The organism is Achromobacter sp. (genome assembly GCF_049647645.1).
In the GTDB taxonomy this organism is placed as follows: Bacteria; Pseudomonadota; Gammaproteobacteria; order Burkholderiales; family Burkholderiaceae_B; genus Achromobacter.
Genome location: NZ_JBARYB010000092.1, coordinates 1 through 51,288, shown reverse-complemented (window position 1 = coordinate 51,288; position 51,288 = coordinate 1). Strand labels below are relative to the sequence as shown.

Genomic DNA, 51,288 nt, shown 5'->3' with positions numbered 1-51,288 from the left:
AGAGGCGCCGCCTACGAGAAGCGGGGCCGCACGGATCCGGCTCCGCCGGTCCGTAGCGGCGCCCCCTGGGGGGAGGCGCGCAGCGCCTCGGGGGGACTACACCACCGGTACTGTGTCGACGAACGATTGGCGTTGCGACAGCTTGTCGTACAGGCGGGCCAGGTTCTGGTGGTTGGTGCGCCAGTCGAGCGCGGCGAAACGCAAGTCCAGGTAGCCCAGCGCGCAGCCGACGGCGATGTCGGCCAGGCTGTAGTTGATGCCCATGCAGTGGGCGTTGTCGCCCAGGCTCTTGTTCATGGCGTCGAGGCTGGCGTGGATCTTGGAGTACTGGCGCTCGATCCATTCGGGGCTGCGCTGGGCCTCGGCACGCTGGTTTTCCTTGACGATGGTCACGCAGGCGTCGAGCAGGCCGTCGGCGATGGCTTCCCAGCACTTGACGGCCGCACGGTCGCGCCCCGGCTGAGGAATCAGGCGGGCGACAGGAGACAGGGTGTCGACGTATTCGACGATGACGCGCGAATCGAAGAGGGCGCCGCCATCTTCCATGACCAGGCAAGGTACCTTGCCCAGCGGGTTGTACGTTTGGATCTGCGTGTCGGCGGACCAGACGTTTTCGAGTTCAAGCCGGTAGTCCAGCTTTTTCTCGGCCATGACGATACGCACTTTGCGCACGTAAGGACTGGTAAGCGAGCCGATCAGTTTCATGGAGTCACAAGCGGAGTCGGAAAGCGGCCGAAGTATAGCAGGCCGCATGACGGCAGACGGCCAAGAGGCCGGAATCTTCGTCAGTTTGCCACAATGTTGCGTGCTTCCGGATGATAAAATCGCCCGATTCGCTCATTCTTCGCTTTTTCTCTTCCACACCATGCAAATCGCCGATCAGCTCAGCCAACTCAACGCCCTTTCGCCATTGGATGGCCGGTACGCTTCCCGGGGCGACGCGCTGCGCGGCTTGCTCTCTGAAGCCGGCTTCATGGCCCACCGCGTTGAAGTCGAGGTGGCCTGGCTGATCGCGCTGTCCGACGCCGGCCTGCCGGAACTGCCCGCCTTCTCCGAAGCTGCCCGTGCCCGCCTGCAACAGTTGGTGCGCGACTTCTCGGAAACGGACGCGGCCCGCATCAAGGACATCGAACGCGTCACCAACCACGACGTCAAGGCCGTGGAATACTGGCTGAAGGAAAAGGTGGCCGACGACGCCGAGCTGGCCCGCGCCGCCGAGTTCATCCACTTCGCCTGCACCTCCGAGGACATCAATAACACCTCGCACGCGCTGATGCTGACCCGCGCCCGCAACGAAGTCGTGGTGCCGCGCCTGCGCGAATTGGCCGCCAAGCTGAACGACATGGCGGTGGCCCAGGCCGACCAGCCCATGCTGTCGCGCACGCACGGCCAGCCGGCCAGCCCGACCACCCTGGGCAAGGAATTCGCCAACGTGGCCGCGCGCCTGAACCGCGCCATCGCCGCCGTCGAGGCCGTCGAACCGCTGGCCAAGCTGAACGGCGCTACCGGCAACTACAACGCCCACCTCTCGGCCTACCCCGAGATCGACTGGCCCGCCTTCAGCCAGCGCGTGCTGGCCGGCCTGGGCCTGACCCAGAATCGCCACACCATCCAGATCGAACCCCACGACTGGATGTCGGCCCTGTTTGACGCCATCACGCGCGCCAACATCATCGTGCTGGACCTGGACCGCGACGTCTGGGGCTACGTGGCGCTGGGCTACTTCAAGCAACGCCTGAAAGAAGGCGAGGTCGGTTCCTCCACCATGCCGCACAAGGTCAACCCGATCGACTTCGAAAACTCCGAAGGCAATCTGGGCCTGGCCAACGCCGTGCTGCGCCACCTGGCCGACAAGCTGCCGATCTCCCGCTGGCAGCGCGACCTGACCGATTCCACCGTGCTGCGCAACCTCGGCGTGGGCTTGGGCTACTGCCTGGTGGCCTGGGATGCCTGCATGCGCGGCCTGGGCAAGCTGGAAGTCAACACCGCCGCCATCGACGCCGACATCGACGCGTGCTGGGAAGTGCTGGCCGAACCGGTGCAGACCGTCATGCGCCGCTATGGCCTGCCGCAGCCGTACGAACAGCTCAAGGCTTTGACGCGCGGCAAGGGCATCACCGAGGAACGCCTGCGAGAATTCATCCAGGGCCTGGCCCTGCCCGAAGAGCCCAAGGCTCGCCTGCTGGCGATGACCCCACGCTCCTATATCGGGCTGGCCGCCGACTTGGCCCGGGCGGTATAGTCGCCTTGCCGCGCGCCTGGGGGCGCGCGGCCTCTGTTGAACTTACGGGAGATTGCAATGAAGAAGTTGTCCACGCTCGCCGCGTTGGCCTGTATGACGGTTGGGCCCCTGCTGGCGACGAGCGCGTCCGCGCAGTTCGCCAAGCCCGAAGATGCGGTCAAGTACCGCCAGTCGGCGCTGACGCTGATGGCTTCCCACTTCGGCCGCATGGCGCCGGTGGTCAAGGGCCAGCAGCCCTATGACGCCGCGCAGATCAAGGCCAATGTGGAAGTGCTGAAGACCTTGTCGGCCTTGCCGTGGACGGCTTTCGGCGCAGGCACCGAGGGCGGCGATGCGCGTCCTGAAGTCTGGAGCGACGCCGCGGGCTTCAAGCAGAAGCAGCAAGCCTTCCAGGACAACATCGTCAAGCTGTCGGCTGCCGCCGATGCCGGCGACCTGGACAAGCTGCGCGCCGCGTTCGGCGATGTCGGCGCAAGCTGCAAAGCCTGCCACGACTCGTACCGCAAGAAGAAGTAAGCGCCGGCCGTCCGCGGGCGGCATGTGGGCAAAGAGGCGCCAGCGGAATCGTTGGCGCTTTTTTTTCGTCATTGCAGGGTGTGGCTGCGGTCCTCCGACCATGGGTGCATCCCGTTCAAGGGAGATCGCATGAAGTCCTTTGAGAATCTGGTGGCCGAGGCCGAAGCTGCCGACGTGGGCGGTTGGGGCTTCGACTGGCTGTCGGGGCGGGCCTCCGAGGAGCGCCCGCCTTGGGGCTATGCCGGGCGGCTCGCGCAGCGCCTGGCCAGTGCGCAGTCGGCGCTGGATTTGGACACGGGCGGTGGCGAGGTGCTGGCCGAGGCCTCCGGATTTCCGCCGGTCATGCACGCGACCGAAGCCTGGCCGCCCAATGCCAGGAAAGCTCATGAGCGCCTGGCCGCGCGCGGCGTGCAGGTGGTGCAGACCGAGCACGGCGCCGCGTTGCCGTTCGCTGACGCCTCGTTCGAATTGGTGACGTCCAGGCATCCCGTGAGTCCGGACTGGGCGGAGATCCATCGCGTGCTCAAACCGGGCGGATCTTACTTTGCGCAGCATGTGGGGCCGGCTTCAGCCTTCGAACTGATTGAGTATTTTCTCGGGCCATTGCCGCAGGAACGGCGCCTGCGCGATCCGCAGGGTGAAGCCGCCGACGCCTTGGCCGCAGGGCTGACCGTGACGGATTTGCGCACGGCGCGCTGCCGGATGGTGTTCCACGACGTGGGCGCCGTGGTCTGGATTTTGCGCAAGTGCGTGTGGTGGGTGCCGGGTTTTTCGGCGTGGAAGTACCGTGATCCGCTGCTGGCGTTGGATGAAGGCATGCGCCGGGGAGAGCCGTTCGTGGCGCACTCGGCCAGGCATTTGATCGAAGCGCGGCGTGGGGCGGGTCCGGTCCGCGAGCAGTGACGCTGCCTGCGGACCGAGGGAGGCTTCAATCGCGCTTGCGGGCGCAGGACAGGCAGAGTACCGCTGCGGCGAGGCTCAGGCCATAGGCGATGATCGGCCAACTGGTCCCGCTCGGAAAGAGCGTGATGGCGAGGGTTCCAAGACCACCCAGTATCAGCCCGCCCAGGCAGAAGTAGACCGCAGTGACGGTTCCCGCCATCTGGTCGAAACCCTGAAGTGCGCCGTTCGGCGCCACGGAGACTGCCGAGGCGATGCCGGCGCCGACCAGCCACATCGGGGCGATCAGGCCCAAAGCCGAATTGGGCGCCCACAGCTCGGTGAGGGCGAGGGCGAGGGCTCCCGAGATCAGGCAGCCCATTCCCATCCTCAGCGTTTTCAGGCTCCCCCAGCGAGGGATAAGCCGGCCCATGAGTCGCGCAGTCACCATCATTGCAATCGCCACGGTCGCGAATAGCAGGCTGAAGCCAAGCTGTGACAGCCCTTGGCGGCCCATCATCAGCCAGGGCGCGGTCGAGAAAAAGACAAAGAAGCTGCCCATCCCGGCGCTGTAGCACAGCGTGTAGAGCCAGAAGCTCCGGCGTCTAAGGGGTGACAGGAGTCGCGACCACTGTGGACCGGCGTCTCCTTGCCTTCTGGTCTCGGGCCATAGCAGCCAGGCCGCGATGACCGCTCCGGTCATCGCCATTCCCAGCAGGCCGAAGATGGCGCGCCATCCCAGCCAGGCGCTGACCAGCGCGCCCAGTAGCGGGCCTGCCGCAGGCACCATCGCCAGCATGGACCCGAGCAAACCGTAGATGACGTGGCTTTCCTTGCGGCCCGAGTAAACGTCGCGCACGGTGGCGAAGGTGGCGACGAGGCATGCCGCGGCCCCGCAGGCCTGGAGGATGCGCAGGCCCAGGAATAGGTCTGGGGACGAGGTGGTGGCGAGGCCGAACGAGGCGGCGATATAGGCCAGGCCGCCGCTGAGCAAGACGGGGCGGCGGCCCAGCCGGTCCGACAGCGGGCCGAAGACAAGCTGGCCGGCTCCAAGCAGAACCAGGTAAGCCGTCAAGGTCCATTGGACCGTCGCGGCGCCGGTGCCGAGCGCATCGGCCATGAAGGGCACCACGGGCAAGTACATGTCCATGCCCAGCGATGCCAGCAGATCGAACGGCGACAGCAGGAAGAGCGTGGCGGCAAGGGAGAGCCGCCAGGAAGAATCATTTGAGCGCACGAAACCATCTCCTTCAGGAAGGATCAGGCGGCGCTCTCCTTGAGCGGATGGAGTCTCGAGAACGCCGCAACAACCGAAAAAAGCGAGTTGTTGCGGCTTACTTGTCTGCTTGCTTGGCGGTGCTCATGGGCGTCAGGAAAAGGACATATCGGCCGCCACTTCCAGCGACCGGATCCACAGCACCAGGCCCGTGACGCAGGCGCCCAGCACCAGGGCGCGCAGCCAGACGGCAAAGCCGTCCTGCGTGGGCGGCGTGCCGGCGGGCACGTCCTTGGCGTCGACCTTGCCCGTGATGATGGCGCGTACCAGGCGCTTGCGGCGCACCAGCGCGTACCAGAGCACCGCGGCGAGATGCAGGGCGACCAGGGTCAGGATGACCCACTCATTGAGCTTGTGCCAGGAAGTCATGGCGGCCGCCACGGTTTCGCTGACGTGCCCGAACAGCGGGCCCTGCGTCATGATGTCGTCGGTGGTGAACAGGCCGCTGACCGCCTGGGAGCCGATGACCAGCAGCAGCGCCAGCACCGACAGCGCGCCCAGCGGATTATGGCCGGCGGGCGCGGCTGCGCCCTTCAGGTACCGGGCCACGGCGGCCGGCCCGCGTACGAACTGCGTGAAGCGGGCGTAGCGGGGGCCGAAGAATCCCCACAGCAGGCGGAACAGGATCAGGCCCAGCGCCGCGCAGCCGAAGCGCACATGCCAATCCATGTACAGGCCGCCCAGCTTGACGCTGACGAATGCGCCGACGATACAGGCGACCAGCGCCCAGTGGAATAGACGAGTGGGGAGGTCCCAGATATGGACCGGGAGACGATTATTCTGCATGGGGGGATCGCCAGGGCTGTATTGCCGGGGACTTTATCACGCACAAATTGCCCCGTTGCGGGAGCAACGGGGCGGGGTACTGCTTCAGTGGGTATTGCGGCGCGCCGGCACGATGCGATGCACGTGCTCATGGCGGAAGCGGATGCGTTGGCCAGGAGCCTCTTGCGCAGGCGCTCCGCAAGGCACGACTTCGGTCGTGTAGGTCGTCGTGCCGTTGATCGGCGCGTTGTAGATGACCTTGGCGCGGATTTCCGGGCCATTCGCGGGTTGCAGGTAAACGATGTCGCCGATATGGATCGGCGTGTTGTCCAGCATGGTGTGGGCCGGGCGTCGGATCAGGTCCGAGGTAGTGAAACGAGTATTCATGGTGTTTGTTCTCTTGGTTTCTAGTTATGTGAAAAGCCGCGTCAGGCCACATGACGCGCGGCAATCCTGCCGCATGCCGCTGCCAGCCGCATCTAATATGGCGGGCGTGTGGTGACACTAACGCATATTTGCCGCCGACCCTTTGCGCATTCTCATGTTTTTGCGCGCACGGGCTGACGGCGCGACGCTGTCCATCAGTCCGGGACGGCATCATTTCGGGCTGTGCGATGCGCGAGGCATGCAGGGGTCCGAGGATTCATGCAGGGCGTGCTGGCCCTGGCGATTGCGGCGCGATTATCGGTACTTGTCGCTTGCGCGTGTTGCAGGCGCCGCTGATTGTCTTGTTGCTTCTTGCCAAGCCGGACCGGCGGTTTGGTGAAGGCGTTTTGTTCCAGGCCGCGATCCGGATTTGCGTTCTTCGCAAACGGGATGGAATGCTCGGGCTTGGGTGTTTTGGGTCTTTTGGGTCTTTTTTTGGACCTACTTTGTGAGGTCTGCTTTGTGTCTGGGGAAGGGCCGATGCTCAGCCTTCAGAACCCGCGCCGTTTTATTTTCGAATGGAAATTGGCGCAAACCGCAGAACTCAACCATTGATGATACTGGCAGCCAACTCTTTTTGCAAGCGTTTTGTGGTAGGGGAGGAAGAGTCCTCCCCTTATCTGTCCCTTAATGAGAGGTGGGGCGGGCCTGGCGCTGGGCTTCGATGATGAGGCCTTCCAGGCGCGCGGACATGCGCAAGGCGACCTGCGCGCTGGTCTGGCCGTCCGGCTGGCTCTCGGTTTCCAGCGCGAGTTCGATGCGCTCGTTGTCGAAGGCCTCGGGGGCGGCCTGGATTTCCACGTAGCGGGCCAGCAAGGCGTCGACCGCCTTCTGCGCGTCGGCCAGCGCTTCAGCGGACAACTGGCCAGGACTCAGGTACTGGTTGACCACCCGCGCCAGGTCGTTCATGAAGAACAGCAGGGCGGCCGCGCCGCGGCAATCGGGATGGGCAAAGCCCCAGGTATCGGAGGTGGCGGTTTGAGTCATGGTTTGGGGCGAGCCTGTGTTGCGGGGGCCATCGCGGCCGAAGACGCCATTTTATGGGATCGGGCGGCGGGGCCGCATGAGGCATACTGCCATGCCTATGATAAGACTCGCACGACCTTCAGACTTGGCCAGCCTGGCCGATATCGAACGTTCCGCCGCGCGGCGGTTCCTGGACACGCACATGGCCTGGGCCGCCGGCGACGATACGGCGCCGCTGGCCGAGCTGGCGCAGGCGCTGGCGGCCGGCCTGCTGTGGATCGCAGAGGGCGAGGGCCTGCCCGCAGGCTTTGCGCTGACCCGGCCCATGGATGGCGATCTCTACCTGGCCGAGATGGCGGTCGCCTTGCCGTGGCAGGGCCGCGGCCTGGGGCGGGCGCTGCTTTGCGCCGTATGCGCCCACGCTCGTTCTGCGGGCTGCTACCGGTCCGTGGTGCTGACCACCGACCGCGAATTGTCCTGGAACCGGCCGTTTTACCTGCGGCAAGGCTTTGCGGAGGTGCCGGCGGCGGACCTTACGCCGGGGCTGCGGGCGCGTTTGCGCCACGAGGTTGCCATGGGCTTTGACCCCGCGCGGCGCTGCGCGATGACGTATCCCCTGGCGCCATGATGCGGGCGGCGGACCCTGTGTCAACACGCTTCGATAGCAACAAATTCCGCCCGCTGGCGGCGGCAGGAAGCGCCTTCGGGATAATCTGCCGGAGAGCGGCCGCCGACGGCCGCGGTTCCGCGAACCCGCATGCAAGGAGGATAGGCATGGCACTGCTGCGAGCTTGCCTGCTGGGCCTGGCGACGGCGTCGATGCTGTTTCTGTCGGCTTGTGTCAACAAGGAGCCCCAGGAGCGGGTTGCGTTCATCCAGCTGCTGCAAAGCCGGATGAGCAGCGCGTCGCTGCTGCCCATAGGCATCCTGAGCGAGCCGGAAAAGGAGGCCGTCGGCGGCTATGCCGATGCCTACGAAGTGATCGCCGATTTCCAGGATGCGATGGCGCAGGCGGCCGTGTCCATGCGCGGCGTGCTGGAAGTCGAGACCATCCGCTCGGTGGCCGAGATCGTGGAACGGCGGGCCCGCTTCGAGGCGGCGCGCAAAATGCTGGCCGAGCAGGCCGCCGAGGTCCAGCAGGCCCAGGCCAAGGCGGACAAGGCGCGGGCGGCGCTGGCGCTGCCGGCCGATCTCGCGCCCGTCTATGACGGCGTTTATGACGAAGCCGTGACGGCGCCGGCGGCCGAACTGCTGGATGCCGCAGCCGCCATGGATGCAGTGGCGCGCGATGCGTTGGGCGTGGCGGATTTCGTGGAGGCCCATGCGCAGGACATCTTGCTGGCGGACGGGCAGGCGCGTGTCGCGACGCTTACTCTGCAGCAGGAACTGAACCTGCGCCTGCAGGGGTTGAACGCGCAGTCGGACGTTCTGGAGCACGCGCGCGCCGTGCTGCTGCAAGCGGCCGGGCAGCCGCCGGACGCCCGTTGAACGGCGCTTTGTACAATGCGGGTCTCGCGGCGTCAGCCGAGCCTGGGACGGAATATGAGCCAATCTTCCAGCGTGCACTACAGAACCTTTCTGCTCCTGCTGGTGGTGGTCACCATCGCCTTCGGCTGGTTGTTGTGGCCTTTTTACGGCGCTGTTTTCTGGGGCGCCGTCCTTGCCATCATCTTTGCGCCGCTGCAGCGCCGGCTGGTGCAGCGCATCGGCGGGCGGCGCAACCTGGCCGCGCTGATCACCTTGCTGCTGGTGCTGCTGCTGGTGATCCTGCCGCTCATCGTCATCAGCGGATCGCTGGTGCGCGAAGGCGCGAATCTCTATCAGAGCGTCAAGTCCGGGCAGATCAACTTCGGCGCCTATTTCCAGCAGGCCATGGCGGCCCTGCCGCCGTCGGTGCATGATCTGCTGGCGCGCTTCGATCTGGCCGACATACCGAGCCTGCAGGAAAAGCTCAGCGCCGGCGCGATGCAGGCCAGCCAATTCCTGGCGACCCAGGCCTTGAACATCGGACAGGACACGTTCCAGTTCGTGATCAGCTTCGGCATCATGCTGTATCTGCTGTTCTTCCTGTTGCGCGACGGCCCGCTGCTGTCGGCGCGGCTCAAGCGCGCCATGCCGCTGAGCGACACGCACAAGCAGCATCTGCTGCGCAAGTTCACCACCGTCGTGCGCGCCACCGTCAAGGGCAACGTCGCGGTGGCGGCGGCGCAGGGCGCGCTGGGCGGCATCATCTTCTCGATCCTGTCGATCCAGGGCGCGCTGCTGTGGGGCGTGATCATGGGCTTTCTGTCCTTGCTGCCCGCGATAGGCGCGGGGCTGATCTGGGCGCCGGTCGCGATCTACTTCCTCTTGACCGGCGCCACGGTCAAGGGTGTCGCGCTGATACTTTTCGGCGTGCTGGTCATCGGCATGGTGGACAACGTGCTGCGCCCCATCCTGGTCGGCAAGGACACCAAGATGCCCGACTATGTGGTGCTGATCTCCACGCTGGGCGGCATGGCCTTGTTCGGCCTGAACGGATTCGTGATCGGCCCGCTGATCGCCGCGCTGTTCATGGCTAGCTGGGACCTGTTTGCGCCGCCCGTGGATGGATTGGCGGACAGCGCCGAGGACCAGCCGCGCGTCGAAAAATAGGCGCGGAGGGCGGCTCGGTGGTCCGCCCCGGCCCGGCGGGTGTATGGTGTAGCAGCGCCGGCTTCCACCGAGGCCGGCCTTTCGTATCAACCTCGACTATTCGGGAGCGCGTTGGATATGGAATGGAAACTGCATCGATCGGGCTGGATCGAAGAACGCAACTTCGACATTGAATTCGCCGAGACCCCGGAGGGCTATCACGCCCGGGTGCGGGTCTTCGGATTTCCAGTACTGGAAGACACCAAGCACGTGTTCCCCAATGAGGCGCTGGCCGAGAAGGGGGCGCTGACGCTGCTCAAGACCCAGTTCACCGGCACCCCGGATCTGGAAGATCAGTAGGGCGACAGGCGCCGCGCGTTCTGAATAAATTGGGGACGCGCTATTTTCACCACATCTGTATTGACGCGGCGAGGGGATTCCCATGGCGCGGATTGTGCGATTGCGAACTTCTGCAATAATTTCTGACGTTCGTTCGTCCTCGGGCCGTGGGCCGAGCGCAACGTATCGGGAGGCGCATGGGTCCAGAGGTGTGGTTTCGATCGGCAGGCCGACGCTTGCGGACTTCGCAGGGCGAGGTTCCCGTGGCTGACGCCGAAAGCCTGGCCGGCGCGCGAGTGCGCCGGCCGCGCCGCTATTCCATGCGCACAGGCCTGTTGACGTTGGTGTTCGCCTGTATCACGCCTGCCTTGATCATGGCGTCGGTGGCGGTCTACGAAAGCTACGTCATCCAGAAAGAGCGGATCTTCCGCGACACGATATTCCTGGCGCGTAATCTCACTGCGATCCTCGACCGCGAACTCACCGGGGTCGAGGCCGGCTTGCAGATGCTGGCCTCGTCCCCGGACCTGGTGGCCGGCGACCTGGCCGGTTTCCATCGGCGGGCGCGCGAATCCGTGCGCTTCCAGATCATCGACAGTTATGTGCTGACCGATAAGGACGGCCGTCAATTGATCAACACGTCCGTGCCATTCGGCAACGCCTTGCCGCTGACCGGCGCGTCCACTCAGCTGGCCGAGGTATTCCAGACGCGCGCGGCGGTATTGACGGGCCTCTTCACCAGCAAGGTCAACCAAGGTCCGCTCATTGCACTGGGCGTGCCGGTGATGCGTAACGGCGAGGTCGCCTACAGCCTCAACGTCGGCATCCTGCCCGAGCGCATCGGCAACCTGCTGGGCAGGCGGGCATTGCCTGACGGTTGGGTGGCCGCCGTGCTGGACGATAGCGGCACGATCCTGGCGCGCACGCGCGACACCTCGAAATTCGTGGGCCAGAAGGCCGTTCCCGAGTTGGCCCGGGCGGTGCTGCAGGAAAGCGAGGGCTCGCTGGAAACCGTCACCAAGGAAGGCACTCCTGTTTACACCGCCTTCAGCCGTTCGTCCTTGTCCGGCTGGACGGTCGCGGCCGGGGCCCCAATGAGCCTGCTGACCACGGACCTGTACCGCTCCATCGCCTGGATCGCCCTGGGCACCTTGCTGGCTTTTGGACTGGGCCTGCTATTGGCCTTGCGGCTCGCCAGCCGCCTGACCTCGGCCGTGCAGAGTTTGGTTGCGCCCGCGCTCGCGCTGGGCAAGGGGCACGCGGTGACGGTGCCGGGCACGCGCGTCAAGGAGGTTGCGGAAGTGGGCGGCGCGCTGGTGCATGCCTCGCGCATGCTGGCGCATGCCCAGCATCTGGCGCACTACGATCCGCTGACCGGCCTGTGCAATCGCGTGCTGTTCAACGAACTGGTGCTGCGCGAGCTTGCGGTGGCGCAGCGCAGCGGCGAATCCTTTGCCGTCCTGGCGATCGACCTGGACGGCTTCAAGGCGGTCAATGACCTGCACGGCCATGCGACCGGGGACGCGGTGCTCCAGGAAGCGGCGGAGCGCATGGCCGACGCCATCCGCGTATCGGACGTGGCGGCGCGGCTCGGGGGCGACGAATTCGCAGTGTTGTTGCTGGGCGCGAGCGGGGACGACGCGCGCCGCGTCGCGCAGGCGCTGGTGGAAAGCCTGTCCCTGCCGTATCCCGAGGTCAACGTCTCGGTTTCCGCCAGCGTGGGCATCGCCGTGTATCCGCAGTCCGGCGTCGCCGTGCGCGAGCTGCTGGAACGCGCCGATAGGGCGCTCTACAAGGCCAAGGGCCAGGGCAAGCGCAGGGTGGAGGTGGATCAGTGACCCGCCCCGCCCGCCGCTGGCACGCCGTTACCCGTCGTGGGGCGGCGGCGCCAGGGCAGTAAGCACTTCGCCCGATTTCAGTCGGTACCGGTTCCGATCCAGCGGCACCACGCGCTCCCCCTCGGTGGTGCGGAGTATGTAGCGGGCCGCGTCAGGCCGGGCCGCGTCAGGCCGGGCCGCGTCAGGACTGACGTGGCCTGGCCCGACGTGTCCCGGCTCTTCCGCCCTCAGGAACACTTCAATCCGGTAGAGCCGGCCCGACTCCGTGCTGGCCAGCACGTCGCTCAATCTGCGTATGGATATGGTCATGCGGCGCTTGCTCCTTGTTCTGAATTGTTCTGGCGGGCATTCGGGGGCGGGGCGCCGACTCTGCCGCATGCCGGAGGCTGGCCACGGCTCGTGCAGGTTTTCGCTAAACTGCCCGGCTTGGCGCCCCGAAGCGGGCAATCGGAATCAGTAATGCAACTTTCCCTGAGCCGGAACACGGCGACTTCACTGGGCTTGCTGGCGGTGCTGCTGTGGGGCACCGTCGTCGGCCTGATCCGCGGTGTCAGCGAAAGCTTCGGTCCGGTAGGCGGCGCTGCGCTGATCTATACGACGGGTTCCGCGTTCCTGGCGCTGCTGCTGGGATTCCCGAAACTGCGGACCTTTCCGCGCTCCTATCTCGTCGTTGGCAGCCTGCTGTTCGTTGCCTACGAGATCTGCCTGTCGCTCTCTTTGGGCTACGCCGCCAACCGCGGGCAGGCGATCGAATTGGGCATCGTCAACTATCTCTGGCCCTGCTTCACCGTGATTCTCGCCATGCTCATCAATGGCCAGCGGGCCAGCGCATGGGTGGTGCCGGGCATACTGTTGTCGCTGTGCGGCATCGTCTGGGTCCTGGGCGGGTCCGGTGGACTGTCCTGGGACCGCACCATCGCCAATGTCTCCAGCAATCCCCTCAGCTATGGACTGGCCTTCAGCGGCGCCATTATCTGGGCCGTCTATTGCAACGTAACCACGAGATTCGCCGACGGCAAGAATGGCGTCGCCCTGTTTTTCATGCTGACTGCGGCCGCCCTGTGGATCAAGTTCCTGCTGGGCGCCGAACCCGCCTTGACATTCACCTGGCCGGCCACGCTGGAACTGCTGGTAGCTGGCGGCGCCATGGCCGCAGGCTATGCGCTATGGAACGTGGGAATACTCAAGGGCAACCTGACCTTGCTGGCCACGGCGTCCTACTTCACGCCGGTCTTTTCGACATTCTTCGCCGCCGTGTGGCTGTCGACCCGCCTGACGGCGTCGTTCTGGCAAGGCGTGGCCATGGTGACCGCGGGCTCGCTCTTGTGCTGGGCCGCGACGCGCGGCAAATCCGCCCGGGGCGCATAGCCCCAGGCGTGCGTGCCGTAATAAAGGAGTTATTCGATCAGCACGGTCTGAGCGACCGCGTATCCGAGCGGAATCAACAAGAGTGAAGCAAATAAGGAACTGACGATCGCCGCCGAGATTTTCAGCCAGGGTTCGGACCCTGCGCTTTGAACCGTTTGAATCACCAACGCGACGATACCCACAACCATCAAACAGCTGATTACCACTGCTACATAAGTCATGTTGTCTCCGTCCTCGCCTGATTAAAGGGGTGCGGCTGCCGCTGGGCGGTCTAGATGTTTGTATTGATTGTGCGCCTGTATTTGCGCAACAGGCCCTAGGGTTTTCCTGACGCGGCGCGCGGTTTGTGGCGTTTTTGCCGCGAGGTGTGCAGCATGAATTCATGTGCGAGCGCAGCATTTTTGCCCGTGTTTACGGCGATATGTTTGCATGGGCGGGTTTGCGTCGGCGCGTTTGCGCTACGATGGCGGCGTCGAACCACGCTAAAGGCCGCCACATGCCGCAACTGCGCCCAGGCACGCGCGCCACGTTGCAAGTCAGGCAATTGATGCCGGGAGAATTCGCCTGGATCATCACCCTGTTCGATCCCGAAAGCGGCAATGTGCGCAGCACCAATTATTCGCCCAGGCGCTACGGCAGTCAGGACGAAGCTTCCATGGCGGGCAAGGCCGCCGTGATTGAATTCCTCGGTAGCGGCGGCCAGAAAGCCGTTGAACCGGGCAAGGACGTCAAGAACAAGTCCTGACCCTGCCCGGTCGCGCACGCCAGCATGCCCTCGCAAGAGGGCTTTTTTACGTCCTCGGGAACGCTGCTTGCTGGTGGGGTGGGCGGCGCGTTGGCGCCGCTCGAGGAGAACACCATGTCCCAATCCATGCATCGAGAGCCCGGCGGGGGCGACAAGCCTGAGCCCGACGATCCCGCCTTCCCGAATAATCCGCCGCCTGACGACCCGCCGCTGGATCCGAATCGGCCTCGCAACGATCCCGACGCCATTGATCCCGTGCCGCCGCCGAACCCTCGCGCGCCGGGCACGATCGATCTGGCCTGAACGCTGCGCAACGCGCAGGACATCATTCAAGGAGGTTTTATGCGTTCCATCTTGTTGTGGCTGCTTGGCGTGCCCATTCCCATCATTATCTTGCTGGCGCTTTTCTGGCATTGACTGCGAGATTTTCCTGCCGCGGCGGCGCGTATCGGCGTAGCCGCGCTGAATCATGAACAAGGAACATATCCATGGAAAACGCATCTTCATTGAGTCAGCCATACGCAGGCGGCGTGCCGCCGCGAGAATCCGCCGTCTCCGCCGTGTCGTGGGCCGCCGTGATCGCGGGTGCGGTCATCGCCGCGGCCCTTTCGCTGGCGCTGTTCGCCGGCGGCACGGGCCTGGGCTTTCTTTCCGTTTCTCCCTGGAGCGGCGAGGGCGTGTCGGCGCCTGCGATAGGCATCGGCTTCATCGTGTGGATGCTGGCCACGCAGATCGTCGCCTATGGCATAGGCGGCTACGTCGCGGGGCGGCTACGCACCAAATGGGTCGACGTGCATTCGGACGAGGTCTATTTCCGTGACACGGCGCACGGCTTTTTGGTGTGGGCGTTGAGCGCGGTCGTCAGCGCCGTATTGCTGGGCGCGTCCATCGCGACCCTGGCTTCCGGCGTGGCTAAGGCGGGCGCTTCGGTGGCGGCGGGGGCCGGTACGGCGGCGACGGCCGCGGCTGCCGTCGGCGGGGGCGACGGGATGGCGCAGGTCCGGGGTTATTTCTCGGATGCCTTGCTGCGTTCGGAACGGCCGGACGCTGGCGCCGATCGCAACGGGGCGAGAGATGAGGTGGCTCGGATCGTGGCGATGAGCGTGGCGCGCGGTTCCATGACGGGCGAAGATCGCGACTATGTCGTGAAGGTGGTGGCGGCGCAGACCGGCATGGAGCCGGCGGCGGCGCAGCGCCGCGTCGATCAGGCCGTGCAGAACGTGAAGCAGGCTGCCGACGACGCCAAGCAAAAGGCCAAGGAGGCCGCGGACCAGGCGCGCAAGGCTGCAGCCGCATTCGCGCTGTGGGGATTCGCCTCAATGCTGATCGGCGCCTTCGTGGCCAGCCTGGCGGCGACCTGGGGCGGCAGGCGGCGCGATGTGGTGCGCTTGCCTTAGCCGGGAGGCGGGGCTGCTTCAGTCAGGCGGTCCCGCCGCAGGTTTGCACACCTTTCTCCGAAAAGGAACACATGCGCGTAGCTATCATTCATGGCATGGCGTGGCTGAGTGACTCCCGGGATCGGTGGCGTCGTGGGCGCAAACAGGTCCTGCCATCCGATGTCCACGCTAAAGGGCGCACGTTCCGGCGTGTCGTTGTAGCCAAGGATCAGAAGGGATCCAGGCTTGAGCACACGATGGCATTGCTGAAGCAGGCGTTCGAAATCGGCCCGCTCGTTGAGTCCCCAGCCGATCACGCCATTGACCACAACGACGTCGAACGAAGCTTCGGCGTAGAACGCCGACATGTCCGTTGCGCTTCCGATCGTATGTTTGCCGGCTGGGCCATAGACCGCTTGCTCAGGATCCATATCCAGCGAATGAAAATCCATGTTCAGCAAACGGGGGTAGTGCCAGGTGTATTCATGCATGCCCACGAACAGGCACGTCATGGGCGTGCCTGACCGGGTGGCCTGCAGGTTCAGGTAGTCGAATATCTGCTGTTCCAGGAAACTGCGATTCGGAGACTTCAGCCTGAAATCGATGCCGCAGCGCGCGGCCAGTTCAGGAGACCAGTGGAACAGTCGCTTTTTTGCTCTACGGATAAGTCGACGCAAGGAAATTTGTTCGCTCCTGATGGGGGGGCTGAATAGCGGCCGCCTGTGAGCGACGCGCACCGGGTCGTAAGACTGGTTCCCCTCGCGAAGAGTTCCTATGCGAAAAACGAAAAGGGCGCCCACTTAAGTGGGCGCCCTTTGAATTCCTTGGTGGCGCATCCCTGATTCGAACAGGGGACCTGCGGATTATGATTCCGGTGTCCGAACGGGCCGGAAAGCCACGCCAGATATAGGAATTCGGGCGAATACTGTCCAATAATTCGGCCTTCAGACCGGGCCTGTAGGCCGCTTGTTTCCTGGCTTCATCGCTCTATTTTAGACAGCCGGAAGGGCCGTTTTATTCGGGCTGACGGTGCCCCGCCAGCGGGCCTTCACATAGATTTCAGTGGTGCGCACGGACTCATGACCACATAGCACTTGGATATCGGTCAAGGGTACCTTGGCCAGCCACATGTCGGTTGCGCCCTTGCCTTTCAGGTCGTAGAACCCGAAGGGTTCGGCTAGTGTGCCCTCCTTGACGGCCCTGTACACGCGGCGGCGCAGCATGGCTGAAATTCCGTCGTAGGTATAGGCCTCGCCTTTGCGCGTTCGCACCAGGTGCAGCCCCGGGCCGAGGATCGCCTCGCCCGGCGCCGCGCGGGCCAGGATCGCCTCGATTTCTGGCGTGACGCGGATGTCCACAACTTGGGCGGTTTTCGCCTGGCGATTGCGGATTACGCGCTGGACCGTTCCGTCCGCCTCGCGTTTGTTGACCAGATTGGCGGCCGTCCAGGTGATGATGTCCTCAGGTCGCTGCAGCGTCCTGTAGATGAGATCCATCAGGATCCGCTCGGGCTTGGAGGCCTTCGCGTAGATCAGGGCGTACTCGTCATGGTCGACATACCGATCGCGCTTCTGCTCGGGATTCCGGGCGATGCCAAAGCAAGGGTTGGCCGAGGCGCCAGTCTCTGGTCGTCGCATCATCCAGGTGAAGGCCGCTGACAGGCAGGCCTTTTCGCGGTTCGCCCGTACCGCGCGGTCTGCGCTTGCGCCTGCGTCCAGGTACTGCGCCACGTGGTAGCCCTGGACTTGATTGGGCAACATCTTGCCGAAGAACGCGGTCAGCGGTTTCACCGCGCCTGCGTAGTCGTCGTAGGTGCGTTGGGCGATCCCGCGTCGGACCTTCGGCAAGCCGATGCGCTTCTGGCAGTCTGCGATGAACATGCCCAGCCAGTAGGCCATGGTGCCGTACTCGCCGGCGGGATCGTTGTAAAGATTGCCGCGCCGCTTCGCCTCGACGATGTCGGTACCGATCCGCTCCCACTTGCCAGTGCCCGGGTGGACGTAGTAGAAGGCGCCGTGTTTGAGGTAGACACGCGGCGGCAGCCCCAGGTCACCCGATTTTCGCTTGCGTCCCATGCTTCCGTTGCTTGTTGAAAAGTTGTTGCAGCGCGGCGTGGTCCGGCTGAGGTCCAGAAGGCGGAGGGTGCGCGTCGTTCGCGGCTTCAGGTGGCGAGCCCGCCATGACACGATCAAACGCCGCCCGGCCGACGAGAGGACGCCCGCCGGGCTTGCGGCTGACGGGGACCCCCAGGCGTTGCAGGTATCGTATCTGGGCGTGCGGCTGCGTCAGCGGTTCGCAGATCTCGTCGATCTCGGCGTCAGAGAGGTAGGGCTTCATCGAGGCACCTCGTTCCATTCGCGGCCGTCCAGCAGCCGGCCCGCCGCCTTCTTCCCGGCTCGGAAAATCTGCATCGCGCCCGTCCCTTGTTGAAAGGCCATGGGCGTGCGCAAGTCGAGTACTGCTCCGTCGCTGTGCATGACTGCCGTGTCGACGATGCAGCGCCGGCCATAGATGTCGTCCAGATTGCATTGGCTTTCGTGGGGACGCGCGACCACCGCCGAGCGGTAAAGCGCGCTGTGCTCCGCCTCGGGCATCTCGCAGATCGGCTTCCACTCCCCCCATTGCTTGAACAAGAACGGCACGCCGGCGGCCTGGCATTCGTCGCGCAGGTTACGTGCCCAGTCTGGATGTATAGGCCGCGCGCCTGGGCCGCTTTCGCCGCCGACGATCACCCAATCCAGCACCTCGGTGGCGTGAAAGGCGGCCAGCCTGCAGGCGCGCCCCAGGGCCACTGGCCCCAGCAGCGGCTCCATGCTGAGGAAGCGCCGGCGCGCGGGCACCGCGAGCAGCTTGGGAATGTCGCGCTCGGCCTCGGACTGGTTCACGATTGTGGTGCCCAGCCAGACATTGCCGCGCGCGGCCCAGTCATGCGTGGGCAGCATGCGCGCCACGTTGCCGATACGCTTCGTCAGCAGTAGCCAGTCCAGGTTCGGCGTCATTTCGATCAGGTCGAACAGGTCGCGGCGCCAGGTCGGGTCCACCGCGTTGTCGAACACGTCAGCCAGGCTGGAGCAGAACACGCGCTGGCGCCGGCCGTGTTGGGCGTAGAACACACCCGCGTCACGGTTCCATACCAGCGGCTTGCGCCAGTTGGCGGCGCTGGTGCGCCGACGCGGTGCGCCCGGCCCCCAATTCACTGCCCGGCCGCCAGCGAAGCGCGCGTTGCGGGTTTCGGCGTAGCAGTGGTCGCAGCCGGGGCCAACCTTCTGACATCCTTCCCACGGGTTGAAGGTGTGATCCGTCCACTCGATTTTGCTGTTCTCAGCCATACACCGCGCCTCCGTCCTTGTTGTTATGGCGGGTCTGGGCCAGATCTTGGGCGCATTCCCGGCAGATAGCCGGTCCGCCACACCGTGCCAGATATCCATCGGGGCGCCTCCAGGCATGCCCGTGGCCGGTGTTCGTGCCGACGCGGTTTTCCTTCTTCTGCGCGCCCGGTTGCGCGGACAACTCTCCGGAATTTCCGGACGGTTGCGTGGACAGGGCGGCCATGTAAGCCGCGGCAAGCGCCGCTATCGCCTTTGGGCTGGCCGCCTCGATGAACTCACGGACGCCTGGCGCCATGCTCACGTCGGGATGCCCGTAGCTGGGTTGGACCCAGCCGCATAGGGCGCCACCGTCGCGCCGGTCCGGCCCGTCTTCGAACGTCAGGCGCCGGAAGGAGCATGAGTCCCACCACTTCCAGTTCCGATTCCCCAACGCTGCCGCGAGCTTAAGCAGGTCGGCCGCGGCGTCCAGGCTGTGCGCCGCCTCTCTGGCCTGGGGCGCGGCATAGACGAGCGGCCGGGTGTAGTTTTTGCCGTAGAGATCCAGGCGGGCCTGCTTGAGCGCATCGCTGATCGGGTCGCCGTCCTCATTGGCCCACGCCACCGGCTGCGCCTCCCCGGCTACAGGGGCGCTTGCCAGGGCGGCGTGGCGCGACCATTCCGCCAGCGCGGCCTTGAAGTGCTCGGCGTAACCCTTTTCGTCCGCTCCCCAGCGCAGCAGGCTTTCTTCGCCCCATACGCCATCATCTTCGGGCTCAGGCGGCGTCGGCACGGACAACACTTGCTCGACTTGGCTCAGGCAGTGTGCGCGGCGAATTACGTTTCCGAGGCACGCCATCAACGTGCTGGGGTTGCGCGCCAAGACGCCGATGCCGAACCGGTGATAGACCTGCGTGAGGATATCGTCCGCCCGCTCATCGGCTACAGGGGCGCTTGCCACGGACGCCACGTAGCCGGCCAACGCATGTGCCATGTCGGCAACCTTCTTCAGCGCGATCGCCTTGGCATCGTCAAGGTTCATCGCGGTGTCCAGATAGTCGCCATCCAGGTGAACGCAGTAGGAGTCGTGCGGCTTCCAGCTCTTCCATTCAATGCTGAACCGGCCCAAAGGCGATTCCGCCAAAACGTGGGTATAGCGAATCTGCTCATTCGGCTCGGCCACTTCCGACCACTGCAGCGTGGCTATATGGGCGCGCTGTGCAGCCTCTTCCGCGGCCAGCATTGCCGCCTGGGACCCGGGGGCGTTGAGGTCGGTCATGTCCGGTCTCCTTTGCTCTGGGCATGCCCGGCAAGCGCGAGGACGTCGTCGGTCCAAGACGGATAGGCAGGCTCGCTGCCGGCACACGTTTCCTGGCCGTAGATCGCCCTGGTGTCCCGCGCCAGCCTAGTCAGGCGCGCGGCCGCTGCCTGCAGCTCGGGCGTGGGTTGGCGGCCGGCGGCCGCGGTACCCTGGGTAAGCACTCCGGCCTGGCGCCAGTCGCTATCCAGGCGATCGATGACGTGCAGGGCGACGCGCAAGTCTTCGCGCTGGACGCGGCAGGTTTCTGGCGCCTCGCCTTGGACGCGGGCGGCGGCAGCTTCGCGCAGGCGCGCGATGGTCGTGTGAAAGCTCATGCTGCGAGTTCCCTCCAGGTGACGACGTTGCTTGCGGCGGGCGTCAGGTGCGGCTGCACGTCGGCGGCGCGGGCCGCGATGGTGCGCATGGCCAGGTCGTAGCGCATGGGCCGACGAACCACCGGGCGATAGGGCGGGGGCGTCACGCCTGAGCGGCTGACGTCCAAGAAGCGCAGGAAGAAGGGCAGCAGCGCCGCTGGAGTGGACCCCGGGGCCGTCCAGCCCAGGCGTTCGGCGATGAGTGCGGCCAGTTGCGCGTTGCTGGTTGTCGGCTTCATCCGTACGCCCAGCAGGCGCAACTGCTCGGCGGTCATGCGCCGCGCTGTCTGCATCTCCGAGGAATGGTGGCGGATGGTGGTCATGCCGCCTCCTTGAGCTTGGCCGGGCCGGAGTGGCCGTGCTCGATCCAGTGCACCGTGAAAGCGTCGGACGGCGCCGCCGGCGCGGACTTCAGCGTGCCGAGCAGCAGGATGGTGTCCATGTGGCCGTCGGCGACCAGGGCGTCGACCAGGCCCAGCGCATCGGCGCGCCCAGCCATGTCCAGGCAATCGAAGCGGTCTAGGATCAACATGCGCAGACCGGAAATCTCGGCCAGCGCCGCGCCGACTAGAGCGTCCACGCGCCAGCGTTCCGATTCGGACAGCAGGCGGTAGGGGCGGCCGCCCCAGGTGATGCCCATATCGGCGCCGACTGCCGGCGCGCGCCAGCCTGCCAGTTCGGCCAGGCCAGCCAGCTTGTCGTTGAACGGCTGAAGGGCCTCAGCCAGGATTTCGCCCGGGATGCCGTCGGGCGACAGCGCGTCGCCGATCGCCAGCCAATCCGTGACCTCGGAGTGATAGCGCGTGGCGTTCGCCGTTCGCTCCGCGGCGCCGGCGGCGGCCTGCTTGGCGTTCATCAGGGCCTGCACACGCTCGTTGATCGTCTTGTGTTCGGCGCGCAGGGCCGTCACCTTGGCGCGGGCCGCCTCCACGTCCGCCGGCGCGATCGCCTCGGGCTGGTTGTTTCCGCCCAGCTGCTCGGCCGCCGCTTCAGCCGCGGCGATGTCGCGGCGGTCGTTCTCGACGCTGCGCGCCATCAGGTCGCGGGCTTCGATGGCCTTGGGCAGGGCAGCAGAGGCCTCGGCGTCGCCGGCGTCGTCGTCCAGGCTGCCGTACTGCTCCTCATATGCCTTGAATGCCTTGAGGATCCGCCCATCCAGTTCTGCGGGCAAATTGAGACCCGTGTCTTCGAAGTTGTAGGCGTCATCCAGGCAGCGGGCCAGGTCGTGCACCAGCCCCACGCGCGGCCCGATCCCGGCCTTCGCCTCCAGCGTGGCGACGCGCTCGGCCAGCTTGCCGTGCTCGGCCTGGTCGAACTCGAGCTTCTGGCGCAGTGCCGGCAGCTTAGCTGCCTGGGCCTGCTGGGCCGAATGCTGGTGCTGCCAGTCCGCATAGTGGGTGGCCTTCTGCTGTAAGGCGCCCAGGGCGGTGGTGGCCTGCTCGATTTTGGCTTCGACCGCGGCCAGCGCCGCGCGCTCGCCCACCAGCGCGGCCTGGTCGAACGGCGGGACTTCCGCTGCCCAGCCTTCGGCCTTCTGGCTCCCCCACTGCTCGCCAGTCGTTGTTTTCCATGAGCCCTTGGCCTCGGTGGCTTGCTGCTTCGCATGCTCGGCGCCGGCCGCGAAGCAGCTGCGCAGGATGGGCTTGATGGACGGGACAAGGAGCGGGCTGCAGCCGCGGGTCAGCAACCGGCGCTCGATCTCGTCGGCCTTCACGTTCGTTCGCGTCAGCGCGAACAGCAAGGTGCGGCGCTCGTCCGGCTTGGCCGCGGCGAAGCGCTCGGGTGCCAGCACAAAGGGTAGGGCCGGCGACGTCGGCATCAGAGCTTCGCCATATTGGGTCCCCTTCGGCAAGCTGACGCCGATCGTGCCTTCATCCAGGTCCAGCGCGACGGCACCGACCTTAGCGCCGTCGGTGACCAGGGCGCCGAATTCCTTTTTCAGGCCGACGCGCTCGGGTGTGGCCAGGAATGCCAGGCGCACGGCCTCGGCGATGCTGGACTTGCCGGCGCCGTTTGCGCCGGCGATCAGCGCCGCAGGCGTCCGCAGATCCAGGTCAACGGCGCACGCGCCTTGGAAATTCTCGATGGTGAGGCGATTGATTCGCATGATTGCTCCTTAGGCACGCAGCTCGCGGCTGCCGTTGGATTGCATGGCCGTTACAAGGCCGGCGACCTCCATGGACTCCAGGAGATGGGCGGCGCGGTTGTAGCCAATACGCAGATGGCGTTGCACCAGGGAAATGGAGGCTCGGCGGTGCTTGCGCACCACCATGACGGCTTCGGTGTAGAGCGGGTCGATCGCGTCTCCGGCGTCGTCGCCGTCATCGTCTCCCTCGAGCGGCAGCTGGCCGGCCGACGGCGTCGCCACGGCAGCGGAATCCGGGATCTGCTTCTCGCCGCCCAAGGCGTAGACCAGCTCGGCCAGCAACTTGGCGATCTCGCCGGCCATTAGCAGGAACTCCGCGTCGAAGACCTCAGCGTCGGTGTCTTCGGCCGGGTGGTTCTCCTTCAGCACGTCCAGCGCACGGATCTTGCGGATATCCAGGTCCTCGGTCAGCTCGAACGAGATTTTGTCCGCCCAGGTCATGGCGAGGCGCGTGCACTGCTTGCCGGACTGGATGTGCCGGCGCACGTCGTCGGCGTCGATCGAGTGTTTGACGTAGCGGATGGCCGCGCCGCTGGTGCCCGTAGCGCGCAGCTCGGCGTCCTGGTCGATGCTGAAGTTGGCCGGGGCTTCGTCCTCTGCCAGCCAGCCCGTCATGGCGGACGTCGGCGACTGCGCGACATACAGGTTTTCGAGCGGGAAAGGCTCGATGGACTTGGCCAGGAGACCGATGACCATGTCAGCCTTCGATGGCGTACTGGTGTCGATGATCAGCCAGCGCTCGATCGGGTCGATCCACAGGCGGATATCGTCGTACTGCGTCAGCGCCGTAGGCAGCTTCTCGTCGATGATCTGCTCGCGGATCTCCTTCATCTGCTTGCGACCCGGCTTGTAGCTCTGCTGCTGCTCGATCTCGAGAGCACGTGCCGCCGTGGCCTGGTTGATCGCCTTGCCGGGCAGAAGCTTGGATTCCACGCGCAAGGTCAGCAGCAGCTTGCCGCCCACGGCGTGCGCCAGGTCGGCGCCCTCGCGCGGCGGCACCCAGCCGAGCGTCTGAAGTTCCAGCTGGCCGCCGGGCACGAAGGCATTCGCGGCCAGCTTGTTGTTCAATTCGTCCAGGTTCCAGAAGGGCCCGACGGACGTGAGCCGGTAAATCTTGGCATTCTTGAGCATGGCGGCGTCTCCTTATTCCGGCGCGGCCATGCGGCGGCGGGGTGCGGTAGCGGCCGGGCGCTGCTGGGCATGCTGCTGTTGAGCCTGCTGCTCGATCTGCTTGGCCATGGCAATGCGGCGTTCCCGGTAGATCTGGTGCAGGCGCGCACGCTCGCCCAGGTCGTTCACGCCCTCGATCGAGTCGCTGGCCAGGTCGAGCACGTCCAGAGTCTTGGCATTGACGATCTGGTGTTCGACAGCCGCCGGGGCCAAGCCCGGATCCTCGTCAGCGCCTGGCAGGTGGGCCTGTTGGCCGCCGGTCGGCTCCGTCTGGGAGGCAGGGGTGGCCGATGCCGCAGCCTGCTCCGGGCTACCGGCCTCGGCTTGCGCCTTTGCGGGGGAGGTGTCGGCTTGCGTCGCGGGCTCGCGCGCTTCCAGGTCCGTCGCGTCCGTGGGCGCAGGTTGGCGTTGCGTGGGCTGTGCATTGCCGCGGAGCTCTTCCACGTTCACGCTGATGGTGCCGTCCGGACCCGTCGATGCTTCGATGATGTCCTGCGCCTCTTCGACCGTCTGCAGGCCCATGAGGAGCTCCGGCGCGTAGAGCTTGCCGAAGAACGACGCAGTGCGGTACCGGAGCATGACTTCGTCCATGGTCTGCCACTTGCTGCCGTTCTTCGTGTACCAGCCTTCCAGCACCGCCATCTCGATCGACACCGCGGGTGACTCGATCACCTCGCCGGTTTCCTTCTCGATCGCCCAGGCCACGCACACCTTGTCGTTGATCTTGACCTTTTCGACTTTGGTGTGCCGCTGGTTGTTGTCCCAATACGTCGACTTGTATTCGACCTCGCGTTCGCCGCGGCTTTCGATGCGAAAGCGCAGGGGGGAGAAGCGGCCGCAGCCATTGATGGCCGCGATGATCCACTGTGATGACCAGGAGGGCCGGCCTTCTACGATGTAGAGGTTCTGCATGACCATCAGCGGATCGGCGCCCATGCGCTGCGCCATGTTCAGCGCGACAACCGAATTCGCCAGTGCGTTCGGGTTCTCGCGAGATTCCTTGACGTTGCCGTAGCGGTCCAGCTTTTCGATCGTCTGGCGATAGGCCACGGGCACCAGCGTGCTGCTGGAAAGCAGGCGCGCGGCGCGCTGCATAAGTTCGAAGCCCTGGAGACTGTTGAAGCCGGGGGCGATGGTGGGCATTTGCGATTCAGGCGTGGCGGCCCGCAGGCCTTGGACAGTGGTGGTCTGGGACATGGTTCAACCTTTGAATTTGCAGGTGGGGTGGCGCGGGCAGTACTTGCCCGAGCAGAGGACGGACTTGGGGTTGCCGTAGAAGCTGCCGCTGTGCACTAGGCGGGAGGCGTGCTGCAGGAGGCCGGGGCTGTCGTCGGTGCCGACAAGAGCGTCGCGCGCGCCGGCGATCTCGCCAGTGCCGACGCGCTGCGCCGTGGCGGTCTTTCCGGTCTGCAGGCCGATGATCTGCGCGGGTGCGGTGATTTGTTCGCCGATGGCGTGCTGGGCGAGGATCTCGTAAACACCCATCTGCGGGCCGTGACCGGCGGTCGTGACCGCACCGTCAGACCCGACGGCGCGGGCGCCGCTCTTGAGGTCAGCAATGCCCAGCGCGCCGTTGGCGGTGCGCCGGACGCGGTCCGTCGTACCCGTGAGCGCGATGCCCAGGTCGGAGATTTCCATGCGGTCGCAGGTAAGCTCCACCGCGACGTAGTCCTGGAGCGGAGCGATTTGCGCGCAGTAGCGCGTGTGGAGCGCCAGGCCAATGCGCTCGGCATCCTTCTGGCTCGCGTCGTCCCACTCGACCTCCTCGTCGGTGCCGTATAGGGACTTCACGAACTCGCTGGCGGCGTCGTCGGGGGTGATGGGGTTGCCGTCCAGCTTGGCCTGGTCGAAAGCGGCCGTGCCGGCGTGGATGGCCGTGCCCAGTCGCGCGGCGCCGGAGGAGGGCATCCGCATGCCCAGCAGGTTCTTGGCTTCCCAGCGGGCGGGGCAGTCGAAGAGCTCGGCCAGGCTGGACGCCCGGATCGGGATGATTCGTTGCATGGTGGGGACTCCGGTTCAGTTGGGGGCGTGCGCCGCGGAGGCGGCGTTCGCGGAATAGGGGGCGGCAGCGACCGCCTGGGGTGCGGCGTCGAGGGACGGTCCCAGCCCGCCGGTGATGAACGCGAGGAACACCGTTCCGCCGACGACGCCGGCGCCATAGGCGGCCAGGTCCAGGTCGCGGCCGGCGCGGCGCGCGCGGCGCCAGATGGCGAGGAGACGACGAGTCATGGCTGCTCCCCCTTGGCCTTGGCGATGGCGGCGCGCCCGGCAGCTACAGCAGCTTCCACGCGGGGACCGCGCTGATAGGCCACGTCCATACCCAGCAGCGCTTCCAACGCCTCCAGCAGTTCCGGCGAGGCTGCGATCAGACGCTTGTTGGCCTGGGTAACCGGTCCGGAATACCAGCCTTTGTCGCCGGCTTTGTCCATGTTCAAGACGTCGCATACGGCAACGACTGTCTGGCCGACTTGCTGCACGTACTCGCCGTCGATTTCCCACGGCCCGGGTGTGTGCTGGGCGCTCATGCATGCCTCGCGTAGTCGACGTCCGGCACGATCACCACGTCGCCGCGGATCTGGAGGGGCACGCCGCAGGCTTCCTGGTACAGGCGCGTCGCGGCGGGATTGACGGGCAGGCCCTTGCTGATGCCGTCGTCATCGACCAGCATGACGTGCGCACGGTCGGCGAGGCGAACGATGTCCAGCGCGTCGGCGCCGATCATCAGGCAGACGTCCTGGATAGCGTGCGGCCCGTGCAGTTCGGTTTCGGCGCCATCGGCGCGAATCAGCTTGCGGATGGCCTTCATGCCCGGCTCCCTTGCTCGGCGTCGAGCGCGGCCTGGGCCATCTGCGCCAGCTCGTAGTCACGGTCCAGATAGCCAGTGGAGCCGCCAGCAATCTGCGCCAGAGCCGAGCGCAGGCGGGCGTTGGCTAGGCGCAACCGCAGGTTCTTGCCTTCCAGAGCGAGCGTGCCGTGCATCTTGGGCTGGTCGTGTTCGGCGGCGACGTAGGGGCGGCCCGCGAGCGCGGCTTCGGCGCGGCTGGCGATCCAGCGCAGGCGCCGCGTCTGCGACGAGCTGGCGCGCGCCGTGCGCATGATGTGGTCGAGCGCGTCCTGCAGGACATCGCTCGTCCGCGGAAGTTGTTGGGGAGCGTTCATAGCTGGCGGTTCTCCATGGGTGGCACGCCGGCGCGGATCTGCCGGCTGGGCATGCAGTCGAAAGTGACGCGGGTGGTGGGCGGGAATACGGCGAGGGAGTCGAGGCATTCGGCTTGGGTGGCGAAGCGCTCGATCACCATGACGGGCGGGCGGTCGTGGCCGGCGGGCAGAAAGGCCAGTAGCACCCACAAGGTGGCGGCGGTCATGCGCGGCTCCCGAGGGCCATCCGGCAAACCTGGCCGGCGCGCTCGGCCTGCTCCTGGCCGAACATGCCGAAATGGCAGATGGACGGCGCGATTCCCAGGGTCTTCGCCAGCCAGGCGTAGGCGGCGTTGCGGTCGTTGCCGAAGCGTTCGCGCGTCAGGCGTTGGAAGACGCCTTTCGCTTCTTTTCGAGCGCTGACGGTGGCCCTGCCTGCCATGAGCCCCAGCGGCAGGTCTGTGTCGGGGTGCAGCCCGACGTAGGCCTGGCATTGCGTGCAGCGGTAGACATAGGGCCAATCTCCGAAGGAGTGGCCGTTGTAGATCTCGCGGTTGTTGGTCAGCTTGACCGGCCCGTTGCAGCAATGGCAGGCCTTGGGTGGCTCAATGCGATCGCGAACGCGCGCCAGAGCGCGGCGGGAGACATAGGGGAGAGGAGCGGGCGCCTGCAGCTTGGCCTTGCTCTTGCTGCGCGGGTCCACACCCAGGACGGTGATCGTCATGCTTTTGCACTCCACGGGTCGGTGCGGCGGCGATACGCGGCGTAGATGTCGATGCCGCGTGCGATCGCGTAGGCGAGGGGGAAGAGGAAGAGGGCGGCGATCACAGGGCTACCTCTCCGGTGTCTCGGGCGGAACGATCAATCAGGAGGCGTGCGCGTTGCAGCAGCTGGGCGCGGAGCTCGGCGACTCCATCGGCGCCCGCGCGCTGGTCAAAAGGCCACTGGCTCAGCGCGGAAAGCGCGACGCCGGCGGCAGCCTTGGGTGCTAGGTCGCACTGCAGCGTTTCAATCCACCAATCCAGGGGCTGGCCGAGAACACGGAAGGCTCGGCCGGCGAAGAGCTCGAATAGGGCGGTGAGGATCTGTTCGTCGGAGATCCGGGGTACCCGCACGCTACCCTCGCGCGGGAAACGGCCGTGGTCCGCGGTGCGGCTGGGGTCGTCTCGAAGCGCCGCGTCAGGGCGGGTGAGGTGGGCGTGCATATTTGCCTCCATATTTGCGTGATACGCATACATAGAAGTGCATGATACGCAAATTCAGAAATGCGTCAAGCGCATTTTTAAGGCAAAGAAAAGGCCGCCCAGTTTGGCGGCCTTGTCAGAAGGGGTGATCTTGCGAGTAGTTACCGGTCTTCGATGGACACTGTCCGCGGGCCGTTGGGCGGATAGATACAGATCGCCCTTTGGGGTAGCAGATTCCCGAATCCATTCTTAGCCTCGAAGTCCAGCCGAACCTCTATGGTCCCGTCATTCTTGGTCTGCGCCGCGCCGCCGAACGTGCTGAAGCTGACGGAGGACGGGAACTTGGCGCTTTGCCTGGTGCTCGCCTGGCAGTCCGCCATGGCGTCGTTTTTCGAAAGCGCGGATTGTGGCCCGGCCGGCACTTCGCTGGACTTGTTGTTGCCGGTCATGGCTGCGATCGCCGCGGCGATCACCACGATGCCCAGCAACCCCATGGCCTTTCGCTGCGCCTGCTTGCGGCGGTCCGCCAAACTGGTCGTGTTCTTCATTTCTTCTCGGGTGCGGGTTCGGTCGTCAATTCAACGACGCTTCCGATAGCGGCGGTGCTCCACCATGGTGCCGATGATGTTCACGTGAGTGTAATCGGACCGAATTGAAGGGTAGTCCGGGTTGAGCGGGACCAGCTCGAAAACCACAACGCCGTTTTCGTTGACACCGCGGGGCCGGTACTTTTTGAATGTTGCCTCATGCTCGCCGTTCTTGGCGACCACGAAATCCCCGGGTAGCGGCTCCACGGAAGGATCGATGACGACCAGGTCGCCCTCATTGAAGGATTCTTCGCTCATCGGGCTGTACATCGACAGCCCTTTGATCCGCAGGGCGAAGGCCGATCGGGAAAGGTCCAAATCGGTCAGCAGCCAATCGTCGGGGTTCGTGTAGGGGACGACCGATTCAGTTAAGGCCCCCGCTTGAACATAGCTCAGCACGGGGATGCGACGGCTGCCGAGCGCCGTCACTTCTACATTGGACTCGGCTGATACGCCTTGGAAAAGATCGCCCACGGCGCAGCCCAGCGCCGCTGCGATTTTGCCAAGGATCTCGTCGCTATAGCCTTGCTTCCCCCGCTCGAGGCGCGACACGTTCCCGACGTCGCTCCCGATTCGGTTCGCAAGATCCAAGATTGTCCAGCCCAACGCTTTGCGTCGCTGGCGAATGTTATCCCCGAGGTTCATAGCGGAATTGTCCCGTTGCGACTGCGTGTGGCGCAAAGCGCATTGCGCATATCTCGCATTGGAACTAATATGCGTCACACGCATAATTTATGGACCGAACAGATGACCACTCCTTTGCGCATGGCGCGCGAGAAGCGCGGCCTGACCATTCAACAAGTCGCCACTTCGGTGGACATTGACCCGGGCAACCTGAGCCGCATCGAGCGAGGTAAGCAGGTGCCCTCTAAGGATCTCGCCGAAAAGCTGTCCCGGGTGTACGGCGGCGAGGTCACCGAGACCCAGATCATCTATCCCGAGCGCTTCGCATGCGTCGTGCCCGGCGAAGCCGAAAGCGCAACAGGCGTCAGCGCGCCGCGCCTTGACCCAGGCACGGCCGGCCATGCTTAGGCGGCGGGCCGCTCTGCGGGTTGGCCCGGGGCCGTGCCGCGCTCTCATGCCGTCAGTGCAGGGACGCCGAGGGCTGCGCATCGGCGTCGGGCTCCGGTCCCATATCCGTTTCCAAACACAGCCGATCGAACACGGCGCGCACGGTGGCTTGGTCCGCGTCGCCGACGACGCCATCGGCGATTTCCTTCGCCAGTTTCAGCAGCGCCATGGTGGCCTGCGCCGCTCTTCCTTGCCCCCCAATTGCCATTTCTCCCTCCCGGTATTCGCTGCTGTGGTGGGAATGTAACTGCCCGGAGTATTTGACGCATGCGACATGAATCGCACAAAACCCTGATCGCCGTCCTGCGCGATCACACCTCGGCCTGGCGCAAGTCGCTGGACTGGTCCCGGGAAACCATGGTCGACACGATCGTGCGGGCTCACGAAGCCCGCAACGGCCCGGCCGTGACCGGCATCCGCTTTGAACCGCCTACGCAGGATGCGTTTGCCCGCATGAAGGCCAACGCCGACCGGGTGTCGCGCTGGCTGGACGACGAGAGCAAAGACAGCAACCTCCTTCCCGCTAACTTCTTGCCTTCGGTGCTGGCGGCGATGCCGCATGACCGGCGCCGCCATTGCGTGGATGACCTACTGCGTCCGCTCAACCTGGCTGTGCGCACGCTGGCGACGGAAGGCACCGAAACGCTGTGCGTCGGGCAACTGGCCAACGTCCTGCGGGAGCAAGCCGAGGCCAGCGCCGCGCTTGCGGCCCTGCTCGACGGGCAGGCGACCAAGGAGGAACTGATTCAGGCCCACCGCGAAACGTCGGAGTCCATCGTCGCGCTGCGCCAGGCCCGCGCCACGGTGGAGCGGCAGATGGCCGCCGCGGGCATGCAGATCCCTGCCAAAGAGGCGGACCCGTCATGAGAGGCGCGCCGGGGCAGGTGAGGCGCCCGTGGAGCGATATCGAACGTGCGGTGTTGCGCAAGTTCTATCCGGACGCGCCCACGGCGGTGATCAGCGCGGCGTTGGGCCGACCCATGACTCAGGTCTACGGGCAGGCGCGGAAACTCGGATTGGCCAAATCCGCCGTATACCTGGCCAGCGAAGCGGCTTGCCGGCTTCGGCGCGGCGATCGCGTGGGCGCGGCTTTCCAGTTTCCGAAGGGGCATGCCCCTTGGAACAAGGGGAAGAAGGGCGTCGCGACGGGTGGCCACGAAACTCGCTTTAAGGCGGGCATGCTGCCGCACAACCACGTGCCGGTGGGCGCCGAAGTGCCAGACGCCGACGGCTACCTCAAACGCAAGATCGCCGAGCCCAAGACCTGGGTCTACGTCCATCGCTACGAATGGGAACGCGTCCATGGTCCGATCCCCAAGACGCATGCACTGGCGTTCAAGGACGGCAACAAAGCGAACGTTTCCCTAGACAACCTGGAGCTGCGCACCAAAGGCGAAATGATGCTGCGCAATTCCGTACACAACCTGCCCCCCGAGCTGGTCGAAATGATCCAGCTGCAGGGCGCTCTCAAAAGGAAGATCAATGGCCAACATCGACGCGCTGCGTGACCACCTTTTTGCGACTTTGGCCGCATTGCGCGACCCCGAAAAGCCGATGGATATTGACCGAGCCAAGGCGGTGTCTGACGTCGCTCAGACCATCATCAATTCCGCGAAAGTCGAAGTGGACTTTATGCGCCAAACGGGTCAGACCGCGTCGCCTCGGTTCCTGCTGGCCGCCGGGCAGGCGCCGGCCGAAACCACCGTGACAGCCACAGGCACGAAGGAAGTGTGCGGCGGCGTAACGCGGCACAGGTTAGGGGGATAGGGCATGGCATTTCGGAATCGAACCTACCTGCCTGCGTCGAGTATCTGGGCGGGGTCAATTGTTATGGCGTCTGCTTTGCATCGAGGGGAGCATCATGCCTAGCGTCCGTGATGTAAGTTTCGTAGAACTGATTGCGCAGCTCGGTTTGGCGTTGCAATGCTCCATCAGCGATGGAGCGGATTGGCTCGATGCGCCTCCGGGCTCCGTCGGAGTTCCCGTTAGCACCTGGTGCCATGGGGATGCCGGTCAACTCGTTAATTGTCCTAAGAACATGCTGCACCTGCGACCGCATTTCAAATGCCAGCATCAGCCGGCGGGAGCTACCAAGCTCGTGATGCGGCAAATTGTCGAATGCGGCAAGCGTCGCGGTGAAGGTTGGTGTCAGGTACTTCTTCCATATCCGGATGAAGTCAACGTATTCATGCTCATCGGCCGTCCGCTTGAGTGTGAAGATCTCTTTGTGGAGCTGAACTACGACTGCTTGGCTGCCTTCCTCCGACCTGGTTTTCTGGAGATGGAAGATTTCAAGGGCATGATCACGCGCCTTGCTGGCCTGTCGTTCCCCAAGCCAGTAAGACGCAATGATGGCGATGATGGATCCGACGGCCTGAACCCAGGACGCAGCGTCGGAGCTGGTCACGGGGGCATAGGCGCCCGTGGCCGGGGCAAAAATGAGCGTCAACGCCCCGACTGCGCCAACGAAACCCGCAAGCGCGAGCGCAAGTCCAATTACAAAGTACTTGGCCAGCTTCTGAGTTTTCATGAGATCTCCGCTGTTGTGCCGCGCCATATTAGCGCGGCCGAGGGGGCGGCATGATCTGGTCCGAGAATTCCATCGCCCGCGCGCTGGTGCGGCAGACGTTCAACCGGAAGTATCTGGTGGTGGTGCCGAACTGCAATTGGACCGGCCACGAATGCGACCTGCTGGTCGTGACGGAGAACCTGCGCATTATCGACGTCGAAATCAAGATCAGCCGTTCAGACCTGAAAGCCGACGCGAAGAAGGAAAAGTGGTGGCACCGCGAACACCTCGGCTACTGGCCTACCGTGTCGGAACTGCGTCACAGCAAGCTGTCGAACGACCTGGCCGAGGTGCGGCGGCACCGGGAGTCTCGGTATAAGAGCACGCCCAAGGACTGGCCGCGCAAAGTTTGGAAGCATTACTACGCGCTGCCCAAGGAGATTTGGCACCCAGACCTGTTCGCCGCGTTGCCGAGCGCCCAGAGCGGCGTCCTTCTGTTGGACCGGGGTGGCTACCCGCGCCCGGTCGGCGAAGCCATGCGCGTGGAATGCGTGCGGCGCGCGGCTGCGAATCGTGACGCCACGCCGATCAGCCCGGCCGCAGCGGTGGATATCGCCCGCCTGGCCAGCCTGCGAATGTGGGACGCGTACGCGCGGCTCGAGGAAAGGGAAGCAGCATGACGGACCTTCAACAGTCGCCTGCGCCTCTCACCCCGCCGGACTGCGACCTCCGCGACTTCGCCTTTATGCCGCTGGACGTCCTGCGGTTGCGCGACAGCGACCTGGCCGTCAAGGCCGATGGCGAAGCCTTCAGGTGCGCCGTGCTGCTGTGGTGCGCAGCTTGGCACCAGGTGCCGGCCGCCAGCCTGCCGGATGATGACGATGTCCTGGCGCAATTGGCCGGCTTTGGCCGCGTCACGAAGGAATGGCTGCGCCACCGTGACGGGGCGCTGCGCGGCTGGGTGAAATGCGGCGACGGCCGCCTGTATCACCCCGTCGTCGCTGAGAAGGCCGTCGAGGCGTGGCGCGCCAAGATGGTCCAGCGCTGGAAGACCGAGTGCGCCCGGATTAAGAAGCACAACCAACGGCACGAGACAGACTTGCCTGTCCCTGATCTGGATGAGTGGCTGTCCCTAGGTTGTCCCCAAGGACAAGCAATTGGTGTCCCTGGGACAAAAAAGAATGTCCCAAGGGACAGCGGCGGCAGTCCACCGGGACACCCCCCCGCTGTCCCTCGGGAAACGCACTCCAAGGGACAGGGAGAGGGACAGGGACAGTATTTAAAAGAAAAAGAAGCAGCGGCGGCGTCTCTCGTGCACGCAACCGCGCCTGAGGACGGCCCTTCGCCGCCGCCGCTCGATGGCGAGAAGACGCCGGAAGAACTCGCCATGTCGGTCGCAATCTGGCTGCGCCGCAGGGAACAAGCCCGCGGCAAACAGCCCCGCGGTACGCAGAGCAACGACCCGCGCATCGCGGCATGGATCGCCGCCAAGGCCACCGGCCTGCAGCTGGCCGAAGCCTATGACCTTGCCGTACTGGACCGCGAGGCCACCGGCGATACCGGCCCGATCACGCCCGGATTCCTGGACATCTTCGTCGACAAGGTGCTGAACCCGCCGCAGGCCACCAGCGCCATCAACGGCAAGAGGGCCGCGGCGCCGTCATCCGACCCGCTGGCCTGGGCCACGACCTGGCCAGGCATCGTTGCCAAGGGCGCCGAGCTGGGCATTACCCAGAAGCCGGGCGAGCTGGAACCGTATTTCAAGGCCCGAATCATGGAGGCCGCGTGCCTGACGGATGACGACCGGGCCCGGCTGCGTGCCGATTTCGGGGTGCACGCATGAACGCCGACACCGTCCAGTGCGTGAGCTGCGTGCTGTTCAGCCTGCGCGAGCATGCCGGCATGGCCAATCAGGGCCTTGGCCGCTGCGCTGCCATGAAAGACCGTCCGGGCACCTTTGTCAGCCCGCAATACTCCCGTCAATGCCGGGACCACCAACCAGCGCCAGCGGCCAAGACGGCCGCGCGTATCGAATGGCTGCGCGACGTGCGCAGCGAGGGAGCATGATGCCGCAACAAATCGCTTTCACGGTGCCTGGCGTGCCGCAAGGAAAAGGCCGCGCGAAATCCAGCTCGCGTATAGGTCGCGACGCCAAGACAGGAGCCGCCCGCGTTTTCACGCGCCACTACACGCCAGAGGCGACAGTGGCCTATGAAAGCCTGGTCAAGCTGGCTGCGGCGAGGGCCATGGAGGGCCGTGCGCCCTATACCGGTGCGATACAGATGCATTTGCACATCGTCAAGCCAATCCCCCAATCGTGGTCCGGCGTGCGCCAGCGCCGCGCCGCGGCCGGTCTGATCGTGCCCACGGTGAAGCCGGACAGCGACAACGTCGAGAAGGCCGTCAAAGACGGCTGCAACGGCGTCGTGTACCGGGACGACGTCCAGGTCGTGAAGGACAGCAAGGAGAAGGTCTACGGCCCGGTGCCTGGCGTCACTGCGACGATCACCTTCCGGGATGACCTGGAACCCGCCCAAGGAGTGAAGAAGCATGCGCCGTGAAGCCGGAACCTTTTCATGCCCCGAGCATGCGATCGCCGTGGCCTACCTGATGCTGGCCTATCCGATTGAGCCGAAGAACCCGACGCAGCTGATCTGCGAGGCCCTGCAGGATCTGTTCGACGTGGAGTACGAGCGCAAGCCCTTGTCGGGCCTGTCGCCGCATGACTGGCACGCGCAGGCCGTATTCACGGTCAAGGTGCTGGAGCGGACGCTGGGCGATGGCATTGGCTTCCACATCCTGCAGGCGCAGTACGGTACGGGCGAGGAGGGTGCCGCCAGCGCGCGGCGCGTGTCGGAATGGTTGAACCCGGAGGCGCCGGCGGACAGCCGGGAGCGCGAGGTAACGGACATGCTGACCGCGAACATCCTGCGGGGCAGGCCGCGGCTGCGCGACCTGTGCGACCGATTTGACCTGCCGTACTCGGCCCTGCAGCGTCCGGGCAGCGCTTACCGCGTTCTGGTCGAAGGCGCGCGCCGCGCGGCCCTGCACCGCCTGGACATTCGGATGCGTGACGCGGATATCGTGGTGGACCTGGAGGGGGACGTGAAGCCCACCGCGCTTGACAATGTGAATCAAGATGAGCAGAATTCGCCCAGACTCGTAGCAAGTACGACCTGATTAAACGCCCCGGCCGAAAACCGGGGCGTTTTTCATTGCACGTGCCAATCGGGGGCGAACTTCTCCACCCAGGTTTGGCCGCCGTCGGTCGACAACTTGTGAGGAACGGCATTTTGATCCAGCCAAGGCTGGATTCTCTGGAGGGTCTTGGCCGAGAGATTGGCCCCGCGTATCGCGGTTTGACCGTAGGTCACGTACGCGATGCTGGACAACGGGCCCTCATGAGCGTGATCGGCGTGGATCTGAATGTCGGTTCGTTTCGATGCATTGATTCTCTTCACGCAATTTCCTGAAGATCCGGGCTTGGACAATGGCTGGGACTGCTGCAGGGGCTGCCTCCGTGTGATCGACAGCCCAAGGCCGTCATTTTTCGAGAATATCTGTTGTGACTAGGTTTATACGTCTGTCAATATCGCTGAGGTCTATCCAGGAGCGACTGAAGTAGGCATGGTGCAGGTGGTCATAGAGTCTACCAACCTCTCGCAATCTTTCGTTCTCAGCTTTGTCCTCAATTGGAAGGGCTCTAATCCTTTCAATGAGCGGGCCTACGTACGTACCGTGGATGCTGTGGGCATATAGCAGGTGCGCCTCGATGAGCCTACCTGCATAGGAGTAGTAAAACGCGTCGCCGCCAGGGGTTAGCTCTCGCAGTTTCTCCATCGCCTCGTCGGCGTGAACTTGCCCACCGACAAGCGCATGGGTCAGCCCCTGATCAACACTTCGCAGGAAGATTAGAAACACAACGACTACCGGATCGAGGTAGCCATTTTCCGGCGTCTGGCGAATAACAAGCATTAGCCTCGTGATGACGCGCTGAACCACACGAGGAGTCAGGTTAAAGTGCAATGCCAGCGCCTTCATGATCTGAATTATCCAGGCGCGATCGTCTTTCAATACGTTGTACTTCGATCTTGCTTGAAAAAAAGCGTCCGCACCGCAGCTCGTTAGCATCGCGTCGATCATTGCCCCTGCTTCGGCACGGGGCAGCCTCAGTTCTAAGTCAACGAAGCGTCGCAAGTACTCGATAGCGTCCAGATCAGCGCCGTACACCTTTCGGGTACTCGCTTTGAGCTGCTCAAGGTCCAAGGCTAGGACGAACACCAATCCAGGCACGCTAAAAAAATGCTTGATTCTTTCGAGCATCGCGATCGCGAACGTTGGCCGGCACCGATCGAGCTCATCAATTATCAGAACCAGCGGTGGAAATTCTTGTCCGTCTGGCGTCGCGACCCGCACATGGTTGATCAATTCTTCAAGCAAATTTCTAAATTTTTCGGCGGCCTGTCTTTCCTTTTTGAAATTGTCGATGAGGTCGACCGTGACACCCTCACCGGCTTTTAGCGTGGCTTCGCCGGCTGCCTTGGCGATACCTTCCGCTGTGGCTCCGATGTCCAAGATTCCCGCAGTTGCGACCTTCACCGCGGCAATCGCTCCATGTTTGAGTATGGAGTTGCCCAGCGTCTTGAAGCGATCGATTTTTGAACGATCAAATTCTGGGGAGTAGCCCTTTAGCTCAAGCAAATGAGTGTGGAGCGCAGCCACAAGTGGCACGAGAGGATCGGTTGCATCGTCCACCTCCCACGCGTTGAACTTCACCGTGGTGATGTTTGCCCGGATCAGCTCAGGTCTAAGGAGATTCAGCGTGGTGCTCTTGCCGCTTCCCCATGGCGCGTTGAGCGCGACAACGAATGGCTCGCGAATTGCCTTCAGAAGATCGGTGACGGCCAGCACAAAGGGCTCGCGGTCAAGTTTGTCGTTTTTAAACGGTGCGTCGTCAGCTATTTCGATTTCATTGGGGCGGAAACGCAGCTGACTGGGTTCAAAAAATTGTTCGTTGGTCATGGCGAGCTACATAGGGCGCGGTGAATGTATTGCGACGCTTGTCCCAGCTTTTGGGTGGGGAAACGGTAACATGTTCTCACGTATGCGGATCGCTGCGGGAGTGTTCGAGGAGCTCCTTATGCCGAAGCCACCGACGCTCATGCGGCCAGTGCCGCCCGAGCAGTTGGATCGCTTCCTGCCAGCGCCCGAGCTGCTGGCCTGGGTTGAGCAGACCATCCTTGCTTCGGGCGGCCCTCTTCACAACCCGGACCACGCCCACCTGGTCGACGCCGATCTGGCGTTTCTGTGGGCGCCGGAAGCCTTCGAAAAGGCCGGCCGCACTGTGCTGGGCCAGGCGGAACAGGTCATGTTCCGCGCCGGCGGCTGGCAGAAGGCCCGCCAGGAGCAGCAGATGATCGAGTGGTTCGGCGGCGTGCCCGCCTTCCTGATCACCCTGGCGGCGGACTACTGCGTCACCTGTGGCGACGCGGAATTCTGCGCGCTGGTCGAGCATGAGCTGTACCACGTCGGCCAAGCGCGGGACCCGTTCGGCGCGCCGGCCTTCGACAAGGAGGGCAGGCCGAAGCTGCGCATCGTCGGGCACGACGTGGAAGAGTTCGTCGGCGTGGTGGCGCGGTACGGGCAGTCGGCGGATGTGCGGCGTCTGGTTGCGGCGACTAGCGCCGCGCCGGCCGTACCGCGGCTCGACATTGCGCGGGCGTGCGGGTGCTGCCTCCGCGCAGCTTAGATCTACTCCCTTTCGGGATCTCGTTCTATGATCCTCGCACCTTGGGAGGATCGAATGGTTGCACTGGGCCAATTCTTAAAGAATCTGATCGCCGCGTTGCCAGGGGAGGTCTGGACTGCCTTGGGAGCACTCGCAGTTTGGTGGCTGACAACTCTGACAAATCGCATGAGCAACGCCCATGCACAGAAGTTACTTACGGCGCAGTTGGAACACGACTCCAGTGAACGACAGCGCGAGCGCGAACACGCGCTCAAACGCGATGTCTTCTTGCCGGCCCTTGAGGCTGGCTCGCAGTCAACGGTCATTTTGGGCAGGTTTTGCGAGCCGGATGTTGATGTTCGAACGCTTAACTCCGAGCTACAGGCGGTCTACGCAAAGTTAGCTGCAGCGGCTAGCGTGGCTTCTGTTGAGGCTTGGACGTCAGTGGCAAAATACCAACAGGCACTTGGTTCGCTTCAACTGGAACTTGCTGCTTCTCGTTACCCGATGAGTGTGGCACATCTCAATCTTCAATATGTCCGCCAACAGGCGAGTATTGCATTGCGTGAACAAGAAGAGTTGAATGCGGAGCTTCGTCGATCAGACGGAAAAAATGGAACTGAGCCGGCAGAAAGAGCGCGGGTGGAACGGGCTTTTCGTTCAGCGCAACTTCTGTTCGACAACATGCAAGCCCGAGGGGCGAATCTTGAAAAAGAGCTGAATGCGGCGATGCTCGGCACATTTTCATTGTTTTGTGACAGGCTCCCCGGCATCGCCGAATCGAGCCTATCCTGCATCGCAGCCATGAGGACTGAACTTGGGTTGCCAACCGATGTGGCCGCATTGGCCACAGCGCAGCGAGCGATGATTCTGGAATCGAAGTCAGCTATGGAAGCGCTGAGAGCTAGGGTTGAAGCCGAGCTCAGTGACGGTGCCCCAGCCTCTTAGAAACTACCGAGCGGCAGGATGGAAATTGGACGATGGCGAAACTATCTGAAGCCCACAAACGCTATATCGTTCAGGCCCTGGCCTGCTGGGACACCCCCAGTCAGGTCGCGGACGCTCTGAAGGAGGAATTCGGCCTGGACGTACCGCGCATGCAGGTCGCGCAGTACGACCCGACCAAGGTGGCAGGCCAGAAGCTAGCCAGGAAGTGGTCGGACCTGTTCGAAGCCACGCGCAAGCGCTTCCGGGAGGAGGTGGCCGAGATCCCCATCGCGGACCAGGCCTTCCGGCTGCGTGCGCTGGGCAAAATCTACGAACGGCATATCAGCCGGGGCAATGTCGTCGCCGCGGCCGGCGTGCTGGAGCAGGCCGCCAAGGAGGTGGGCGGCGCATTCACGAACAGGCGGGAGCACACGGGCGCCGGCGGCGGCCCGATAGAACAGAAAACGGTGGTGGTCGATGGAAAGGAAGTCGCCGCCGCCGTCGCCGAGCTCAACCGCGACTATTGACCCCGCTGTCCTGCGCGCCACGGCGAAGGCCATGTGCGAGCAGGATCACCTGTTCTTCAGCCGGTATTTTTTCAAGCACCGCCAGGCCATCAAGTTCCGGGTCAACTGGCACCATGAACTGATCGCCGAGAAGGTGCAGGCCGTCATCGACGGCCGCATCAAGAACCTGGTCATCAACGTGCCCCCGGGCTCGTCGAAGACCGAGCTGGTCGCCATCAACCTGATGGCCCGCGGCCTGGCGCTGAATCCGCGCGCCCGGTTCCTGCACATCAGCTACTCCGACGATCTGGCGCTGCTGAACTCGCAGACGGCGAAGGAGCTTGTCCAGTCGGAGGAGTTCCAGGAACTGTGGCCGCTGAAGGTGGCCGCGGACGCAAAGAGCAAGAAGCGCTGGAACATCGAGGTCAACGGCCGGAAGGCCGGCGGTGTCTACGCGGTGTCCCTCGGCGGCCAGATCACGGGCTTTCGCGCCGGTCACATGGCGGAAGGCTGGCAGGGCGCCATCGTCATCGACGATCCGCTCAAGGTCGGCGATGCCTACAGCAAGCCGCGCCGGGCCAAGGCAAACCGCGATCTGATCGCAACGGTGAAAAGCCGTCGGGCGAACCCCGACACGCCGATCATCGTGATCATGCAGCGCCTGGCGCAGGAGGATGTGACCGGCTTCATTGAGGCTGGGAACCTCGGGCCAGACTGGGAACAGGTCGTCATCCCGGCGCTCATCGACGACGCGTATGTCGCCGGCTTGCCGGCCGACCTGCAGGCGAAGGTAGACAGTAGCGTCCGGGACGACAAGGGGCGGTTCAGCTACTGGCCGTACAAGGAGCCGCTGGCGGAGCTGCTCGCCATGGAGGCGGGCGCTGGCGCAGACAAGGAAGGCGGGCGCATCAGCCGCTACGTCTTCTCAGCGCAGTACCAGCAACGTCCGGCGCCGTTGGGCGGCGATCTGATCCAAGGCGCCTGGTTCGGGCGCTACACCGTGGCGCCGCGGCTCACGGCCCGCAAGGTATTCGCCGACACAGCCCAGAAAACGGCCGAACGGAACGACTACAGCGTTTTCGAATGCTGGGGTCTGGGCGACGACGGCAAGATCTACCTGCTGGACCTGCTGCGCGGGAAATGGCAGGCGCCGGAACTCAAGCGGCGCGCCGTGGACTTCTGGGTCAAGAACAAGCCGTTCAACCCGAAACTGTCGGCGCCTTTGCGCCAGCTTCTCATCGAGGACAAGTCCAGCGGGACCGGCCTGATTCAGGACATAGGCGCGGACGGCAAGATCCCCGTCAAGGGCGTGCAGCGCGACCGGGACAAGCTAACGAGGCTCATGGACGTGCAGAGCTACATCGAGGCGGGCCTGGTCTGCATTCCGGATGAGGCGCCTTGGGTGGCCGACTTCGTGGCCGAGTGCGAGGCCTTCACGGCGGATGACACGCACGCCCACGACGACCAGGTCGACCCGATGGTCGATGCCATCAACGACATGCTCGCCACGGCGGGCAGCAACCTAGGGCGCTTCCAGGCGCTGGCAAGCACATGATGAACCAAGACGGCTACCTGAGTGCGGTGCTGGGCCCGGCCATGCTCGACGTGGACGCGGCCGGCTTCGGCGCCATGGACGACCTGGCTATGTATGCCGAGGGCGGCCTGCCGGCGCGCGTGGTGGACATGATCCCGGACATCGCGGTGTCGCGCGGCGTGGATATCACTGGCGATGACCGAGTGCGGGGGGAACTGGACCGCCTGAAGGCCCTTCCGGCGCTTGCCGATGCTTGGCGCTGGGCGCGCCTGATGGGCGGTGGAGCGATTGTCGTTATCGCAAAGGACGGGCGCGCGCTGCGTGAACCGCTGAACCTCGAAGGCCTTGAGCGGCTGGAAGAGCTGAAGGTGTTCACGCTCGACGACGTGTCAGCCACGGACAGGCGGTATTCGGATCCGAACGAGGCCAACTTCGGCATGCCCGAGGTGTACCGTGTGCGGACGCAGACGCCTGGCGCCGTCGCGGCCGAATTCTTCGTGCACGAAAGCCGGTTGATCGAGATTCCGGGCGACCCGCTCCCTGCGAAGCTCAACCGCAAGGGCATTCCTTGGGCGGGTCGGCCGGCGGTGACCAGGGCTTTCCGTGCCATCCGCCGCTATGGGGAGGGCCTGCATTGGGCGCTCCGCTTGCTGGAAAAGAAACAGCAGGCCGTCCACAAGATGAAGGGCCTGGTCGAGGCAATCGAACACCAGTTGGAGGACGTGGTTCGAAAGCGGGTGGAGATGGTCGACTCGGTCCGGAACGCGCTCAACGGGGTGGCTGTGGACTCCGAGGACGATTATCAGATCCTCAGTTCGGACATGGGGGGCGTCAAGGACGCCCTTGCAGAGTTCCAGATTGCTGTTGCCGCGGAAACTGGGATCCCCGTTACCCAGATTTTCGGTCGGTCGGCCGCCGGGCTGAACGCCACGGGCGACGGCGACCTGGAGGCTCTCTACAACACGGTGGCCATGGGCCGAGAGGTGAAGGTCAATCCCGCCCTGGAGCGCCTGGTGTCACTGATCCGGGCGCAGCGCACTTTGGCCGCTGGCGCCGAGAGGCAGGGGGAGGCTTGGTCCATCACCTGGCCAGCTCTCAAGCCGGCCACGGCGAAGGAATCCGCCGAGGTCCGGAAGGCAAACGCTGAAGCCCAGGCGCGCGAAATGGACGCGTTGAGCGCGGCGGTGGACAACGGGCTCAGCCAGGACCAGGCATTCGAGTACATGAAACAGGAAGGGCTCTATGGCCTCACCCCCGACGCCGGCGGCCAGTCGGCGAAGTCGTACGCCGCGGCCACCTAAGCAATGGCGCTATCCGCTGGGCGACGAGCGCGACTACCTGCGCGCGCTGCGTACCCAGGCCGAAGCCGCCGTCCTGGCGGTCGAGCGCTACGTTCTGCCGGTGCTGCCGGTGGTGCTGCGCCAGGACGACCTGCGGAACATCCCGGAGGGTGATGACGGCTGGTTCGAATCGCTGCGCCGGGCGTTCATGGAAGCCTTAGGTGCCGCCGCGGTGGAAGACGGCAAGGCCCAGGGGCTGGCCGCGATGGTGGCCCAGCGGGTGGAGAGGTACAACCGGGAGCAGTATCACCGCATGCTGCGCCGGGCCTACGGCGTCGACGTGTTCAAGGCCGAGCCCGGCCTGGCCAGGATGCTACGCCCCTGGGAAGCCGAAAACGTCGGACTCATCAAGTCGATCCCGGAGCAGTACCTGGACACGCTCCATGGGCGCGTGGTGGCGGCGGTGCGCCGGGGCGTGTCCCTGCGCGACATGACGACGCAGATCCGGGAAACCTACGACCTGCCGCGCAAACGCGCCGAGTTGATCGCCCGCGACCAGATCGGCAAGCTGAACGGCGACCTGAGCGAGTACCGGCAGACCAACATCGGCGTCAAGAAGTACAGATGGCGCGGCGTGATGGATGAGCGCGAGCGCGACGAACATGTCGCGCGCGAGGGGCAGGAGTTCGAATGGGATAGCCCACCGGCCGACGGTCACCCCGGTAAGCCGATCCGTTGCCGGTGCTGGGCCGAGGCTGTCCTGCCGGCGCTCGATGACCTGGACGCTCTGATAGTCCACTGAGGATAGAACCATGGTTATGCGATATGACCGGGCGCCGTTGAAGGCGACCCGGACGGACGAGGGCTACCTCGTCGACACGCCGGTGCTGACCCGCACGGGCGTTTTCGAGTACCGGGACGGTGCGGGGAAGGTCCGGCGCGAGTACCGGCCCCCGGAAGAAGTATTCAACGCCGATTCCATGAACAGCCTGCGGGGCAAGCCGATTACGGACGGCCATCCCGGAAAAGTCACGGCCAAGAACGTGCGCCAACACATGGTCGGTACCGCGCTGTCCGCTGGGCGGCAGGATGGCCAGGACATGGTCGGAGACATTCACATCTTCGACACCGGACCCGTCGACGCCGGCAACAAGGAATTGTCGCTGGGCTACGAGCTCGAGCTGGACGAAACGCCGGGCGTCTCACCCGAGGGCGAGCGCTACGACGCCGTTCAGCGAAACATCCGATACAACCACCTGGCGGTGGTGAAACGTGGTCGCGCCGGCAACGCGCGGCTCAACCTTGACGCGGCAGACGCCGTAACGAAAACCGAAGAGGAAAATGACATGACCATGGTCAAGATCCGCCTCGATTCCGGCCTGTCGTATGACGCCGCGCCGGAAGTCGAGCAGGAATTGAACCGCCTGCGCACCGAGTTGAAGGCCGCCACTGCCAAGGTGGATACCGAAGCGGCGCGGGCGGACAGCGAAAAGGCGCGCGCCGATGCGGCTGAGGCGGGTATTGCCAAGGCGCGCGAGGATGCTCAGGGCGCCGCCTTGGCGCGCGTGAAGCTGGAAGCCACCGCCACCCAGCACAAGGTGGAATTCAAGGCCGACACCGCCGACCGCGCGCTGCGCGAGGGGGTCATCAAGGCCATCCGCGGCGATTCCTTCGATATGGCGGGCAAGTCCGACGGCTACGTGGAAGCGGCGTTTGACCTGGCTGTCGGCGAAGCCAAGACCCGAGCGGACGCCGTCGCCGATCAGCGCCGGCAGATCGTCGGCCAGAAGCCGGCGCCCGCTGGCCAGCAACGCGCCGACGGCGCCGAGCCGCCCGTATCGGCGCGTTCGGCCCGCGAGTCCTATCTCTCGAACCTGAAGAAAGGAGGCGAATAATGCCCCCCGTTTATGACGACCGCATGGACGTTGCCTACGCCGGCATGAAGGCGGATCTGGGCTACGACGACGTCGAGACCTGCGCCGCCGCCGGCAACATCCCCCCGGGCGTGATCGTGGGCGACACCACTGGCGAGCGCATCGTCGCGGGCCCTGGTTCGCGCATTCGCGGCCTGGCGCTGCATACCCACACCATTCCCCGGGACGGCGGCTATCGCGAATTCGATGCCGTCAGCGTGCTGCGCGTGCGCCGTGGCTGGGCGAAGGTCACCACCGGCGGTGCCGTCACCAAGGACGGCTCCGTGAAGTGCGCGGCTGACGGCACGGTATCCGATGCCGGCGCGACGGCGGTGCCGAATGCCGTGTTCCGCTCCGGCGTGGTCGATGTGGCCGGCGGCAAGATCGCTCTGATCGAACTGCACGCGCCGTTCGCGCAAGCCCCGGCAGCCCCCTAAACCCCCGCGAAACTGATCAACCCAAGGCCCCGAAAGGGGCCTTTTTCATTGGGAAAACCATGGACAAACACGAGCATTACGACGAGGCCGACCTGCCGGCCGTGAAAAAGATCGTCGTGGCGCTGGCCGGCATGCGCGAGGACGAAGGCCTCTACACGGCCCGCCAGCTGGACTACGTCAAGACGCGCACCTATGACAAGAAGCTGCAGCCCATGATCGGCCTGCAGCTGGTGCCGATCTCCACCGAGGTGCCGGAATGGGCCGAGACCTTCACGTACTCCATGTACGACGAGGTCGGCATGGCGAAGATCGTGGCGAACTATGCCGACGATCTTCCGCGCGCCGATGTCAAGGGCGAGGAAAAGGTCGCGCAGATCAAGAACATCGGCGACTCCTACGGCTACAGCGTGATGGAGCTGCGCGCGGCGGCGGCCAACCGTACCGACCTGCCCACGCGCAAGTCGATGGCGGCGCGCAAGGCCGTCGAGATCAAGCTGAACCAGATGGCGCTGATCGGCGACACGAAATTCGGCCTGTACGGCCTGGTGAACCACCCCAACGTTCCGCTGGTGGTGGGCCTGCACGGCGACTGGCTGAATCCGACCACGACGGCCGATCAGATCCTGGCCGACCTGGACATGATCTACGACGCGGTGGTCAATCAGTCCAAGAACGTGCATACGCCGACCCGCATCGTCATGCCGACCGAGCAGCGCAGCAAGATCTTCTCGCGCCGGGTTCCCGACGCCAACGGCAAGACGGTGGGCCAGTTCTTCCAGGATAAGCATCCCGGACTGCAGATCATGGGCGCAGCCGAATTCAAGGGCGCCGGCGCCGGCGGCAAAGATCTGATCCTTGCCTACGAGTACAGCGAGGAAAACCTTGCCATGGAACTGCCCATGCCGTTCAACCAGCTGGCCGCGCAAGCACGCGGCCTCGAGCTGGTGGTTCCCTGCCTGGCGCGTGCCGGCGGGGTGGTCGTTTACTACCCGCTGTCCCTGGCGAAGGGGGAAATCTGATGCGCTATTTCATCAACACCACCAAGGCCGTCATCAACATTGGCGGCCACACCGTGATCGCGCCGACGAAGGCGGCAGCGGTGGATCCCGAGGCTCGCGGTGTGAAGGACCTGATCGACCGCGGCCTCCTGGCCGAAACGGACGCTCCGGCCGAGTCCGAGGCCTCGAAGAAGCGCGGCGGCGCCGGCGACAGTTCGGGCGATGTCAAGGAGCCTTCCACGGTCAAGGAGCTGAAGGCTTGGCTGGATGAGCAGGGCGCGCAGTATGACGCCGCGGCGAACAAGGCAGAGCTGCAAGGGCTGTACGAAGCCCTGAAGGCCAGCCTCGCAGAGCAGAGCGGCGCCAGCACCACGGAGCAGTAATCATGGCGGCCACTATCGACGATCTGGACTTCCTGGCGCCGGCGGTGGCCTCCATGCCGACTCCGGACAAAGAGCGGGCGCTGGCCATGGCCGCCGACTACCGGCCAGCTTGCCTTCCTCCAAGGAAGCAGGACGAAGCCCAGCTTTGGTATGCGGCCTGGCTGCTCTACGGCATCAAGCAGCAACGGTCGGCAGAGGCCGATGGCGTCCTGGCCCGGCCCGGCGTTGTGAGCGAGAAGGAAGGCGACCTGCAGCGCACCTACGGCAAGGTGGAAGGCGCGGCCGATCCGGCGGGCTTTCATGCCCGGTACGAGCGCCTGGCGCGGGTGTGTCGCGTGGGCGCCGCCACCGTCAGGAGTACACCCCGTGTCTGTTAAATCGATCGACAAGGGCCTGGGCGAGCACGTCCGCCTGGCCAAGGCAATCGACGGGCGTGGCGTGAAGTTCGGGATCCAGGCTGGGGCCGGCAAGGATCCAAAATCAGGCGCGGACCTGCTGGACATCGCAATCTTCAATGAGCTGGGCACCGAACACGTCCCGGCCAGGCCGTTCATGCGGGATTTCGCCGAGAAGAACGGCGAGGTGCTGGGCCAGGCCATGGACCGTATGGCGGGCGCTGTCCAGGAAGGGCGCCTCGGCGTCGACGCCGCGCTGGACGAGCTGGGAACCTTCGCGGAGAAGCACCAGCAGGCGCACGTGCAGCAATCCAAGAAATGGGCCGAGCCGAACGCGCCCGCCACGGTCAAGAATAAAGGGAGCGATGTGCCTCTCATCGATCATGGCTTGATGGTGGGCGCGATTCGCTACGAGAAGGTGTGACCTATGAGCTTTCGACGACCGCATGTGGTCCGTACGCGGCTCCCCGGCCGCCATGAGCGGGGCCATTGGGTAGATGGCGCTTCAGGGCCGGACAAGCCGATTCTGGCGTCTGTGCAGCCTGCCAAGGCTGGCGACTACGATCAGCTGCAGGTGCACCCAGAAGGGCGCCGCGTCCGCGCGGCGGTGCGCATCTACACCAGCGCCGACCTGGTCGTCGCCGGGCAGGACTGGACAAATGGCGATTGCCTGGTCTGGGGTGTCGGGCCGCTCGCTGGGGAATACCAGTTGGTGGCCGTGTCGCCCTGGCAATCGGGGGTGATCCCCCATTTCCGATACTTGGCGGTCTTGCTGGCCGCCGACGAGTTGCAGTAGCCCAAGGACCTCGGCAGTCTGGACCGAGACCGGACGGGGCAAAACGTCCGGGAGGACTCCCCAGGCCCGGCTGGGCATTCCAGGCCACCGGGTAGGGCAGCATCGAGTCGGCGCTGGGCCGATAGCCCCATCGATGCGCAACGAAGGCAGGGATCACCATGGCACCTGAAGACCGCATTTTCGAGCTGATCGAGGCCGCCGCAGGCGCCACGCCGGTGATTTTCGCCAACGAAAACGGAAAACGGCCGGCTACCGCCTATATCGCCATGGCCGTGCACTGGGCGAAGGTCAGCGGTGCTGAGGTTGGCGAGGTCGGTGACGATGGCGCGCAGGCGGTGCGGCAGCACGACGACGCGACCGTCGAACTACAGGGCTTCGGTCCCGCTGCCTACGACGCGCTGGACGAGCTGGCGCTGAAGTTGCGGCACCCGCTGTATGGGGAGCGCGCCGAGGCCCTGGGCCTGGCGCTCTTCGAGATTGGGCGTCTGCAGAACATTCCAGTCATGCGGGATGCCGTGCGTTTCGAGCGGCGCGGCTTGCTGGAAGTGGGCATCCGCTACGTGCTGGTCCACTCCGAACAGGTCGGATTCATTGAAACTGTGGCCGGGACTGCGACCACTACCGGCGGGCTGACGCCTGCCATAGAAACCCCCTTTACCGCGACAGTTGCGGCCGCGCCGTAGCGGCCGCGTTGCGCAATCGCCATCCGGCCGCCAGCAGGCGGCCTTTTTTCTGGCCACAGCTAGGCAGCGCAACCGAAAACGCCTTCCCTGGGGCGCCGCTGTGGCCATCCTCTCTTCAGGGCATAGCAGGGAGTGAACATGCACCACCTTCTTGAACCGCTCGTTTCTGTTGTGAGTGGAGAGCCTCTGGCATCGAGCCTTGTGATCGCTCGAGGCATGAAAGCCAAGCACAAGAGCGTGATCCAACTGATCAGGCAGCATGCGGTCATTCTGCGGCAATTTGGGCCACTGGCATTTGAAATGCGCGTGGTGCGGCGACCCCAGGGCGGGGGATCCCGCGCCGAACACGCGATGCTAAACGAACAACAGGCCGCGCTGCTGATCTCGATGATGCGAAACAGCGATGAGGTCGTGGCGTTCAAGGTGCGTTTGATCCGGGAGTTCTACCGCATGCGAGGCGCCCTAAATCTGCGCTCACAAAATCTGTACCAGCAATTGCAGGCGCTGGTCGCCGAAGAAGTTTCGACCCAGGTCCGGGCCTCATTTGGGGCGCGCCTGATGTTGGAGCGCAAGCGCGCCATTCCCGAGTTCCGCCGGCGGCGTGAGCTCCTTGAGAGCGAACTGCAACCCTCGCTTCAACTTCATTGACCCGGCCTCGAGCCGGGTTTTCGTTTCCCGCGGCCGCTATGCGGCATTTTTTTTGGAGCCGTATATGGCGAATATTGACCGCATCGTCAACGTGGCGATCTCTCTGAACACGACCGCCATCAAGGAGCAGAATTTCTCCGACGTGCTCGTCTTGGGCGCCCATGCCTTGGACGTCGGCCGGATCCTGGTAGTGACCGAAGCGTCCGAGCTGCTGGACCTGGGAATCAGCCAGGCCGACCCGCTCTACATAGCGGTCCGGGACGCCTTCAAGCAGATCCCGACCGTACAGCGCGTTTTCGTGGGGCGCCGGCACGTAGAAACGTCGCGGGTGACGGTAACGCGTGCCAGCGTGTCGTCCTACCTGATCACGATGAAATGGCGCGCCGCGGGCGGTGCCGTGCAAACCGCTCAGGCGAGTTTCGCGGGCCTGGCCGACAGCACGCCGGCGACCATCGCCGCCGGCCTGGTGGCCGCAATCACGGCGGCGAGCGCGCCCGTCGAGGCCACGGCCGTGGGCGCCGAGATCTCCATCACGGCGAACGACGCGGAAACCGCGGTGGCGGTCACCGTCAAGGGTAATCTGGCCCAGGCGATTCCCACCAGCACCGAGACGCCCACGGCGGCCCTCAGCGCCTGCCGCCGAGAGAATGCGGACTGGTACGGCGTCGCGCTGGCCAGCCGCCTGGAGGCGGATGTTCTGGACGCGGCAGAATGGGTGGAATCCAACGGCTGCCTGTTCGGCGTTTCCAGCGCGCAGGCCGGCATCCTCGACGCGGCGATCGACACGGACCTGGCCTCCAAGTGCCAGCAGAAGCAATATTTCCGCACGCATGTCTGGTTCCATGGCATGGCGGCCAGCGAAGCGCTGGAGTCGGCCGTGATGGCGAACCGCTTCACCTACTATCCCGGCGGGGAAACCTGGGCGAATACCCGTCTGGCGGGGATCACCTATGACAACCTGGGCGAGGGGCAGGCGCTGGCGGCGCACGCCAAGAACGCCAACACGTTCGAGCAGATGCGCAATTTCGCCATCACGCAGAACGGCAAGGTGGCCGCGGGCGAGTGGATCGACGTGATCCGCGGCCGTGACTGGTTGGCCGAGCAGGTGAAGATCAACGTTGCCACGCAGCTGATCAACGCCAATGGCAAAGTGCCTTTTACGGACGACGGCATCCAGATCATCGTCAACGGTCTGCGCCAGGCGCTGCTGCTTGGCCAGGCGCGCGGCCTGATCGCTCCAGATGAAATCGACGGCGCCGGCAACCGCATCCCGGGGTTCGTCATCACCGCGCCGCGGTCGATGGATGTACCCGCCAACGACAAGGCCAACCGCATTCTGCGTGACCTGAAATTCAGCGCGCGCTTGGCCGGCGCCATCCACGTTGCCGAGATCAAGGGCAACCTGACCTATCAACAAATCTAACGGGGCGACCATGTCCGCAAAAACTTACGCACCTGGCCAGGTCAAGATCGTGATGGGCGCTGTCGCTCTCAGCGGCCTGGCCGAAGACACCTTCGTGACGGTCGCCGAGATCGGCGAGGGCATCACTTCCGTTTCCGGCGCCGATGGCGAGGTCGCGCGCTCCATGTCGCGTGATTCGCGCCTGCGAATCACCGTGACTCTGATGCAGACCAGCACCAGCAATGCGCTGCTGACGGCGATGCACCAGGCCGACAAAGCTTCGGATGGCCAGGGTGCCCTGCCGGTGGCGGTCACCGATCTGCGCGGGAAGTCGCTGCACGCGGCTGATTCCGCCTGGATCGTCAAGATGCCGGACGCCGGCTATGCCGCCAAGTCGGGCAATCGGGAGTGGGTTATCGAGACCGGCCCGTCCATCAACTTCATCGGAGGCAACAGCTGATGAGCCGCAATATTCCGGTGGTGATTGGCACCACGACCTTCCACATCTCGAAATTCGACGCCTTCCGTCAGCTGGAGCTGCTGGGCGACCTGCAGAAGGAAGTGCTGCCTGCGGCGGGCTCCTTACTGACGGCGGTCTTCAGCCAGGACGGCGCTGGGCAGGAGCGCGACGAACAGGCGATGCGCCTGGCGCTGCAAGACCTTTCGGCGCGGTTGGGTGGTGTCGCCCTTAAGAAGTGGTGCGACGAACTGATCGATCCCGAGCTGGTGAGCTTCGAGCTGCCCGGTCGAGATCCGCAGAAACTCACTCCGGCCCATCGCGGCCTGGCCTTCGAGGACTTCTCCCAGATCCTCGAACTGCTGTTCCACATCCTCCGGCACAACTTTGCCGGCCCTTTCGTGCAATGGGCCGGCCGCTTTGGTCAGGTCCGCGAGAAGCTGGGGAATCTGTCGGCCAGTTTGACCCCGCCTTCGAGCAAGAGCTGATCATCTGGCGGCCGGTGCTGGCGGGCCACGTCAGCCTGGACGCAGTGCGCCGCGGTGAGGTCGATCTGCTCGACCTCATGAAACTGAACGCGCTGATGGACGCCCAAGACGCCGCGCGGGCGCACGCAAGTAGGAAGACACAATGAGCGTAATCCGTGAGCTTGTCACCCTCCTGCGGTATCAGGTGGATGAATCCGGCCTGAAGAAATACCAGGAAACCTACCGGGCGGCGCAGGACTCCCTGCAAAAGGCCAGCGCCAAGACCGTCCAGACGATGCGCCAAGCGCTGACAGGCTCGGTGTTCCAGCCCGGGGTGTGGGGCAACCGGGGGGCAAACCCCAGGGCGCCGATGGCGCCGGTCGTCGCGCCTGTTGTGGCGGCGCCGTCGCCCATGCCGGCGCCGGCAGCCGTGGCTTCTGCGACTCCACTGATGGCGCCGCGCGCTACCCCGCGTGCCCAGATGACAGGCCTCGGCCGGCCCGCGGCTTTCCCGGTCGACGTCGCGGAAAGTCGCGCGAGGATCGGCCAAGTTCAAGCCGCATACGGCACGCTCATGGCGCGCGCGCGGGTTGGCCTGGCG

The 51,288-nt window shown here is 64.7% G+C and carries 70 protein-coding genes and 2 pseudogenes; 40 read left to right on the top strand and 32 right to left on the bottom strand.

Annotated elements, in window-relative coordinates:
• Nucleotides 1-96 precede the first annotated feature (96 nt).
• A complete protein-coding gene (locus WBB14_RS11285; protein ID WP_424239901.1) occupies nt 97-705 on the bottom strand; it encodes a glutathione S-transferase in 609 nt (202 codons plus the stop codon).
• A gap of 160 nt (nt 706-865) precedes the next feature.
• On the opposite strand from WBB14_RS11285, the gene purB reads away from it, so the two are divergent.
• From purB to WBB14_RS11270, 3 genes are all read left to right on the top strand, one after another.
• A complete protein-coding gene (purB, locus tag WBB14_RS11280; protein ID WP_424239900.1) occupies nt 866-2,242 on the top strand; it encodes an adenylosuccinate lyase in 1,377 nt (458 codons plus the stop codon).
• 57 nt (nt 2,243-2,299) lie between these two features.
• Nucleotides 2,300-2,758 (top strand): c-type cytochrome, encoded by a 459-nt coding sequence (locus WBB14_RS11275; RefSeq protein ID WP_013392590.1) that lies wholly within the window; start codon nt 2,300-2,302, stop codon nt 2,756-2,758.
• A gap of 129 nt (nt 2,759-2,887) precedes the next feature.
• Entirely contained in the window at nt 2,888-3,661 is a 774-nt protein-coding gene (locus tag WBB14_RS11270; RefSeq protein ID WP_424239899.1) for a class I SAM-dependent methyltransferase, read from the top strand.
• 25 nt (nt 3,662-3,686) lie between these two features.
• On the opposite strand, the gene cml is transcribed toward WBB14_RS11270, so the two are convergent.
• The 4 genes from cml to WBB14_RS11250 form a co-directional block, all read right to left on the bottom strand.
• Nucleotides 3,687-4,874 (bottom strand): CmlA/FloR family chloramphenicol efflux MFS transporter, encoded by a 1,188-nt coding sequence (cml, locus tag WBB14_RS11265; RefSeq protein ID WP_424239898.1) that lies wholly within the window; start codon nt 4,872-4,874, stop codon nt 3,687-3,689.
• A 132-nt stretch (nt 4,875-5,006) separates the two neighbouring features.
• Entirely contained in the window at nt 5,007-5,699 is a 693-nt protein-coding gene (locus WBB14_RS11260; protein WP_424239897.1) for a cytochrome b/b6 domain-containing protein, read from the bottom strand.
• A gap of 84 nt (nt 5,700-5,783) precedes the next feature.
• A complete protein-coding gene (locus tag WBB14_RS11255) occupies nt 5,784-6,065 on the bottom strand; it encodes a hypothetical protein (protein WP_332012486.1) in 282 nt (93 codons plus the stop codon).
• Nucleotides 6,066-6,731: 666 nt separating this feature from the next.
• Nucleotides 6,732-7,091, bottom strand: a complete 360-nt coding sequence (locus WBB14_RS11250; protein ID WP_424239896.1) for a hypothetical protein — start codon at nt 7,089-7,091, stop codon at nt 6,732-6,734.
• A gap of 91 nt (nt 7,092-7,182) precedes the next feature.
• Here WBB14_RS11250 and WBB14_RS11245 point away from each other — a divergent pair, with 91 nt between their 5' ends.
• The 5 genes from WBB14_RS11245 (at nt 7,183) to WBB14_RS11225 (ending at nt 11,860) form a co-directional block, all read left to right on the top strand.
• Nucleotides 7,183-7,698 carry a GNAT family N-acetyltransferase gene (locus tag WBB14_RS11245; protein WP_424239895.1) on the top strand — a complete coding sequence of 172 codons (516 nt, stop codon included), beginning with the start codon at nt 7,183-7,185 and terminating at the stop codon, nt 7,696-7,698.
• A gap of 146 nt (nt 7,699-7,844) precedes the next feature.
• Complete coding sequence (locus WBB14_RS11240; RefSeq protein WP_424239894.1) at nt 7,845-8,558, top strand: DUF3053 family protein; 714 nt, start codon at nt 7,845-7,847, stop codon at nt 8,556-8,558.
• Between the two features lie 54 nt (nt 8,559-8,612).
• Nucleotides 8,613-9,704 carry an AI-2E family transporter gene (locus WBB14_RS11235; RefSeq protein WP_424239893.1) on the top strand — a complete coding sequence of 364 codons (1,092 nt, stop codon included), beginning with the start codon at nt 8,613-8,615 and terminating at the stop codon, nt 9,702-9,704.
• A gap of 117 nt (nt 9,705-9,821) precedes the next feature.
• Nucleotides 9,822-10,043, top strand: a complete 222-nt coding sequence (locus tag WBB14_RS11230; RefSeq protein ID WP_424239892.1) for a hypothetical protein — start codon at nt 9,822-9,824, stop codon at nt 10,041-10,043.
• A 242-nt stretch (nt 10,044-10,285) separates the two neighbouring features.
• On the top strand, nt 10,286-11,860 hold the full coding sequence (locus tag WBB14_RS11225; RefSeq protein WP_424239891.1) for a diguanylate cyclase: 1,575 nt from the start codon (nt 10,286-10,288) through the stop codon (nt 11,858-11,860).
• A 27-nt stretch (nt 11,861-11,887) separates the two neighbouring features.
• On the opposite strand, the gene WBB14_RS11220 is transcribed toward WBB14_RS11225, so the two are convergent.
• Nucleotides 11,888-12,169 (bottom strand): 6-phosphofructokinase, encoded by a 282-nt coding sequence (locus WBB14_RS11220; protein WP_424239890.1) that lies wholly within the window; start codon nt 12,167-12,169, stop codon nt 11,888-11,890.
• Nucleotides 12,170-12,319: 150 nt separating this feature from the next.
• Between WBB14_RS11220 and yddG the strand changes: the two genes are divergently transcribed.
• Nucleotides 12,320-13,228: an aromatic amino acid DMT transporter YddG gene (yddG, locus tag WBB14_RS11215; protein ID WP_424239889.1), complete on the top strand. Its 909-nt coding sequence runs from the start codon at nt 12,320-12,322 to the stop codon at nt 13,226-13,228.
• Between the two features lie 29 nt (nt 13,229-13,257).
• Here the strand turns inward: yddG and WBB14_RS11210 are convergent, their stop codons facing one another.
• Nucleotides 13,258-13,449 carry a hypothetical protein gene (locus WBB14_RS11210; RefSeq protein WP_424239888.1) on the bottom strand — a complete coding sequence of 64 codons (192 nt, stop codon included), beginning with the start codon at nt 13,447-13,449 and terminating at the stop codon, nt 13,258-13,260.
• 161 nt (nt 13,450-13,610) lie between these two features.
• Between WBB14_RS11210 and WBB14_RS11205 the strand changes: the two genes are divergently transcribed.
• The 3 genes from WBB14_RS11205 (at nt 13,611) to WBB14_RS11195 (ending at nt 15,370) form a co-directional block, all read left to right on the top strand.
• On the top strand, nt 13,611-13,973 hold the full coding sequence (locus WBB14_RS11205) for a hypothetical protein (RefSeq protein WP_424239887.1): 363 nt from the start codon (nt 13,611-13,613) through the stop codon (nt 13,971-13,973).
• A 114-nt stretch (nt 13,974-14,087) separates the two neighbouring features.
• A complete protein-coding gene (locus tag WBB14_RS11200; protein WP_332012476.1) occupies nt 14,088-14,276 on the top strand; it encodes a hypothetical protein in 189 nt (62 codons plus the stop codon).
• Nucleotides 14,277-14,461: 185 nt separating this feature from the next.
• Nucleotides 14,462-15,370, top strand: a complete 909-nt coding sequence (locus WBB14_RS11195) for a hypothetical protein (protein WP_424239886.1) — start codon at nt 14,462-14,464, stop codon at nt 15,368-15,370.
• On the opposite strand, the gene WBB14_RS11190 is transcribed toward WBB14_RS11195, so the two are convergent.
• The 21 genes and pseudogenes from WBB14_RS11190 to WBB14_RS11090 form a co-directional block, all read right to left on the bottom strand.
• On the bottom strand, nt 15,367-16,026 hold the full coding sequence (locus WBB14_RS11190; protein ID WP_424239885.1) for a class I SAM-dependent methyltransferase: 660 nt from the start codon (nt 16,024-16,026) through the stop codon (nt 15,367-15,369). The genes WBB14_RS11195 and WBB14_RS11190 overlap by 4 nt on opposite strands.
• A 315-nt stretch (nt 16,027-16,341) precedes the next feature.
• Nucleotides 16,342-17,424 carry a tyrosine-type recombinase/integrase gene (locus tag WBB14_RS11185; RefSeq protein ID WP_424239884.1) on the bottom strand — a complete coding sequence of 361 codons (1,083 nt, stop codon included), beginning with the start codon at nt 17,422-17,424 and terminating at the stop codon, nt 16,342-16,344.
• Nucleotides 17,399-17,686, bottom strand: coding sequence for a DUF4224 domain-containing protein (locus WBB14_RS11180; RefSeq protein ID WP_207466263.1), 288 nt, complete (start codon nt 17,684-17,686; stop codon nt 17,399-17,401). Before WBB14_RS11180 ends, WBB14_RS11185 begins: the two co-directional genes overlap by 26 nt.
• Entirely contained in the window at nt 17,683-18,678 is a 996-nt protein-coding gene (locus WBB14_RS11175) for a phage Gp37/Gp68 family protein (RefSeq protein WP_424239883.1), read from the bottom strand. The genes WBB14_RS11180 and WBB14_RS11175 overlap by 4 nt, the downstream gene beginning before the upstream one ends.
• Nucleotides 18,671-19,933 carry a hypothetical protein gene (locus tag WBB14_RS11170; protein ID WP_424239882.1) on the bottom strand — a complete coding sequence of 421 codons (1,263 nt, stop codon included), beginning with the start codon at nt 19,931-19,933 and terminating at the stop codon, nt 18,671-18,673. Before WBB14_RS11170 ends, WBB14_RS11175 begins: the two co-directional genes overlap by 8 nt.
• The gene (locus WBB14_RS11165) at nt 19,930-20,289 is read right to left on the bottom strand and encodes a hypothetical protein (protein WP_424239881.1); all 360 of its coding nucleotides are present in this window, start codon (nt 20,287-20,289) and stop codon (nt 19,930-19,932) included. Before WBB14_RS11165 ends, WBB14_RS11170 begins: the two co-directional genes overlap by 4 nt.
• Nucleotides 20,286-20,651, bottom strand: a complete 366-nt coding sequence (locus WBB14_RS11160) for a hypothetical protein (protein WP_424239880.1) — start codon at nt 20,649-20,651, stop codon at nt 20,286-20,288. Before WBB14_RS11160 ends, WBB14_RS11165 begins: the two co-directional genes overlap by 4 nt.
• On the bottom strand, nt 20,648-22,435 hold the full coding sequence (locus WBB14_RS11155; protein WP_424239879.1) for an AAA family ATPase: 1,788 nt from the start codon (nt 22,433-22,435) through the stop codon (nt 20,648-20,650). The genes WBB14_RS11160 and WBB14_RS11155 overlap by 4 nt, the downstream gene beginning before the upstream one ends.
• 9 nt (nt 22,436-22,444) lie before the next feature.
• A complete protein-coding gene (locus WBB14_RS11150; RefSeq protein WP_424239918.1) occupies nt 22,445-22,696 on the bottom strand; it encodes a DNA translocase FtsK in 252 nt (83 codons plus the stop codon).
• Between the two features lie 15 nt (nt 22,697-22,711).
• Nucleotides 22,712-23,605: pseudogene (locus WBB14_RS11145) on the bottom strand (recombination-associated protein RdgC); the annotation flags it as partial.
• A gap of 12 nt (nt 23,606-23,617) precedes the next feature.
• Nucleotides 23,618-24,841 carry a hypothetical protein gene (locus WBB14_RS11140; RefSeq protein WP_424239878.1) on the bottom strand — a complete coding sequence of 408 codons (1,224 nt, stop codon included), beginning with the start codon at nt 24,839-24,841 and terminating at the stop codon, nt 23,618-23,620.
• 3 nt (nt 24,842-24,844) lie between these two features.
• On the bottom strand, nt 24,845-25,645 hold the full coding sequence (locus WBB14_RS11135; RefSeq protein ID WP_424239877.1) for a RecB family exonuclease: 801 nt from the start codon (nt 25,643-25,645) through the stop codon (nt 24,845-24,847).
• Between the two features lie 15 nt (nt 25,646-25,660).
• Nucleotides 25,661-25,873 carry a hypothetical protein gene (locus tag WBB14_RS11130; RefSeq protein ID WP_424239876.1) on the bottom strand — a complete coding sequence of 71 codons (213 nt, stop codon included), beginning with the start codon at nt 25,871-25,873 and terminating at the stop codon, nt 25,661-25,663.
• On the bottom strand, nt 25,870-26,169 hold the full coding sequence (locus WBB14_RS11125; RefSeq protein ID WP_424239875.1) for a hypothetical protein: 300 nt from the start codon (nt 26,167-26,169) through the stop codon (nt 25,870-25,872). Before WBB14_RS11125 ends, WBB14_RS11130 begins: the two co-directional genes overlap by 4 nt.
• Entirely contained in the window at nt 26,166-26,450 is a 285-nt protein-coding gene (locus WBB14_RS11120; protein ID WP_424239874.1) for a hypothetical protein, read from the bottom strand. The genes WBB14_RS11125 and WBB14_RS11120 overlap by 4 nt, the downstream gene beginning before the upstream one ends.
• Nucleotides 26,447-26,803, bottom strand: coding sequence for a hypothetical protein (locus tag WBB14_RS11115; RefSeq protein ID WP_424239873.1), 357 nt, complete (start codon nt 26,801-26,803; stop codon nt 26,447-26,449). Before WBB14_RS11115 ends, WBB14_RS11120 begins: the two co-directional genes overlap by 4 nt.
• Nucleotides 26,800-27,009 carry a hypothetical protein gene (locus WBB14_RS11110; protein ID WP_424239872.1) on the bottom strand — a complete coding sequence of 70 codons (210 nt, stop codon included), beginning with the start codon at nt 27,007-27,009 and terminating at the stop codon, nt 26,800-26,802. The genes WBB14_RS11115 and WBB14_RS11110 overlap by 4 nt, the downstream gene beginning before the upstream one ends.
• Nucleotides 27,006-27,506 (bottom strand): zinc-finger-containing protein, encoded by a 501-nt coding sequence (locus WBB14_RS11105; protein WP_424239871.1) that lies wholly within the window; start codon nt 27,504-27,506, stop codon nt 27,006-27,008. Before WBB14_RS11105 ends, WBB14_RS11110 begins: the two co-directional genes overlap by 4 nt.
• A 100-nt stretch (nt 27,507-27,606) precedes the next feature.
• The gene (locus WBB14_RS11100; protein WP_424239870.1) at nt 27,607-27,987 is read right to left on the bottom strand and encodes a hypothetical protein; all 381 of its coding nucleotides are present in this window, start codon (nt 27,985-27,987) and stop codon (nt 27,607-27,609) included.
• Between the two features lie 140 nt (nt 27,988-28,127).
• The gene (locus WBB14_RS11095; RefSeq protein WP_424239869.1) at nt 28,128-28,514 is read right to left on the bottom strand and encodes a hypothetical protein; all 387 of its coding nucleotides are present in this window, start codon (nt 28,512-28,514) and stop codon (nt 28,128-28,130) included.
• 30 nt (nt 28,515-28,544) lie between these two features.
• On the bottom strand, nt 28,545-29,198 hold the full coding sequence (locus WBB14_RS11090; RefSeq protein ID WP_424239868.1) for a helix-turn-helix domain-containing protein: 654 nt from the start codon (nt 29,196-29,198) through the stop codon (nt 28,545-28,547).
• Nucleotides 29,199-29,300: 102 nt separating this feature from the next.
• On the opposite strand from WBB14_RS11090, the gene WBB14_RS11085 reads away from it, so the two are divergent.
• On the top strand, nt 29,301-29,585 hold the full coding sequence (locus tag WBB14_RS11085) for a helix-turn-helix domain-containing protein (RefSeq protein WP_424239867.1): 285 nt from the start codon (nt 29,301-29,303) through the stop codon (nt 29,583-29,585).
• Between the two features lie 52 nt (nt 29,586-29,637).
• On the opposite strand, the gene WBB14_RS11080 is transcribed toward WBB14_RS11085, so the two are convergent.
• Entirely contained in the window at nt 29,638-29,793 is a 156-nt protein-coding gene (locus WBB14_RS11080) for a hypothetical protein (RefSeq protein WP_424239866.1), read from the bottom strand.
• A 98-nt stretch (nt 29,794-29,891) separates the two neighbouring features.
• Between WBB14_RS11080 and WBB14_RS11075 the strand changes: the two genes are divergently transcribed.
• The 3 genes from WBB14_RS11075 to WBB14_RS11065 all read left to right on the top strand — a co-directional run bounded on the left by WBB14_RS11075 (nt 29,892) and on the right by WBB14_RS11065 (nt 31,391).
• The gene (locus WBB14_RS11075) at nt 29,892-30,491 is read left to right on the top strand and encodes a hypothetical protein (RefSeq protein WP_424239865.1); all 600 of its coding nucleotides are present in this window, start codon (nt 29,892-29,894) and stop codon (nt 30,489-30,491) included.
• A gap of 113 nt (nt 30,492-30,604) precedes the next feature.
• Entirely contained in the window at nt 30,605-31,132 is a 528-nt protein-coding gene (locus WBB14_RS11070) for an HNH endonuclease signature motif containing protein (protein ID WP_424239864.1), read from the top strand.
• The gene (locus WBB14_RS11065) at nt 31,107-31,391 is read left to right on the top strand and encodes a hypothetical protein (RefSeq protein WP_424239863.1); all 285 of its coding nucleotides are present in this window, start codon (nt 31,107-31,109) and stop codon (nt 31,389-31,391) included. Before WBB14_RS11070 ends, WBB14_RS11065 begins: the two co-directional genes overlap by 26 nt.
• Before the next feature lie 61 nt (nt 31,392-31,452).
• Here WBB14_RS11065 and WBB14_RS11060 read toward each other — a convergent pair whose 3' ends face one another.
• Nucleotides 31,453-32,154 (bottom strand): hypothetical protein, encoded by a 702-nt coding sequence (locus WBB14_RS11060; RefSeq protein WP_424239862.1) that lies wholly within the window; start codon nt 32,152-32,154, stop codon nt 31,453-31,455.
• Nucleotides 32,155-32,204: 50 nt separating this feature from the next.
• Between WBB14_RS11060 and WBB14_RS11055 the strand changes: the two genes are divergently transcribed.
• From WBB14_RS11055 to WBB14_RS11035, 5 genes are read left to right on the top strand one after another with little or no spacing between them, the layout of a single operon-like run.
• Nucleotides 32,205-32,813: a hypothetical protein gene (locus WBB14_RS11055; RefSeq protein WP_424239861.1), complete on the top strand. Its 609-nt coding sequence runs from the start codon at nt 32,205-32,207 to the stop codon at nt 32,811-32,813.
• Complete coding sequence (locus tag WBB14_RS11050) at nt 32,810-33,976, top strand: DUF1376 domain-containing protein (protein WP_424239860.1); 1,167 nt, start codon at nt 32,810-32,812, stop codon at nt 33,974-33,976. The genes WBB14_RS11055 and WBB14_RS11050 overlap by 4 nt, the downstream gene beginning before the upstream one ends.
• The gene (locus tag WBB14_RS11045; RefSeq protein WP_424239859.1) at nt 33,973-34,200 is read left to right on the top strand and encodes a hypothetical protein; all 228 of its coding nucleotides are present in this window, start codon (nt 33,973-33,975) and stop codon (nt 34,198-34,200) included. The genes WBB14_RS11050 and WBB14_RS11045 overlap by 4 nt, the downstream gene beginning before the upstream one ends.
• Complete coding sequence (locus WBB14_RS11040; RefSeq protein WP_424239858.1) at nt 34,197-34,694, top strand: RusA family crossover junction endodeoxyribonuclease; 498 nt, start codon at nt 34,197-34,199, stop codon at nt 34,692-34,694. Before WBB14_RS11045 ends, WBB14_RS11040 begins: the two co-directional genes overlap by 4 nt.
• On the top strand, nt 34,684-35,313 hold the full coding sequence (locus WBB14_RS11035) for a hypothetical protein (protein ID WP_424239857.1): 630 nt from the start codon (nt 34,684-34,686) through the stop codon (nt 35,311-35,313). Before WBB14_RS11040 ends, WBB14_RS11035 begins: the two co-directional genes overlap by 11 nt.
• A 32-nt stretch (nt 35,314-35,345) precedes the next feature.
• On the opposite strand, the gene WBB14_RS11030 is transcribed toward WBB14_RS11035, so the two are convergent.
• Both WBB14_RS11030 and WBB14_RS11025 read right to left on the bottom strand, forming a co-directional pair.
• A complete protein-coding gene (locus tag WBB14_RS11030) occupies nt 35,346-35,594 on the bottom strand; it encodes a hypothetical protein (protein ID WP_424239856.1) in 249 nt (82 codons plus the stop codon).
• Nucleotides 35,595-35,676: 82 nt separating this feature from the next.
• Nucleotides 35,677-37,155: a KAP family P-loop NTPase fold protein gene (locus tag WBB14_RS11025; protein WP_424239855.1), complete on the bottom strand. Its 1,479-nt coding sequence runs from the start codon at nt 37,153-37,155 to the stop codon at nt 35,677-35,679.
• Between the two features lie 118 nt (nt 37,156-37,273).
• On the opposite strand from WBB14_RS11025, the gene WBB14_RS11020 reads away from it, so the two are divergent.
• The 19 genes and pseudogenes from WBB14_RS11020 to WBB14_RS10930 all read left to right on the top strand — a co-directional run.
• Nucleotides 37,274-37,882: a putative metallopeptidase gene (locus tag WBB14_RS11020; RefSeq protein ID WP_424239917.1), complete on the top strand. Its 609-nt coding sequence runs from the start codon at nt 37,274-37,276 to the stop codon at nt 37,880-37,882.
• A gap of 54 nt (nt 37,883-37,936) precedes the next feature.
• Nucleotides 37,937-38,809 (top strand): hypothetical protein, encoded by an 873-nt coding sequence (locus WBB14_RS11015; RefSeq protein ID WP_424239854.1) that lies wholly within the window; start codon nt 37,937-37,939, stop codon nt 38,807-38,809.
• Between the two features lie 32 nt (nt 38,810-38,841).
• The gene (locus WBB14_RS11010) at nt 38,842-39,315 is read left to right on the top strand and encodes a DUF2280 domain-containing protein (RefSeq protein WP_424239853.1); all 474 of its coding nucleotides are present in this window, start codon (nt 38,842-38,844) and stop codon (nt 39,313-39,315) included.
• Nucleotides 39,266-40,849, top strand: a complete 1,584-nt coding sequence (gene terL, locus WBB14_RS11005; protein ID WP_424239852.1) for a phage terminase large subunit — start codon at nt 39,266-39,268, stop codon at nt 40,847-40,849. The genes WBB14_RS11010 and terL overlap by 50 nt, the downstream gene beginning before the upstream one ends.
• The gene (locus WBB14_RS11000; RefSeq protein ID WP_424239851.1) at nt 40,846-42,129 is read left to right on the top strand and encodes a DUF1073 domain-containing protein; all 1,284 of its coding nucleotides are present in this window, start codon (nt 40,846-40,848) and stop codon (nt 42,127-42,129) included. Before terL ends, WBB14_RS11000 begins: the two co-directional genes overlap by 4 nt.
• Nucleotides 42,071-42,910 carry a phage minor head protein gene (locus WBB14_RS10995; RefSeq protein WP_424239850.1) on the top strand — a complete coding sequence of 280 codons (840 nt, stop codon included), beginning with the start codon at nt 42,071-42,073 and terminating at the stop codon, nt 42,908-42,910. Before WBB14_RS11000 ends, WBB14_RS10995 begins: the two co-directional genes overlap by 59 nt.
• A 10-nt stretch (nt 42,911-42,920) precedes the next feature.
• Nucleotides 42,921-44,003: a DUF2213 domain-containing protein gene (locus tag WBB14_RS10990; protein ID WP_424239849.1), complete on the top strand. Its 1,083-nt coding sequence runs from the start codon at nt 42,921-42,923 to the stop codon at nt 44,001-44,003.
• Nucleotides 44,003-44,458 (top strand): structural cement protein Gp24, encoded by a 456-nt coding sequence (locus tag WBB14_RS10985; protein ID WP_424239848.1) that lies wholly within the window; start codon nt 44,003-44,005, stop codon nt 44,456-44,458. Before WBB14_RS10990 ends, WBB14_RS10985 begins: the two co-directional genes overlap by 1 nt.
• A 59-nt stretch (nt 44,459-44,517) precedes the next feature.
• Nucleotides 44,518-45,477, top strand: coding sequence for a DUF2184 domain-containing protein (locus tag WBB14_RS10980; RefSeq protein WP_424239847.1), 960 nt, complete (start codon nt 44,518-44,520; stop codon nt 45,475-45,477).
• Nucleotides 45,477-45,839, top strand: a complete 363-nt coding sequence (locus WBB14_RS10975) for a hypothetical protein (RefSeq protein WP_424239846.1) — start codon at nt 45,477-45,479, stop codon at nt 45,837-45,839. The genes WBB14_RS10980 and WBB14_RS10975 overlap by 1 nt, the downstream gene beginning before the upstream one ends.
• A 2-nt stretch (nt 45,840-45,841) precedes the next feature.
• Nucleotides 45,842-46,216 (top strand): DUF4054 domain-containing protein, encoded by a 375-nt coding sequence (locus WBB14_RS10970; RefSeq protein ID WP_424239845.1) that lies wholly within the window; start codon nt 45,842-45,844, stop codon nt 46,214-46,216.
• The gene (locus tag WBB14_RS10965) at nt 46,206-46,658 is read left to right on the top strand and encodes a hypothetical protein (RefSeq protein WP_424239844.1); all 453 of its coding nucleotides are present in this window, start codon (nt 46,206-46,208) and stop codon (nt 46,656-46,658) included. Before WBB14_RS10970 ends, WBB14_RS10965 begins: the two co-directional genes overlap by 11 nt.
• Nucleotides 46,659-46,661: 3 nt before the next feature.
• On the top strand, nt 46,662-47,030 hold the full coding sequence (locus WBB14_RS10960) for a hypothetical protein (RefSeq protein WP_424239843.1): 369 nt from the start codon (nt 46,662-46,664) through the stop codon (nt 47,028-47,030).
• 158 nt (nt 47,031-47,188) lie between these two features.
• The gene (locus WBB14_RS10955; protein WP_424239842.1) at nt 47,189-47,713 is read left to right on the top strand and encodes a phage neck terminator protein; all 525 of its coding nucleotides are present in this window, start codon (nt 47,189-47,191) and stop codon (nt 47,711-47,713) included.
• A 138-nt stretch (nt 47,714-47,851) separates the two neighbouring features.
• Nucleotides 47,852-48,361, top strand: coding sequence for a Rha family transcriptional regulator (locus WBB14_RS10950; protein ID WP_424239841.1), 510 nt, complete (start codon nt 47,852-47,854; stop codon nt 48,359-48,361).
• A gap of 64 nt (nt 48,362-48,425) precedes the next feature.
• Nucleotides 48,426-49,784 (top strand): hypothetical protein, encoded by a 1,359-nt coding sequence (locus WBB14_RS10945; RefSeq protein ID WP_424239840.1) that lies wholly within the window; start codon nt 48,426-48,428, stop codon nt 49,782-49,784.
• Nucleotides 49,785-49,794: 10 nt separating this feature from the next.
• On the top strand, nt 49,795-50,223 hold the full coding sequence (locus WBB14_RS10940; protein ID WP_175207223.1) for a phage structural protein: 429 nt from the start codon (nt 49,795-49,797) through the stop codon (nt 50,221-50,223).
• Nucleotides 50,223-50,708 carry a phage tail assembly chaperone gene (locus WBB14_RS10935; RefSeq protein ID WP_424239839.1) on the top strand — a complete coding sequence of 162 codons (486 nt, stop codon included), beginning with the start codon at nt 50,223-50,225 and terminating at the stop codon, nt 50,706-50,708. Before WBB14_RS10940 ends, WBB14_RS10935 begins: the two co-directional genes overlap by 1 nt.
• A 142-nt stretch (nt 50,709-50,850) precedes the next feature.
• Nucleotides 50,851-51,288, top strand: a pseudogene (locus tag WBB14_RS10930) (phage tail tape measure protein); the annotation flags it as partial.

Bases quoted from the DNA above. Each gene is read 5' to 3' on its own strand.
- WBB14_RS11040 (WP_424239858.1), top strand. From the start codon at position 34,197: ATGATGCCGCAACAAATCGCTTTCACGGTGCCTGGCGTGCCGCAAGGA.
- WBB14_RS11020 (WP_424239917.1), top strand. From the start codon at position 37,274: ATGCCGAAGCCACCGACGCTCATGCGGCCAGTGCCGCCCGAGCAGTTG.
- WBB14_RS11045 (WP_424239859.1), top strand. From the start codon at position 33,973: ATGAACGCCGACACCGTCCAGTGCGTGAGCTGCGTGCTGTTCAGCCTG.
- yddG (WP_424239889.1), top strand. From the start codon at position 12,320: ATGCAACTTTCCCTGAGCCGGAACACGGCGACTTCACTGGGCTTGCTG.
- WBB14_RS11220 (WP_424239890.1), bottom strand. From the start codon at position 12,169: ATGACCATATCCATACGCAGATTGAGCGACGTGCTGGCCAGCACGGAG.
- WBB14_RS11250 (WP_424239896.1), bottom strand. From the start codon at position 7,091: ATGACTCAAACCGCCACCTCCGATACCTGGGGCTTTGCCCATCCCGAT.
- WBB14_RS11060 (WP_424239862.1), bottom strand. From the start codon at position 32,154: ATGAAAACTCAGAAGCTGGCCAAGTACTTTGTAATTGGACTTGCGCTC.
- WBB14_RS11100 (WP_424239870.1), bottom strand. From the start codon at position 27,987: ATGCACGCCCACCTCACCCGCCCTGACGCGGCGCTTCGAGACGACCCC.
- WBB14_RS11110 (WP_424239872.1), bottom strand. From the start codon at position 27,009: ATGACCGCCGCCACCTTGTGGGTGCTACTGGCCTTTCTGCCCGCCGGC.
- WBB14_RS11235 (WP_424239893.1), top strand. From the start codon at position 8,613: ATGAGCCAATCTTCCAGCGTGCACTACAGAACCTTTCTGCTCCTGCTG.
- WBB14_RS10945 (WP_424239840.1), top strand. From the start codon at position 48,426: ATGGCGAATATTGACCGCATCGTCAACGTGGCGATCTCTCTGAACACG.
- WBB14_RS11135 (WP_424239877.1), bottom strand. From the start codon at position 25,645: ATGCAACGAATCATCCCGATCCGGGCGTCCAGCCTGGCCGAGCTCTTC.
- WBB14_RS10990 (WP_424239849.1), top strand. From the start codon at position 42,921: ATGGTTATGCGATATGACCGGGCGCCGTTGAAGGCGACCCGGACGGAC.
- WBB14_RS11180 (WP_207466263.1), bottom strand. From the start codon at position 17,686: ATGAAGCCCTACCTCTCTGACGCCGAGATCGACGAGATCTGCGAACCG.
- WBB14_RS10980 (WP_424239847.1), top strand. From the start codon at position 44,518: ATGGACAAACACGAGCATTACGACGAGGCCGACCTGCCGGCCGTGAAA.
- WBB14_RS11105 (WP_424239871.1), bottom strand. From the start codon at position 27,506: ATGACGATCACCGTCCTGGGTGTGGACCCGCGCAGCAAGAGCAAGGCC.
- WBB14_RS11165 (WP_424239881.1), bottom strand. From the start codon at position 20,289: ATGAGCTTTCACACGACCATCGCGCGCCTGCGCGAAGCTGCCGCCGCC.
- WBB14_RS11255 (WP_332012486.1), bottom strand. From the start codon at position 6,065: ATGAATACTCGTTTCACTACCTCGGACCTGATCCGACGCCCGGCCCAC.
- WBB14_RS11245 (WP_424239895.1), top strand. From the start codon at position 7,183: ATGCCTATGATAAGACTCGCACGACCTTCAGACTTGGCCAGCCTGGCC.
- WBB14_RS11160 (WP_424239880.1), bottom strand. From the start codon at position 20,651: ATGACCACCATCCGCCACCATTCCTCGGAGATGCAGACAGCGCGGCGC.
- WBB14_RS11195 (WP_424239886.1), top strand. From the start codon at position 14,462: ATGGAAAACGCATCTTCATTGAGTCAGCCATACGCAGGCGGCGTGCCG.
- WBB14_RS11175 (WP_424239883.1), bottom strand. From the start codon at position 18,678: ATGGCTGAGAACAGCAAAATCGAGTGGACGGATCACACCTTCAACCCG.
- WBB14_RS11085 (WP_424239867.1), top strand. From the start codon at position 29,301: ATGACCACTCCTTTGCGCATGGCGCGCGAGAAGCGCGGCCTGACCATT.
- WBB14_RS11015 (WP_424239854.1), top strand. From the start codon at position 37,937: ATGGTTGCACTGGGCCAATTCTTAAAGAATCTGATCGCCGCGTTGCCA.
- WBB14_RS10975 (WP_424239846.1), top strand. From the start codon at position 45,477: ATGCGCTATTTCATCAACACCACCAAGGCCGTCATCAACATTGGCGGC.
- WBB14_RS11080 (WP_424239866.1), bottom strand. From the start codon at position 29,793: ATGGCGCTGCTGAAACTGGCGAAGGAAATCGCCGATGGCGTCGTCGGC.
- WBB14_RS11170 (WP_424239882.1), bottom strand. From the start codon at position 19,933: ATGACCGACCTCAACGCCCCCGGGTCCCAGGCGGCAATGCTGGCCGCG.
- WBB14_RS11055 (WP_424239861.1), top strand. From the start codon at position 32,205: ATGATCTGGTCCGAGAATTCCATCGCCCGCGCGCTGGTGCGGCAGACG.
- WBB14_RS11000 (WP_424239851.1), top strand. From the start codon at position 40,846: ATGATGAACCAAGACGGCTACCTGAGTGCGGTGCTGGGCCCGGCCATG.
- WBB14_RS11120 (WP_424239874.1), bottom strand. From the start codon at position 26,450: ATGAAGGCCATCCGCAAGCTGATTCGCGCCGATGGCGCCGAAACCGAA.
- WBB14_RS10955 (WP_424239842.1), top strand. From the start codon at position 47,189: ATGGCACCTGAAGACCGCATTTTCGAGCTGATCGAGGCCGCCGCAGGC.
- WBB14_RS11205 (WP_424239887.1), top strand. From the start codon at position 13,611: ATGTGCGAGCGCAGCATTTTTGCCCGTGTTTACGGCGATATGTTTGCA.
- purB (WP_424239900.1), top strand. From the start codon at position 866: ATGCAAATCGCCGATCAGCTCAGCCAACTCAACGCCCTTTCGCCATTG.
- WBB14_RS10950 (WP_424239841.1), top strand. From the start codon at position 47,852: ATGCACCACCTTCTTGAACCGCTCGTTTCTGTTGTGAGTGGAGAGCCT.
- WBB14_RS10985 (WP_424239848.1), top strand. From the start codon at position 44,003: ATGCCCCCCGTTTATGACGACCGCATGGACGTTGCCTACGCCGGCATG.
- terL (WP_424239852.1), top strand. From the start codon at position 39,266: ATGGAAAGGAAGTCGCCGCCGCCGTCGCCGAGCTCAACCGCGACTATT.
- WBB14_RS11155 (WP_424239879.1), bottom strand. From the start codon at position 22,435: ATGCGAATCAATCGCCTCACCATCGAGAATTTCCAAGGCGCGTGCGCC.
- WBB14_RS10935 (WP_424239839.1), top strand. From the start codon at position 50,223: ATGAGCCGCAATATTCCGGTGGTGATTGGCACCACGACCTTCCACATC.
- WBB14_RS10970 (WP_424239845.1), top strand. From the start codon at position 45,842: ATGGCGGCCACTATCGACGATCTGGACTTCCTGGCGCCGGCGGTGGCC.
- WBB14_RS11075 (WP_424239865.1), top strand. From the start codon at position 29,892: ATGCGACATGAATCGCACAAAACCCTGATCGCCGTCCTGCGCGATCAC.
- WBB14_RS11090 (WP_424239868.1), bottom strand. From the start codon at position 29,198: ATGAACCTCGGGGATAACATTCGCCAGCGACGCAAAGCGTTGGGCTGG.
- WBB14_RS11210 (WP_424239888.1), bottom strand. From the start codon at position 13,449: ATGACTTATGTAGCAGTGGTAATCAGCTGTTTGATGGTTGTGGGTATC.
- WBB14_RS11095 (WP_424239869.1), bottom strand. From the start codon at position 28,514: ATGAAGAACACGACCAGTTTGGCGGACCGCCGCAAGCAGGCGCAGCGA.
- WBB14_RS11230 (WP_424239892.1), top strand. From the start codon at position 9,822: ATGGAATGGAAACTGCATCGATCGGGCTGGATCGAAGAACGCAACTTC.
- WBB14_RS11035 (WP_424239857.1), top strand. From the start codon at position 34,684: ATGCGCCGTGAAGCCGGAACCTTTTCATGCCCCGAGCATGCGATCGCC.
- WBB14_RS11130 (WP_424239876.1), bottom strand. From the start codon at position 25,873: ATGACTCGTCGTCTCCTCGCCATCTGGCGCCGCGCGCGCCGCGCCGGC.
- WBB14_RS11070 (WP_424239864.1), top strand. From the start codon at position 30,605: ATGACTCAGGTCTACGGGCAGGCGCGGAAACTCGGATTGGCCAAATCC.
- WBB14_RS11125 (WP_424239875.1), bottom strand. From the start codon at position 26,169: ATGAGCGCCCAGCACACACCCGGGCCGTGGGAAATCGACGGCGAGTAC.
- WBB14_RS10940 (WP_175207223.1), top strand. From the start codon at position 49,795: ATGTCCGCAAAAACTTACGCACCTGGCCAGGTCAAGATCGTGATGGGC.
- WBB14_RS11185 (WP_424239884.1), bottom strand. From the start codon at position 17,424: ATGGGACGCAAGCGAAAATCGGGTGACCTGGGGCTGCCGCCGCGTGTC.
- WBB14_RS11010 (WP_424239853.1), top strand. From the start codon at position 38,842: ATGGCGAAACTATCTGAAGCCCACAAACGCTATATCGTTCAGGCCCTG.
- WBB14_RS11200 (WP_332012476.1), top strand. From the start codon at position 14,088: ATGTCCCAATCCATGCATCGAGAGCCCGGCGGGGGCGACAAGCCTGAG.
- WBB14_RS11275 (WP_013392590.1), top strand. From the start codon at position 2,300: ATGAAGAAGTTGTCCACGCTCGCCGCGTTGGCCTGTATGACGGTTGGG.
- WBB14_RS11240 (WP_424239894.1), top strand. From the start codon at position 7,845: ATGGCACTGCTGCGAGCTTGCCTGCTGGGCCTGGCGACGGCGTCGATG.
- WBB14_RS11285 (WP_424239901.1), bottom strand. From the start codon at position 705: ATGAAACTGATCGGCTCGCTTACCAGTCCTTACGTGCGCAAAGTGCGT.
- WBB14_RS11065 (WP_424239863.1), top strand. From the start codon at position 31,107: ATGGCCAACATCGACGCGCTGCGTGACCACCTTTTTGCGACTTTGGCC.
- WBB14_RS10960 (WP_424239843.1), top strand. From the start codon at position 46,662: ATGAGCTTTCGACGACCGCATGTGGTCCGTACGCGGCTCCCCGGCCGC.
- WBB14_RS11140 (WP_424239878.1), bottom strand. From the start codon at position 24,841: ATGTCCCAGACCACCACTGTCCAAGGCCTGCGGGCCGCCACGCCTGAA.
- WBB14_RS11270 (WP_424239899.1), top strand. From the start codon at position 2,888: ATGAAGTCCTTTGAGAATCTGGTGGCCGAGGCCGAAGCTGCCGACGTG.
- WBB14_RS11115 (WP_424239873.1), bottom strand. From the start codon at position 26,803: ATGAACGCTCCCCAACAACTTCCGCGGACGAGCGATGTCCTGCAGGAC.
- WBB14_RS11050 (WP_424239860.1), top strand. From the start codon at position 32,810: ATGACGGACCTTCAACAGTCGCCTGCGCCTCTCACCCCGCCGGACTGC.
- WBB14_RS11025 (WP_424239855.1), bottom strand. From the start codon at position 37,155: ATGACCAACGAACAATTTTTTGAACCCAGTCAGCTGCGTTTCCGCCCC.
- WBB14_RS11260 (WP_424239897.1), bottom strand. From the start codon at position 5,699: ATGCAGAATAATCGTCTCCCGGTCCATATCTGGGACCTCCCCACTCGT.
- WBB14_RS10995 (WP_424239850.1), top strand. From the start codon at position 42,071: ATGGCCTCACCCCCGACGCCGGCGGCCAGTCGGCGAAGTCGTACGCCG.